Source organism: Kitasatospora sp. NPDC040550 (assembly GCF_055594965.1).
The window spans coordinates 112,598-168,367 of record NZ_JBVIWC010000004.1 but is presented as its reverse complement, the minus strand read 5'-3'; the positions used below and the strand labels follow the sequence as shown (position 1 = coordinate 168,367).

Genomic DNA, 55,770 nt, shown 5'->3' with positions numbered 1-55,770 from the left:
AGACCAAGACCGCGGCGCTGCTGGCCGGCGCCGAGGCGGAGATCGCCAAGGTGCTGGAGATGGGCGGGGTCATCCCGGCCGTCGAGTCCGGCTACCTCAAGTCCAACCTGGTCGCCTCGCACGCCGCCCGCCGGGCCCGGATCGAGTCCGGCGAGGACAAGATCATCGGGGTCAACTGCTTCGACACCACCGAGCCCAGCCCGCTCACCGCCGACCTCGACACCGCGATCATGGTCGTCGACCCGGCCTCCGAGCAGTCCGTGCTCGCCGCCCTGGAAGCCTGGCGCGGCGCCCGCGACGAGGCCGCCGCCCAGGAGGCGCTGGCCGAGCTCAAGACCGTCGCCGCCACCGAGGCCAACCTGATGCCGGCCACCCTCGCCTGCGCCCGGGCCGGGGTCACCACCGGCGAGTGGTCCTTCGCCCTGCGCAAGGTGTTCGGCGAGTACCGCGCCCCCACCGGTGTGGGCGGCGCGCCCGTCGCGGTCGCCGCCGAGCCGGGCGGGGAGCTGGAGCAGGTCCGCGCCGCCGTCGCCGCCACCGCCGAGGAGCTGGGCGCCGGCAAGCTGCGCCTGCTGGTCGGCAAGCCCGGCCTGGACGGCCACTCCAACGGCGCCGAGCAGATCGCCGTCCGGGCCCGCGACGCCGGGTTCGAGGTGGTCTACCAGGGCATCCGGCTCACCCCGGAGCAGATCGTCTCCGCCGCCGTGGCGGAGGACGTGCACTGCGTGGGCCTGTCCATCCTCTCCGGCGCGCACACCGAGCTGGTGCCCGACGTCCTCAAGCGGCTGCGCCGCGCCGGGGTGGAGGATGTCCCGGTGATCGTGGGTGGCATCATCCCGGCAGCGGACGGCGAGGCCCTCAAGGCCGCCGGCGTCGCCGCCGTGTTCACCCCGAAGGACTTCGGCATCACCACCATCATCGGCCGGATCGTGGACGAGATCCGGCTGGCCAACCGGCTCCAGCCGTGGACGTCCGCACCGACCGCGGCCACGAACTGACCAGCTGACCAGCTGACCACTGGGAAGGAACGAACCACCCTCATGACTGCCGCCACCGACACGTCAACCAACCGCCTGCGCCCGCGCCGCTCCTGCCTCGCCGTACCGGGCAGCAACCCGCGCTTCCTGGAGAAGGCCCAGGGCCTCCCGGCCGACCAGGTCTTCCTCGACCTGGAGGACGCCTGCGCCCCGCTGGTCAAGGAGAGCGCCCGGCACCACATCGTCGACGCGCTGAACAACGGCGACTGGGGCAGCAAGACCCGCGTCGTCCGCGTCAACGACTGGACCACCCACTGGACCTACCGCGACGTGATCACCGTCGTCGAGGGCGCCGGCCCCAACCTCGACTGCATCATGCTGCCCAAGGTCCAGGACGCCGAGCAGGTCAAGGCGCTCGACCTGCTGCTCACCCAGATCGAGAAGACCATGGGCTTCGAGGTCGGCAAGATCGGCATCGAGGCGCAGATCGAGAACGCCAAGGGCCTGATCAACGTCGACGCCATCGCCGAGGCCTCGCCCCGGCTGGAGACCATCATCTTCGGCCCCGCCGACTTCATGGCCTCCATCAACATGAAGTCCCTGGTGGTCGGCGAGCAGCCGCCCGGCTACAACGCCGACGCCTACCACTACATCCTGATGCGCATCCTGATGGCCGCCCGCGCCAACGACCTCCAGGCGATCGACGGCCCGTACCTCCAGATCCGCAACGCCGACGGCTACCGCGAGGTCGCCGGCCGCTCCGCCGCCCTCGGCTTCGACGGCAAGTGGGTGCTGCACCCGGACCAGGTCGCCATCGCCAACGAGGTCTACTCCCCCTCCCAGGAGGACTACGACCACGCCGAGCTGATCCTCGACGCGTACGACTACTGCACCTCCGAGGCGGGCGGCGCCAAGGGCTCCGCGATGCTCGGCGACGAGATGATCGACGAGGCCAGCCGCAAGATGGCCCTGGTCATCTCCGGCAAGGGCCGGGCCGCCGGCATGCAGCGCACCACCAAGTTCGAGATCCCGGAGGCGTAGCACCATGCAGTTCGGACGCACCTACGAGGAGTTCGAGGTCGGCGCGGTCTACAAGCACTGGCCCGGCAAGACGGTCACCGAGTACGACGACCACCTCTTCTGCCTGCTCACCATGAACCACCACCCGCTCCACCTGGACACCAACTACGCCGAGAAGACGACCGACTTCGGCAGGAACGTCGTGGTGGGCAACTACATCTACTCGCTGCTGCTCGGCATGTCCGTCCCGGACGTCTCCGGCAAGGCGATCGCCAACCTGGAGATCGAGTCGCTGCGCCACATCGCGCCGACCTTCCACGGCGACACCATCTACGGCGAGACGACCGTCCTGGACAAGTGGCCGTCCAAGTCGAAGAACGACCGCGGCATCGTCCACGTCGAGACCAAGGGGTACAAGCAGGACGGCACGGTCGTCTGCGTCTTCCGCCGCAAGGTGATGGTGCCGACCGAGACGTACATCAAGGAGCGCGGCGGCGAGCAGCCGGGGCGCCCCGAGCCGCTCTCCTGAACCACCCCGCTCTGAACCACCCCCCTCTCCCAGAGACCCCGGACGGGTAGGCCGCCGTCATCGGCCGACCCCCACCCGGTCGGGGGCCCTGCTGCCGCAGCCACGCCGGCAGGGCCCCCGGAAATCCCCCCCCACCCGTTTTCAGACATTCCGGAGCCGCACGATGGGACGCCTCGCACAGACCGACGGCCTCACCGAGATCCAGCGGGACATCCTCGCCACCGTGCGGGATTTCGTCGACAAGGAGATCATTCCGGTCGCGACCGAGCTGGAGCACAAGGACGAGTACCCGACCGCGATCGTGGAGGGCATGAAGCAGCTCGGGCTGTTCGGCCTCACGATCCCCGAGGAGTACGGCGGCCTCGGCGAGTCCCTGCTCACCTACGCCCTGGTGGTCGAGGAGATCGCCCGCGGCTGGATGTCGGTCTCCGGCATCGTCAACACCCACTTCATCGTGGCGCACATGATCAACGCCCACGGCACCCAGGAGCAGAAGGACCACTTCCTGCCGAAGATGGCCGCCGGCGAAATCCGCGGCGCCTTCTCGATGTCCGAGCCCGGGCTCGGCTCCGACGTTTCCGCCATCTCCACCAAGGGCGTCAAGGACGGCGAGTTCTACGTCCTCAACGGCCAGAAGATGTGGCTGACCAACGGCGGCACGTCCACCCTGGTCGCGGTCCTGTGCAAGACCGACGAGGGCGGCAGCTCCCCGTACAAGAACATGACCACCTTCCTGATCGAGAAGACGGCCGGTTTCGGCCCGAACCCGACCGTCCCCGGCCTCACCGTGCCCGGGAAGATCGAGAAGATGGGCTACAAGGGCGTCGACACCACCGAGCTGGTGCTCCAGGACGTGCGGATTCCGGCCAACCGCATCCTCGGCGGCGTCCCGGGCCGCGGCTTCTACCAGATGATGGACGGCGTCGAGGTCGGCCGCGTCAACGTCGCCGCCCGCGGCTGCGGCGTCGCCCGCCGCGCCTTCGAGCTCGGCATCTCCTACGCGCAGCAGCGCTCCACCTTCGGCAAGAAGATCGCCGAGCACCAGGCGATCCAGTTCAAGCTCGCCGAGATGGCCACCAAGGTCGAGGCCGCCCACCAGATGATGGTCATGGCCGCCCGCAAGAAGGACAGCGGCGAGCGCAACGACCTGGAAGCCGGCATGGCCAAGTACCTGGCCTCCGAGTACTGCAAGGAGGTCGTCGAGGACGCCTTCCGGATCCACGGCGGCTACGGCTTCTCGAAGGAGTACGAGATCGAGCGCCTCTACCGCGAGGCCCCGATGCTGCTCATCGGTGAAGGAACTGCGGAGATCCAGAAGATGATCGTCGGGCGCCGGCTCCTGGAGGAGTACAAGATCGCCGAGTGACGGCCCGGTCCCCGCCTGAGCGCGGGGACCACCGAGTGATTGCGGGACCGCCCGGATTGACGGGCGGCCCGCTCCGAAACCGCCGGTCGACGGGCGTGCGGGCCCGTCCCGGCAGAGCGCCGTGCCCGTCACGGCCCGGCCTGGTCCGCCTGGGTCCGGCACGGCCTCCGGAAAGCGGCCGCAGGGCGTACAGCTGCAGCGACGCGCCCTGCGGCCGCTTCCGTACACCTTCTTCCACCCGGTACGGCCCGTGTCCCCACCGGGTTCCGGCCGCACCCCTGCTGAGACAAGAGTCACCAGCCCTGTCCGGTCCCTTGGGAACCGGACCGGGGCGAGCTACGGTCGTAGAGGCGGGACGCGCGCACGCGCTCCCACCGGACACATGAACGAGCAGGCGGGTTGCCCACCCACCGTGTGCTCCCGATAGCATCCACCGGGACAGCAAGCCGTCCCTCTATTACCGATTCCGCGGTGGCCCCCGTCCAGCGGCCATGATCCCCCGCGACAAAGGTCTTCGATGCCCATCAGCCCGTCCCCTCACACCTCCGTCACGGACCGCGATGCCCTCGCAGCCCCGACGGCCGGTCGGCGACCCCGCGTGACCATCGCGCGCGGAGCCACCCCCTGGTTCGTCCCCACCCTCGCCACGGCCGCCGTGACCACCGCCCTCACCCGGCGCAACGGCAAGTGGGCCCTGGCCGCGGTACCGGCCTGCGCGCTCGGCGCGGGCATGCTGTGGTTCTTCCGCGACCCCGAGCGTGAGATCGGCACCGGCAGAGTCATCTCCCCCGCCGACGGCGTGGTCCAGAGCATCGACGCCTGGCCGGACGGCCGCACCCGGGTCGCGATCTTCATGAGCCCGCTCAACGTCCACGTCAACCGCGCGCCCCTGCCGGGCACGGTGACGTCGGTCGAGCACGTCCCGGGCGGCTTCGTGCCGGCCTTCAACAAGGACAGCGACCAGAACGAGCGGGTCGTCTGGCACTTCGACACCGAGCTCGGCGACATCGAGATGGTGCAGATCGCGGGGGCCGTGGCCCGTCGCATCGTGCCGTACGTGGCCGCCGGAACCAAGGTCGAGCAGGGCGACCGGATCGGCCTGATCCGGTTCGGCTCCCGGGTCGACACCTACCTGCCGGCCGGCGTCGAGGTCGGCGTCGAGGTCGGCCAGAAGACCACAGCCGGGGTGACGCGCCTTGACCGTGACTGATCCTGAAACAATCGTCGGCCTGGACGACGAGGAGACGGCCCTGCGCCGTCGCCGCTGGGCGCGCGACCGCGAGCTGCGCGCCCCGCGTTCCCCGCAGCACCTGTCCACCGCCGACTTCCTGACCCTGGGGAACGCCGTCTGCGGCTTCCTGGCGATCTACTCGATCACCACCGGGGTCCTGGTCCCGCACATCACCAACCCGGACGCCGCTCCGGACCGGCACAGCGCCGCCACCGCGGTGACGCTGCTGCTGATCGGCTCGATGTGCGACCTCTTCGACGGCCTGGTGGCGCGGAAGCTCCGCTCCTCCGCCCTCGGAGCGGAACTCGACAACCTGGCCGACCTGATCAGCTTCGGCATCGCGCCGGCCTACTTCGTCGCGGTCTGGGGCATGGTCTCCCAGGGCTCCAACACCAAGCTCTCGGCGCTGATCGCGCTGACCGTGCTGCTCGCGGTGGTCCTGCGGCTGGCCCGCTTCTCCACCGTCAAGATGCGGCCCGGGGTGTTCCAGGGCATGCCCTGCCCGATGGGCGCGATGACGGTCATCGCCATCGTGCTGCTCGACCCGCCGTTCCTGCCCGGTCTGCTCGCCATCTTCGGCGCCGCGTACCTCATGGTCAGCCGGATCGAGTACCCCAAGCCGCAGGGGCTGCTGGCCACCGCCACGCTCTGCTGGGTCGTCGTGGCGATCGGCTGCCTGGCCGCCTGGGCGACCGGGCTGCCCGGTGGCGACACCCTGATGCACATCGGCGCTTTCGCCCAGATCACGCTCGCCGCGATGGCACCACTGCTGGTCATCCGGCGCAAGGTCGGGCAGAAGGTCGGCGACGTCCGCGCCCGGCGGGCGGAGTCGCGGCTCGGCTGAACCGCCGCAGGACGTACGAAGGGCCCGGAACCATCAGGTTCCGGGCCCTTCGCGTTGCTCCTGGGGCCTGCCCCTCGGACGCTGCCGGGTCACGCCCCGCCGGTGTGGACGCTGAACGCCGAGCGGCGGGCCGCCCGGGCCACGCCCGGGTCCGGGTGCACGCCGGACACCGCCGTCAGCACCGAGGCCGCCCGCGGGTGCCCGGACTGCCGGGCCCGGGCGAACAGCCGCACCGGGTCACCCGCCGAGGCGCCCTCGACGTGCCCCACCAGCAGCTCCGTCTCACCGTGGTCCAGCACCGCCGCCGCCGTGTCCACCCACAGCCAGGCCGCGTCCTCGGCGCCCAGCACGTCCGCCGGGGCGACCCCCTCGTCGGACCGCTCGGCCAGCCAGAGCAGCGCGTACGGGCGCAGCACCGGCTCGTCCACCGCCGCCCGCACCGCCTGCTCGGCCGGACCGCCCGCCACCCGCAGCGCCTCGAAGGCCAGACCGCGCACCAGCGCGTCGTCGCCCTGGGCCGCGTCCAGCAGCTCGGCCACCGCGCGGTCCGCCGGGCGGGCCGCCACCCAGGCGCGGAACTCCGCCCGGGCCGGGCCCGGCGAGTAGTCCGCGCAGGCGTTCAGCAGCTCGAAGGCGCTCTGCTCGATGTGCCCGGCCGCGGTCTGGGCGACGGTGCAGATCTCCTCCAGCTTCGCCCGCACCGCCCAGTGGCCCAGCGGGGACAGCTCGGCGGCGTCGTTGCGGCGCACCACGGCGCCGACCGCCGTCAGACCGTCCAGCATCCAGTCCAGCACCGCGGCCACGTCGGAGCTCGCGGCCGGGGTGTCGATCTGCGGCGCCCGGCAGGTGCCGCGGACCGCGGACACCGCCGAGGCGGCGTGCGGCACCGGCGACAGGCCCGGATTGCCCAGCCCGGCCCCGACCCGGCGCTCGTCCAGGCCCCGGCGCAGCAGCTCCAGCAGCTCGCTCTCGGCCACCGGGCCGTCCACCAGGTGCAGGAAGGACAGCAACTGCGGGGCCTGGTCCACGGCCTGGCCGGCCAGGACCGCGAACACCCCGCGCAGCGCGGCGGGCGGCACCGGGGCGAGCAGCGTCCAGGCGTCGAACAGCCCGGACCAGCCGCGCACCACGGCCTCGTCGTCGTGCTCCCAGGCGTGCAGGCGCCAGCCGGGGCCCGCGCCGCCGTCCCGGGCCTCCACCAGGCCCACCAGCAGGGCCTGGCCCCAGGCCTTGGCCGCCGCGCCGACCGTCATGGCCAGCGCCCGGCCCGCCTCGCGGGCGTCGTCCGGGAGCAGCTCGCCGCGCTTGTCGACCTCCGCCAGCTCCCCGGCCCAGCGGGCGATCCGGACGGCGTCCACCAGCATCCGACGGGCCAGCGGCGCCAGCTCGGCCGGCGCGGGGAAGCCCTCCGGCACCGGAACCCGGCCCCGGCCGGGGGCCGGCGCGGGCCCACGGCGCCGGGGTACGGCGGCCCCGCCCGGCCTGCCGCCGGAGGGCCGTTGGGCCGTACCAGGGAGACGGGTCACCGTCGCACCGGTACCGATCGTCGGCGGGAGGGGGGCATCACGGTCGCGCGGGTTCCGAGACGTCACGTCGAGCAGTCTTCCCCTTGTACGGGCCTTCTGTCACATCCGGTTGCCCGTACGACCGCTCGACCGGGGGCGGCACCTCCGCAAGATCGGGCAACAGAGGCAAACCGCCTGGCCGGAAACGTGTGGCGGGGTCATGCCAGGGGGGCGGCGGGGCGTCGCCCTGGCCGTTCGGGCGGTCACGCTGCGTGTGGGGACGGGGTCGCCGGGTGGTTCCGCGCGGGTGCGGGAGGGGTCGGGTGCGGCGGAAGCGGAGGGCTGCGATCCGGCCAGGTGGCATGTGCCGGTGGGGGACAGTGCTGCACCGGAAGTCGGCGGGGTCGACTTCCGGTGCAGTGGCGGGGTGGGAGGGGAAGGGATCGGCGGGGCGGTTTCGGGAGCAAGATGTGCCCCTGAGGGCGGGTCAGAGCAGCGGGGTCAACCAGCGGCGGAGGAGTTCGGTGTAGTGGTCCGGTGCCGAGTTCCAGAGGGCCGCGTGCTCGGCCCCCGGGAAGCGCTGGAGGCTCACCACGTCGTGGCGGGCCGCCGCCAGCCGCTCCACCGTGCCGATCGGCGCGAGCGCGTCGTCCGGACTGTGCAGCACCAGGGTCGGGACCCGCAGGTCCGCACCCTCCGCCAAGCGGGAGAAGTCCGCCAGGTCGACGCCCGTACGGCCCTCCGCCGCCAGCGCGCCGAGCTCGGCGGAGACCCCGGTGAAACCCGCCCGGGCGGCGTCCCGACGGGCGGCCGCGGGCAGGTCCAGGACCGGCGAATCCAGCACGATCCCACTGATCGCGTGCGCCCAGGCCGACCGCGCCGCCGTCTGCAGCACCGTCGTCGCACCCACCGACCAGCCGTACAGGATCACCCGGCCCGCACCGTGGTCCAGGGCCAGCCGCACCGCCGACTCGACGTCCCGCCACTCCGTCTCGCCGAAGTGGCTGTAGCCGTCCGGGGAGGCCGGAGCCCCCTCGTCGCCGCGGTAGGTGACCACCAGCGCCGGCAGGCCCAGACGGTGCAGCGCCGGCAGCACCGGAAGAGCCTGCCCGCGGTCCGCCTCCGGGCCGTGGACCAGAACCACCCAGGTGCCGCGCTTGCCACCGATCAGCCAGACCGGCAGCGGGCCCAGCTCGCCGTCGGCCACCGTGTCGGTGAAGGCCAGACCGAGCGCCGAGGTCGGATCGCCCAGGTACACGCGCGGAGTGAAACGGACCTCGGTGCCCGGCGTCAGCGTGCCCCGGTCCGCCCGGACCAGCCGCCGGGTGACGCCCTGCGCGTCACTGTGCAGGACCTCCTCCACCACCGCGTGCCCGCCGTCCGCCCACTCCACCGCCCAGCGGCCGGGCTGCAGGCTCTCCGGACGCCGACTGAACGTCACCCGCCCCGCCGCCAGGCTCTGCACCAGCACCGGCCCCGAATCCGGACCGACGGCGCCCGGGCCCGCACCCGGACGGACCATCCGCTCGGAGGCCCGACGGCCCACGACCAGGACGGCGGCCCCGGCAGCGGCACCGGTGGCGGCCGCCACGACGGCTGCGGTTCTCCAACGCATATCGATCCCCGCTCTGTTCACGGACCCGGACGGTGTTCGAGGACCAGTCCACAAGGGCCCTGGCGGGGCGGCCACCGGGCTGGGCCGTCTGGGGGGCCGCTGCGCGGGGGCTTTGGTGTGGGGGTGGGCTTTCGGGAGGGTGGGTGGGTCCGGGGGCGGTTCCGGGGGTGGGTGCTCCGGGGGCTGGATGATTTTCCGACCGCCGACCCTGTGGGTGGGGTGCTGGGCGCCGTTGGCGGTCGGAAAATCACCCGTCACGCCCCTTTCCGCACCCACCCCCTCCACCGCCCCCTCCCGCAGCGCGTCCCTCTCGCCTGGGGCGGGTGAGGGGTAGGTGGGGGGTTGATGTGGGTGGGTCGGTTGGGGGTGGTGTGGGTGGGGTGGTGTGGGTGGTGTGGTCAGACGGGGAGGGTGGGGTGGTGGGTGCTGAGGAGGTGCCAGAAGCGGGGGGTGAGGGGTGGGGTGGGGGTGGTGGGTTGGGTGGTGGTGCCCCAGTGGGAGGGGATGTGGTGTTCCTGGTGGAGGACGGGGAGGACGGCGGCGAGGTCGGGTTCGGGGACGGGGACGAGGCGGGCGATCGGGCGGAGGTGGGGTTGCCAGCGTCCGGCCACGCATTGGCGGAGCAGGGTGTCGAGGGCCTCGCGGCGGCCGGTGGCCTCGATCAGTTCGGTGAGGCGCAGGCCGAGGACCTGGGCGAGGGCGTGGGTCTGGTCCGGGTCGCCGTCCCAGTGGCCGGTCAGTTCGGCCTGACGGTAGGTGGGCAGGGGGATGCCGACCCGTTCGGCGACGGTCTCCGGGGGGAGTTCCCGGGCGATGCGGTGGTCGCGCAGGCTGACGGGGTGGCCGGGCATCAGGGCGGCGGCCGGGCACCAGAGGGCGCGGGCCAGGGCGATGAACTCGGTCTCGCCGGGGCGCAGCACGCCGTCCTCCCAGGCGAGGATGTGGCCGGGTAGCAGCCGGACGCCGTGTGCGGCCATGCCCTCGGCGACCTGCTCGGGGGTCAGCCCGAGGCCGGTTCGGTGGGCCCGGGCGGCGTCCGGCGAGAACGGCACCGGGGTGGGGGCGGCGACGGGGGGCTTTCTGCGGCGCATGGCCGAACCGTAGGCGTGGCCTGCGGCGCGGCCCCAGCCGCCGAACGCACGAAGCGGGGGCGCCGGGCCCTTCGTGGGGCTGGGCGATCGCACAGGGCGGGGGCGGGTGCGCCGTGTGACCAACCCCTCCGTGACCTCGGTTGACTCCCGGTTCGGGCGCGTGATGGGATCCTGGGGCCAAACGGAGGCATGGAGAGGAAGCCGGTGCGAGTCCGGCGCGGTCCCGCCACTGTCACCGGGGAGCACGCTCGGAAAGTGCCACGGCGGCCCGTCAGGGGCCGTTGGAAGGCCCGGGGGTGCGTCGGACCCGGAAGCCAGGAGACTCTCGCCCCCGGTACGTCGATCCAGGGCGCGGACCCTGAGTGAGGACACCCACGCGATGCAGGCTGCCCCGCCCGGTTGGATTCCCAGCTTTTCGTTGTTGTGCGCCCGCTGACCCGGGCCGCTGCCTTCGCGGTGGGCGCCGTCGCGGGCTACGCCTTCGACGCCCGGTACGCCGACCCGCGCCGCGGGCACCCCGTCGCCCTGTTCGGCACGGCCGCGGGGCGGCTGGAGCGGCGGCTGTGGCGCGACGACCGCGCCGCCGGTGCCGGGTACACCGCGGTGTGCGTGGGCGCGGTCGCGGCCGGCGCGCTCGCCCTGGACCATACGGTCGGGCGCCGCCCGCTGGGCCGGGCCGCGTTGGCGGCGGCGGCGACCTGGACGGTGCTCGGTGGCACCTCGCTGACCCGGGAGGCCCGGACCGTCGGACGCTCGCTGGCCGCGGGCGACCTGACGGCGGCCCGGGAGCGGCTGCCGCACCTGTGCGGCCGGGATCCGAGCGCCTTGGACGGGCAGCAGATCGCCCGGGCGGTGGTCGAGTCGGTGGCCGAGAACACCGCCGACGCGGTGGTGAACGCGCTGGTCTGGGGCGCCCTGGCCGGTACCCCGGGCCTGTTGGCCTTCCGCGCGGTGAACACCCTGGACGCCATGGTGGGCCACCGCTCGCCCCGCTACGCCCGCTTCGGTTGGGCCTCGGCCCGGCTGGACGACGTGGCGGGCTGGCCGGGTGCCCGGCTGACGGCCCTGCTGACGGTGGCCGCCGCGCCCGAACCCCGGACCGCGTGGCGGGTCTGGCGCCGGGACGGCTCCGCACACCCGAGCCCGAACGCGGGCCAGGCCGAGTCGGCCTTCGCGGGGGCGGTCGGGGTCCGGCTGGGTGGGACGTTGCAGTACGGGGAGCGGGTGGAGCACCGGCCTGTCCTGGGTGCGGAGTTGCGGCCGGTGACGGTGGACGACATCGAGCGGGCCTGCACGCTGTCCCGGCGGGTGGGCGCGCTGGCGCTGGGTACGACGGTCGCGGGGCACGTCCTGCTGCGGGTGCTGATGAGGAAGAAGGGTGGGGCATGAGCGAGCGCAGCGAGGTCATCATCGGAAGGTGCGCATGGTGCGAGGCGCCTGGCGAGCGTAGCGAGGCGGTCGCATGAGCGAGCGCAGCGAGGTCATCATCGGAAGGTGCGCATGGTGCGAAGCGCCTGCCGAGCGTAGCGAGGCGGTCGCATGAGCAACGCACTGCTGGTCGCGGGGACGACCTCGGACGCGGGCAAGAGCGTGGTGACGGCCGGGATCTGCCGCTGGCTGGCCCGCCAGGGCGTGCGGGTGGCGCCGTTCAAGGCGCAGAACATGTCGCTGAACTCCTTCGTCACCGCCGACGGCGCCGAGATCGGCCGCGCCCAGGCGATGCAGGCGCAGGCCGCCCGGGTGGAGCCGGAGGCGGCGATGAACCCGGTGCTGTTGAAGCCGGGCGCGGACGGCCGCAGCCAGGTGGTGCTGCTCGGCAGGCCGGTGGCCGAGGTGGGCGCGCTGGACTACCGGGAGCGCAAGCCCGTCCTGCTGGAGCGGGCGCTGGAGTGCCTGGCCGATCTGCGCGCCCGCTACGACGTGGTGGTGTGCGAGGGCGCCGGCTCTCCCGCCGAGATCAACCTGCGGGACCGGGACATCGCCAACATGGGCCTGGCCACGGCCGCCGCGCTGCCGGTGGTGGTGGTCGGGGACATCGACCGCGGCGGGGTGTTCGCGGCGATGTACGGGACGCTGGCGCTGCTGTCGGCGGAGGACCAACGGCACGTGGCCGGCTGGTTCGTCAACAAGTTCCGCGGCGATGCCCGGCTGCTGGCGCCCGGGCTGGAGATGCTGCACGAGCTGACCGGCCGTCCGGTGCTGGGCACGCTGCCGATGCTGCCGGGCCTGTGGCTGGACGCCGAGGACTCGCTGGACCTGTCCACCGTGGTGGACCGGGTGGACGGGCGCGGGCCGCTGGGGGCGGACGTGCTGCGGGTCGCCGTGGTGCGCTTCCCTCGGCTGTCGAACTTCACCGACCTGGACGCGCTGGCCCAGGAGCCGGGCGTGCTGGTGCGCTGGGCGACCCGGCCGGAGGAGCTGGCCGACGCCGACCTGGTGGTGCTGCCCGGTACCCGGGCGACCGTGGCGGACCTCGCCTGGCTGCGCGAGCGCGGCCTGGAGCCGGCGCTCAAGGCGCGGGCGGCGGCCGGACTGCCGGTGCTCGGGGTGTGCGGCGGCTACCAGATGCTGGCGCACTCGATCGAGGACGAGGTGGAGTCGAAGGCGGGTCTCGTCGACGGGCTCGGCCTGCTGCCGACCCGGGTGCGCTTCGGTGTCGGGAAGGTGCTGGCGCGGCCGGTCGGCGAGGCGTACGGGCAGCGGGTCGAGGGGTACGAGATCCACCACGGGGTGGTGGCCGTGGAGGGGGGTGTTCCCTTCTTGGACGGCTGCCGGGTCGGATCGGTCTGGGGCACCACCTGGCACGGCGCGCTGGAGAACGACGGCTTCCGCCGTGAACTCCTGCGCGAGGTCGCCGACTTGGCGGGCCGGGCGTTCGTGCCGGCGCCGGACACCTCGTTCGCCGTGGCGCGCGAGGCCCGGTTGGACCGGCTGGGCGACCTGATCGAGGAGCACGCGGACACCGACGCGCTGTGGAAGCTGATCGAGGGCGGGGTGCCGGCGGCCGGATCGCTGCCGTTCCTCCTGCCCGGAGCACCTGGGAGTGACGTATGAGTGAGGTCCGCTATCCGTTCACCGCGATCGTCGGGATGGCCGACCTGCGGCTCGGGCTGCTGCTGAACGCGGTCTCCCCGGCCGTGGGCGGCGTGCTGGTGCGCGGCGAGAAGGGCACCGCCAAGTCGACCATGGTGCGCGCGCTGGCCGGGCTGCTGCCCGCCATCGCCGTCGTGGACGACTGCCGGTTCGCCTGCGACCCGGCCGGGCCGGACCCGCAGTGCCCGGACGGGCCGCACGGCGCCGTCGAGAGTCACGAACGGCCCTCCCAGCTGGTCGAGTTGCCGGTCGGCGTGGCCGAGGACCGGATCGTCGGCTCGCTCGACCTGGAGCGCGCGCTGGCCGAGGGTGTCAAGGCGTACGAGCCCGGGCTGCTCGCCAAGGCGCACCGCGGCGTGCTGTACATCGACGAGGTGAACCTGCTCCAGGACCATGTGGTGGACCTGCTGCTGGACGCCGCCGCGATGGGCCGCTCGTACGTCGAGCGCGAGGGCGTGTCGGTGCGGCACGCGGCGCGGTTCCTGCTGGTCGGCACCATGAACCCGGAGGAGGGCGAGCTGCGGCCGCAGCTGCTCGACCGCTTCGGCCTGACCGTCGAGATCGCCGCCACCCGGGAGCCGGTCGAGCGCGCCGAGGTGGTCCGGCGCCGGCTCGCCTACGACGCCGATCCGGCCGGGTTCGCCGAGCGGTTCGCGGCGGAGGAGCGGGAGCTCGCCGAACACATCACCGTGGCGCGGGAGTTGCTCCCGAAGGTCGAGTTGACGGATGTGGCGCTGCGTCAGATCACGGCGGTGTGTGCCGCGTTCGAGGTGGACGGGCTGCGCGCGGACATCGTGATGGCCCGCACCGCGGTCGCGCTGGCCGCCTGGGCCGGGCGGACGGAGGTGCTGGAGGAGGACGTCCGCAAGGCCGCCCAGCTCGCCCTGCCGCACCGGCGCCGGCGCAACCCCTTCGACGCCCCCGGGCTGGACGAGGAGCAGCTGGACCGCACCCTGGAGGAGCACGCCCAGCCGGAGGAGCCGGAGCCGGAGGACGACGGGCCGGAGCCCGGGGGCGACGGCCCGGACGGGGGCGGTGACGGTGGCCCGGGTGACGGTGGCCCCGACGGCGGTGGCGCGCCCGAGCCGGCCGACGGGGCGGCCCCGGAGCCCGCGGCCACGGACACCGAGGTGCCCGAGCCGCAGCCCGTACCGGCCCAACAGCCCTCCCCCGCGCGGGAGTCGGCGCCGGTCGCGGCCGGGGACCCGTACCGGACGCGGCTGTTCACCGTGCAGGGCACCGGCCACGGCGCCCAGGGCCGCCGCTCCCCCGCCGAGACCACCGGCGGGCACACCGTCCGGGCCCGCCGCCCGCAGGGCACGCTGAGCCGGCTGCACCTGACCGCGACCCTCCAGGCCGCCGCGCCGCACCAGGTGGCGCGCGGCCGGGCCGGCCGGGCGCTGGTGCTGCACAAGGACGACTTCCGCGAGCAGGTGCGCCAGGGGCGGGAGTCCAACCTGGTGCTGTTCGTGGTGGACGCCTCCGGCTCGATGGCCGCCCGGCAGCGGATGACCGCCGTCAAGGGCGCGGTGCTGTCGCTGCTGATGGACGCCTACCAGCGCCGGGACAAGATCGGCATGATCACCTTCCGCGGCGCGGACGCCGAACTGGCGCTGCCGCCCACCTCCTCGGTGGAGGTCGGCGCCGCCCGGCTGGAGACCCTGCCCACCGGCGGGCGCACCCCGCTGGCGGCCGGCCTGCTGCGCGCCCACGAGGTACTGCGGGTCGAGCGGCTGCGCGACCCGAACCGGCGCCCGCTGCTGGTCGTGGTGACCGACGGCCGGGCCACCGGCGGGCGGGACGCGCTCGCCCGCTCCCAGCGGGCGGCCACCCTGTTCGCCGCCCAGGGCACCGCGAGCGTGGTGCTGGACTGCGAGTCCGGGCCGGTCCGGCTGGGCCTGGCCCGCACGCTGGCCGGGCTGCTCGGCGGCAGCGCCGTCAGCCTGGACGAGCTGCGCGCGGAGGGTGTGGCCTCGCTCGTCCGCGCGAACCGTTCGACCACTTCGATGCGAAAGGCGGCCTGAGCCGACATGCCCAAGGGTGTCCCCGAGAGCGTTCCCGACGACGGCCTGACGACCCGTCAGCGACGTACCCAGCCGATCACCGCCGTGCACACCGGCCCCGGGAAGGGCAAGTCCACGGCCGCCTTCGGCATGGCGCTGCGGGCCTGGAACCAGGGCTGGTCGGTCGGGGTGTTCCAGTTCGTGAAGTCCGCCAAGTGGAAGGTCGGCGAGGAGAACGCGCTGCGCGTGCTCGGCGCCTCCGGCGAGGGCGGCACCGTCGACTGGCACAAGATGGGCTCCGGCTGGTCCTGGATCCAGCGCTCCGCCGAGCAGGAGATGACCAGCGAGGAGGCGGCCAAGGAGGGCTGGGAGCAGGTCAAGCGCGACCTCGCCGCCGAGACCTACCGCTTCTACGTGCTGGACGAGTTCACCTACCCGATGCACTGGGGGTGGATCGACCCGGAGGAGGTCGTCTCGGTGCTCAAGGACCGTCCCGGCAGCCAGCACGTCGTCATCACCGGCCGGTACGCGCCCGAGGCGCTGACCGGAGTCGCCGACCTGGTCACCGAGATGACCAAGGTCAAGCACCCCATGGACGCCGGCCGCAAGGGCCAGCGCGGTATCGAGTGGTGACCTCTTGAGCAACGTCCTCGCGCCCGCGAACATCCCCCGCCTCGTCGTCGCCGCGCCCTCCTCGGGCGCCGGCAAGACCACCGTCGCCACCGGCCTGATCGCGGCGCTCGCCGCGCGCGGGCTGGCGGTGTCGCCGCACAAGGTCGGCCCCGACTACATCGACCCGGGCTACCACGGGCTCGCCGCCGGGCGCCCGGGCCGCAACCTGGACGCCTTCATGTGCGGGCCGGAACGGATCGCGCCGCTGTTCCTGCACGGCGCGGCCGGGGCGGACGTCGCGGTGGTCGAGGGCGTCATGGGCCTGTTCGACGGGGCGTCCGGGCGCGGGGAGCTGGCCTCCACCGCGCACGTCGCCAAACTGCTGCGGGCCCCCGTGGTGCTGGTGGTGGACGGCTCCTCGCAGTCCCGCTCGGTGGCCGCGCTGGTGCACGGCTTCGCCTCCTGGGACCCGCAGGTGCGGCTCGCCGGGGTGATCCTCAACCGGGTCGCCTCCGACCGGCACGAGCAGCTGCTGCGCGAGGCGCTGGAGGAGGGCTCCGGCGTGCCCGTGCTGGGCGCGCTGCGTCGCTCGGCGGCCGTGGCCACGCCGTCCCGGCACCTCGGGCTGATCCCGGCGGTGGAGCGCTCGGCGGAGGCCTTGCAGGCCGTTGCCGACATGGGCGCCCTCGTGGCGGCTTCGGTCGATCTGGACGCGGTGCTGGAACTCGCCCGTACGGCTCCGGACTTGGACGCCGAGCCGTGGGATCCCGCAGCGGAGGTCGCAGCGGTCGGCGGACGGCCGCGGATCGCGGTGGCCGGTGGCGCGGCCTTCTCCTTCTCGTACGCCGAAAACGCCGAACTGCTCGGCGCGGCGGGCGCGGAGGTCGTCCCCTTCGACCCGCTGCACGCCTCGGCACTGCCGGAGGGCACCGCCGGGCTGGTCATCGGCGGCGGCTTCCCCGAACTGTACGTACGGGAGTTGAGCGGGAACGCCGAACTGCGGCGGGCCATCGCGGAGTTCGCGGCGGCGGGCGGTCCGATCGCCGCCGAGTGCGCCGGACTGCTCTACCTGGGGCGGGAGTTGGACGGCCTGCCGATGTGCGGCGTGCTGGACACTGAGGCCCGGATGACCGAACGGCTCACCCTCGGCTACCGGGAGGCCGTCGCCCTGCACGACTCCCCGCTCGCCCCGGCCGGCACCCGGCTGCGCGGGCACGAGTTCCACCGGACGGTCTGCGAACCGGGCGCCGGCGAACACCCGGCGTGGGGCTGGCGCCTGCCGACCGGGCCGCGCACGGAGGGCTTCGCCGCCGGGAACGTGCACGCCTCCTACCTGCACCTGCACTGGGCCGGGGCGCCCGGGCTGGCGTCGTCCTTCGCGGGGGCGGCGGCGGCGTTCAATTCGGCGGCGTCCTGAGGGCTTTCCTCCTTAGGATGCGCGCATGCACGTGATCGTTCTCAACGGCGGCTCCAGCTCCGGGAAGTCGAGCATCGCCCGGCGCCTCCAGGAGCTGCTGCCGGAGCCGTGGCTGCACCTCGGCGCGGACACCATGGTGGACGCGCTGCCGCCGTGGCTGCTCGGCGGCGACGGGGGCATCGGCGGTCTGACCGACGGGGACGGCACGGTGGCCGTCGGACCGGTCTTCGCCCGACTGGACGCCGCCTGGTCGGTCGGCGTGGCGGCGATGGCCCGGGCCGGGGCCCCGGTCCTGGTGGACGAGGTGTTCCTCGGCGGGGCCGCCTCCCAGCAGCGCTGGCGCGCGGCGCTGGACGGCCTGGACGTGCTCTGGGTCGGCGTGCGCTGCGACCCGGCGATGGCCGCGGCCCGCGAGGCCGCGCGCGGCGACCGGGTCGCCGGGATGGCCGCCGCCCAGGCCGAGGCGGTGCACGAGGGGGTCGTCTACGACCTGGTCGTCGACACCTCGCGGGCCTCGGTGGCGGACTGCGCCGACGCCGTTCTGGCCCGCGTCACGGCCGCCGGATGAGCCCCGCACGCGGCCCGTTGCGGTTGACTGTCCGGGGACACCCCCTTCCCACGGAGGCACCCCATGGCCAGGCAGTACGAGTACACCGCCGCGATCAACTGGACCGGCAACCGGGGCACCGGCACCAGCGACTACCGGGCCTACTCCCGCGACGTCGAGGTGTCGGTCGAGGGGCTGCCGGGCATCCTCGGCTCCGCCGACCCCGCCTTCCACGGCGACCCGGCCCGCTGGAACCCGGAGCAACTGCTGCTGGTCTCGCTCGCCCAGTGCCACCTGCTGTCGTACCTGCACCAGTGCGCGGTGAACGGGGTCGTGGTGACCTCGTACGCGGATCGGCCGGCGGGCACCATGACCGTGACCCAGGAGGGCGTGCGCTTCACCTCGGTGGTGCTGCACCCGCGGGTCGAGGTCGCCGAGCCGGGGATGGTGGAGCGGGCGCTCTCCCTCCACGCGGCAGCGAACCGGGGCTGCTTCATCGCCAACTCGGTGAACTTCCCGGTGCAGCACGAGGCCGAGGTGACGGTCACGGTCGCCGGGTAGCGGCGGGCCGAAGGGCCGCGGACCCGTTCAGAGCGCCAGCGTCTGCCAGCCGCGGGTGATCTGGTCGTGCATGGCGGCGGGGTCCGGCGCCGTCGACCGGGCCGCCGCCAGCGCCGCCAGCAGGGCCGTACCGTCCGCCGGGCGGCCCGCCGGGTCGATGGCCAGGGCGCGGGTGACGACGGCCGCGAGCGCCGAGTCGAGGGCCTGGACCGCCGCCAGGGCGGCGGGCTCGGGCCCGCTCTCCACGATCCGGCGGATCACCGCGCCCGTGTTGGTCGCCGCGAACGGGCTGACGCCGTACGCCGCGCAGACCACGCAGCACGCCCAGGCCCACACGTCGGCCGCCGGGCCGACCCGCTCGTCGCCGAACTGCTCCGGCGCCATGTACGTCAGGGTGCCCGGGCCGCCGCCGGTGGCGGTCAGCCGGGTGCCGTCCACGATCGCCGCGATGCCGAAGTCCAGCAGGCGCGGGCCGGCCGTGGTCAGCATGATGTTGGCGGGCTTGAGGTCCCGGTGCACCAGGCCGAGCCGGTGCACCCCCGAGAGCGCCACGGCCAGCGCCAGGGCCAGGGCGTTCAGCGCCTCCGCGGCGCGGATCGGGCCCTGCTCGCGCAGGTGGGCGTCGAGCGGGCGGCCGTCCAGCAGCTCCATGGCCAGGTAGGGGCGTCCGGCGTCCACCCCGGTGTCGAGCACCCGGGCGGTGTAGGCGCCGGGGACCATCGCCAGCACCTCGGCCTCGCGCTGGAAGCGGCGCAACAGGTCGCCCTCGGCGAGGAGTTCGGGGTTGATGGTCTTGAGCGCGACCTGGGTGGCGGAGCCCTGCCGCTGGGCGAGGTAGACCGTGCCCATGCCGCCGGAGCCGATCCGGCCGAGCAGCTGGTAGCCGCCGATCGTGCGGGGCTCGTGCGCGCCGAGCGGGCTGCCGACGGGCGGGGTGGACACCACCGGCGGGGCGGGCGGGGTCGACGGCGGGGCGGGCGGGGTGAACTGCGCTGGGACGTACGGGGACTGTGGCGACTGCGGCGGGGCGGCCGGGGGCTGCGCGGTGGGCGCGTACGGGTTCTGCCCGGCCATCGCGGCCTGGAACGCCTGGGCGGCCTGCGCCGCCTGGAACGCCCGCGCCTGCGGGTCCCCGGCCGCGGCCGCGCCGACCGGCTTGGGGTTGCGGCTCACCAGCAGGGCGACCACCTGGAAGACCAGGGCGGCGGAGAGCAGGCCGACCGGCAGCAGGAACACGCCGATCGCCGCACGGAGCAGCACCAGTCCGATCAGCCGGACCCGGGTCGACCCGGACGTCCAGACCTCCCCGGGCAGGCCGTTGGTCAGCAGCTTGCGCTGGGTCAGGTACCAGAGCACCAGCCAGAGCAGCAGGAGCACGACGAAGAGGGCGACGTACCAGGCCTGCGCCGAGGCCCGGGGGATGTGCCACTCGAAGGCGATGTACACGGACCTGTCGAGGTCGAACGGCCGGGAGAAGAGCTCGTAGCTGTGGTGGTCCTCGACGCCCACCAGGAGGAGCGCCGCCACGCCGACGGCCAGACCGATCGCCAGCTCGCCGAAGGTCGCGCCGAGGCCGCCCGGCGCACCCCCGGTCGCGTCCACGCCCGCGGCCGCCGACATCCTTCGGCGGGTGGCCGTCTGAGCCCGCACCAGCACCGGAAGCGTCGCCAGCCGCAGCAGCAACGCGACACCGGCCATGAGCACCAGTGCCATCTCCATCAAGTCCAGCATGTCTCCCCCTGCCTGATCGGGCAGAGGGAGTATAGGGGGACGCCCGGAACAGCGTCCCTCGTCAACCCCCCTCACCCAGCAGGGCGGTGAGGTAGCGGTCGATCTCCGCGCGCAGTTCCTCCGGCATCGGCACGTGCCAGTGCCCGCTGCCCGCGGTCGCGTTGAACAGCACGCCGTCGCACCAGCGGATCAGCCGGCGGGCGTCGCCCTCGGGGTCGGTGGAGCCGGCGGCGGCGAGCAGGGCGGCGGCGAGCTCGGCGAAGCGGGCGCCCAAGCGGTCGTAGACGACGCGCAGTTCGGGCCTGCGAGTGGCCTCCAGGGCGAGTTCCAGGCGGGCCAGGGTGAGCCTGCGACCGCTGGTGAGCGCCTGGAACAGCACCTCGGCGCCGACCTCGGCCAGCAGCGCGCGGGCCGGTGCGGCCGCCCGGGGCCGCTCGCCCTCGGCGAAGACCGGGTGGTCGGCGGTCTCCCGCTCGACGATCCGGTTGAGCACGAGTTCCAGCAGGGCGGCCCTGGTCCGGGCGAGGTTGGAGGTCGAGCCGGCGGACAGGCCGGCGGCGTCGTCCACGGCACGGTGGGTGAGTCCGCGCAGGCCCGCCTCGGCGATCAGGTCGATGGCGGCGTCGGCGATCAGGATCGGGCGCGGGAGCGTCAGGCGCGGGGGCGTCATGGGTTCGATCATGGCCTTTCCTCGGGGACCACCCAACTCACTACAGCCGTAGTTTACGACTCACTACACGTGTAGTACGGTGCCGGGCAGTGGCCACTACAGCTGTAGTGGCCAGGATCGTGGGAGAACAGGAGTCCCTCATGGGCCAGCACCGGGCGATCGTCATCGGCGGCGGCATCGGCGGCCTCACCGCCGCCCTCGCCCTGCACCGGCAGGGCGTCCCCGTCACCGTCCACGAACGCGCCGCGAGCCTGGAGCCCGTCGGCGCCGGACTCGCCCTCGCCCCCAACGCCCTGCGCGCCCTCGACCGGCTCGGCGTCGGCCCCCGGCTACGCGCCCGCGCCACCGCCCACCCCGCCGTCGGCATCCGCCACCCCTCCGGCCGCTGGCTCGTCCGCACCACCAGCGGCGCCGTCCGGGCCCGCTTCGGCGACACCGTCGCCGCCGTCGCCCGCGCCGAGGTGATCGCCGCCCTGGTCGACGCCCTGCCGGAGGGCACCGTCCGCACCGGCTCCCCCGCCACCGTCACCGACCCGGGCGACGACCGGCGGCCCGCCGTCGTCCGCACCGGCCAGGGCGACCAGGAGGCCGCGCTCGTCGTCGCCGCCGACGGCATCCACTCCGCCACCCGCGGCCTGCTCTTCCCCCACCACCCCGGCCCGCGCTACAGCGGCTTCACCACCTGGCGCGCCATCGTCACCCCCGACCACCGACCGGCCGCCGCCGGCGAGGTCTGGGGCCCCGGCCGCCTCGCCGGAATCGCCCCGCTCGCCGACGACCGGGTCTACGTCTACGGCGCCGCCCTCGCCCCGGCCGGCGCCCGCGCCACCGACGAACGGGCCGAACTCCAGCGGCTCTTCGGCGACTGGTGCGCCCCCGTCCCCCAACTGTTCGCCCTCGCCGAACCCGACCGGCTGCTCCGCAACGACGTCCGGGAACTCGCCGACCCCCTGCCCGCCCACCACCACGGCCGGGTCGCCCTCCTCGGCGACGCCGCCCACGCCATGTGCCCCTTCCTCGGCCAGGGCGCCTGCCAGGCCATCGAGGACGCCCTCGTCCTCGCCTCCCCGCTCACCCCCGCCACCGACCCCGTCACCACCCTCCCCGCCTACACCGCCGCCCGGCTCCCCCGCACCACCGCCGTCGCCACCGCCTCCCGCCGCACCGGCAGCCTGGTCGCCCTCCACACCCCCGCCGCCACCCTCCTGCGCACCACCGCCCTCACCCTGGCCGGCCTCCTCCCCACCCGCGCCCTCCTCGGCCGCAGCGGCACCATCTACGACTGGCAGCCCCCGGCCCTCCGCACCGGAGCCTGAGGGCGCCCGACACGGCCTCCGCTCCCGGCTCCCGGGCTACACGTCGGTGTCCTTCGGATGCCGGGGCGAGGCGTACACGAAGTGAACGGTGCGGGTTGCCTCGTCCACCACGTATCGCAGCACCCGACCGCCGGCGGTCACCTCGTACTCCCACTGCGGCAGCTCGACACCCCCCAGAACCCGGGTCGCCAGGCGGCCTCGGAGCGGATGCTGCCGGTCCGGATCCGCCTTGGCGATCGGGTTGGCCCGCAACGCTTCAAAACAGCGGCGGGCGTTGCCCGGCGCCTCGGCGCACAGCTCACTCCAGCCCTTGGCGGCCTCGGTCGTGCCGAAGCGCACCCGCCACTCGTCACCGACCGACGGCGGTGCGACATCATCACCACGCTTGGGGCTCACGGTGCGACCACCTCGCCGTGATCGTCGCCGGGAAGGGGCCTGGTGAGCTCCGCGGTCAGCTCCGGGTCCGCGAGGATTCTGGCAGTGGCACGCCATTCCACTATCACGCGGTGCAGATTGGCGTGTACGTCGAGCTCCACGACATCGCGCGTCGCGTCGACGAGGTCGACGACGAACTCCCGCACCTCCTCCGCAGAGAGGTGCCTGACCCAGGGGAAGACGGCGGGAAGCGCCAGAAGCACAGCGCGCGCACCCTGGTCGCTGCTGATCAGCGCCGCGAACAGGCGCGCGGTGACATCGGCGGTCTCCTCACGCTGACGGTCGTGGCGCTCGCTGGTCAAGTAGAGATCCTCACCGTCCCGCCGCGTGACGTGGACCCGCTGGGCGCGCTCCACGGTGTCCGCGACGCGCTTGGAGTTCTTGGACAGGTCGGAGAAGGACACGGTGGGAGTCGACATGACTCGACGCTAATTCGGAATACGTTCCGAAGTCAATCGCGATTGCCTCGCCCGGGTGAACGGTGAGCCCGACGAGGAACGGCCGGATGTCGGTGGTGGTTGGGAGGATGGGCGGCATGACGAACTCCGGGCGGGGCATCGCGGATTACTGGGACGCGGCCGCAGCGGCCTTCGACGAGGAGCCGGACCACGGCTTGCGGGCGGCGGCGACGCGGGCGGCGTGGGGGCGGCGGCTTCGGGGGTGGCTGCCGGGTGGGCCGGTGGAGGTGCTCGACGTCGGGTGCGGGACGGGGTCGTTGGCCGAGCTGGTGGCGGCGGACGGGCACCGGGTGACGGGAGTGGACCTGGCGCCGCGGATGGTCGCACGAGCCCGGGCGAAGCTGGCGGCGGCCGGGCTGGCGGGGCGGCTCCTGGTGGGGGACGCGGGCGCGCCGCCGGTGCGGGAGGGCGGCTTCGACGTGGTGCTGTCCCGCCACCTGGTCTGGACCCTGCCCGAGCCGGAGCGGGCGCTGCGCGCCTGGGTGCGGCTGCTGCGCCCCGGCGGGCGGCTGGTGCTGGTCGAGGGCCGCTGGCGCGAGGCGGGCGAGCAGCCGGCGCCGTACGCCGCCGGGGCGGAGCGCCTGCCCTGGGGCGGCGGCGTGGGCGCGGACGAACTCGCCGCTGCGGTGCGCCCGTTGGTGGCAGAGCTGCGCGTCGAGCCGCTCAGCGGGGACGCGGAGCTGTGGGGCGGCCCGGTGGCGGACGAGCGCTACGCGCTGGTCGCACGGCTCTGACGTATCGTCACGATCCGCTGCCGAAGGTCCCGTTGAGCGGGTCGCGGCGGAAGCAGGCGGGGCAGCGGAGGCGGGTGTAGATCGCCACCGCGCCCATGCAGACGTCCTCGCGGCCGTCGAGCGGGGAGGCCGAGCCGGCCGGCCCGCCGCAGTCCGCGCAGCGGCGGTGCGGGCGGGCGGCGATCGAGCAGGTGCGGCAGACCAGGTGGGTGGGGTGCTCGGCGTGGACGACGACGGGCTGCGGGCCGCCGTGCAGCAGGTGGTCGCACCAGGTGCAGGACTCGTCCTCCTGCGCGGCGAGCATCCGCTCCCTGGTCTCCCGCTGCCACCTGGCCGCGTTCTGCAGCGGCACCTGCACCGGCGGCCCCCACCCGGCGGCGGCGAGCCACTGGGCGCCCTCCGCCCCGGCCGCCCGCAGCTGGTCGTCGACGGCGATGTCCCTGGGGGTCCTGTGCTTCATCGGGCGTCTCCTCCGGCGCGTCGTCCTGACGGGTTAACGCGGCCGGGAGGTGGTGGTCACGCGAACGACCCGGCCGTCAGCCCAGGGGTTCGGTGTCGCCGTGGGCGACGAGGAGCTTGCGCAGCAGGGTGTCGAGCTGGGCGCGTTCGTCGGCGTCGAGGGCGGTGAGGAGGCTCTCCTCGTTGCGGATGTGGCCGGGGAGGGCGGCGTCGATGAGGTCCTTGCCGGCCGGGGTGAGGCGGACCAGGACGGCGCGGCGGTCGGTGGGGCAGGGGTTGCGCTCGACCAGGCCCTTGGCGGAGAGCTTGTCGACCCGGTTGGTGATGGCGCCGGAGGTGACCATGGCGGACTTGAGCAGGGCGCGGGCGTTGAGTTCGTAGGGCTCGCCGGAGCGGCGCAGGGTGGCGAGGACGTCGAACTCGGAGGAGTCCAGCCCGCAGGTGAGGAAGTACTCGCGGAGGGCATTGTCGACCCGGACGTTGAGCCGCCGCAGCCGGCCGATCAGGGCCATCGCCTCCAGCGGCAGGTCGGGGCGGTTCCTGGCCCACTGCTCGGCGATGTCGTCGACGGTGTCGCGCTGCTGCATGCTCTGTCATCTCCCTCGGACGGGCCGGGTGCTGCCGGTCCAGATATCTTAACATTCACATACTTGACGTTCGCCGATCCCGGGCGTAGAAATATCTCAACGTTCAGATAGTCAACGTTGAGGGGATTGGGAACCGCCATGGACCGCAAGCGCGCAGGGATCGCCGTCACCGCCGCACTCGCCCCGGCCGCCTGGGGCACCACCTACCTGGTCACCACCCAGCTGCTGCCCGAGGGCCGCCCGCTGCTGCTCGCCGCGCTGCGGGCACTGCCCGCCGGGCTGCTCCTGCTGCTGATCGGCCGCAAGCTGCCCAAGGGGCGCTGGTGGGGGCGCGCGGCGGTGCTCGGGATGCTCAACATCGGGCTGTTCTTCCCGCTCACCTTCGTCGGCGCCTACCGCCTGCCCGGCGGCGTGGCGGCCACCATCGGGGCGATCCAGCCGCTGCTGGTCGCCGGGCTCTCGATCGGGGTGCTCCGGGTCCGGCCCGGGCGGCGGGCGCTGCTCGCCGGACTGGTCGGGGTCGCCGGGGTGGCGCTGCTGGTGCTCAAGAGCGGCGCGAAGCTGGACGGCATCGGCATCGCCGCGATGGTCGCCGCGATCGGCCTGATGGCCACGGGCACCGTGCTGACCCGCCGCTGGGGCCGCCCGGAGGGCGCCACCATGATCGACCTCACCGCCTGGCAGCTGCTGGCCGGCTCGGTCTTCCTGGTCCCGCTGGCGGCACTCGTCGAGGGCGCACCGCCGGCCCTGAGCGCCGCCAACCTGGCGGGCTTCGCCTACCTCGGCCTGCTCAGCACCGCGCTCGGCTACGTGCTGTGGTTCCGCGGCATCGAGCGGCTCGGCGCCGGTCCGGTGTCCTTCCTGGGGCTGGTCAACCCGGTGGTGGCCACCGTCGGCGGCCTGGTGGTGCTCGGCCAGACGCTGACCCCCTGGCAGGTGCTGGGGCTGCTGCTGGCGCTCGGCGCGATGCTGATCGGCCAGGCCCCGGCCCGGCGGACCACCCCGGCGGCCGGCCCGACCCCCGCCCCGGCAACCCCGGCCCCGGCCCCCGCTTCGGCCCTCGCCTCGCCCCCCGCAGCCGAGCGCCGGGCGCCGGCGGTCGCCCGCTGACGGCCCGCACCGTCCGCTCCCGTCCCCACCCCGTCGGCCCGTGGCCGGCGGGGCGCGGACGTGCCCGCGCTCAGCCCGTGGCGCGGATGTAGATGTCGGCGGCGCCCGGCAGCCCGCCCGGGACGGCCGCCACGTAGATCCGGCGGGCCGAAGGGGCCCGGGTGGGGACGGCGGACGGGCTGGTGGTGGGCGACCAGGTCGGGGTGGGGCTCGGGTCGGGGGTGCCGTCCTCGGGGAGGTGCGCGGTGCCGCCCGCGCGACCGGAGCCACCGCCGGAGCCGTCCTCGGCCCCGTCGTCCGTACCGGCGTCCGTGCCGGTGTCCGTGCCGGTGTCCGTGCCGGCTTGCGGTGCACCGTCCCCGGGGCCGTCCGGGTCGGGGTCGGCCGGGGCGGGATCCGCCGCGACGGCCATCGGCGCGACACCGGCCCCCGGATCCACCACGGCGGCGGAGGCGGACGCGGACGCGGCCCCCGAGGGCGAGGGCACCCCCGACTCCCCCGCCGACCCCACTGCCCCCGACTCCCCCGACTCCCCCGACTCCCCCGCCGACCCCGGCGTCAGCTCCGGCAGCTCCGGCGCCTCGGACGGCTCGTCACCCCCGAGAGCGGCCGCGAGGTCCGGTGGCAGCGGGGCGGTGGGCCCGGGCGCCGGGAGGTCGTAGGCGCGCAGGAAGTCGCCGAGGCCGGGCTCCTTGCCGCCGCCGAGGCGGTAGTGGAGGTAGGCGACGGGCGCGCCGTCCGAGGTGCGGGTGTAGACGGCCCCGACCGGCACGTAGTAGCGGCCCGCGCCGGGGTGCTGGGAGGGGTGGAGTCCCGCCAGCCGCTCGGCGCGGTCCCGGTCGGTCTCCCGCCCGACCCGGCCGACGGTGAGCGCGTTGACGCCGCGCACCACCAGGGCGGCGCCGGCGGACACGCACAGCACGAGTCCGACGGCGACGGTGCGCCGCAGGACCGGCCGGCCGTGCAGGGCGGGCCAGGAGTCGGTGACCACGCGCTCGGGTGGGATGCCGTCCACGGTTGCTCGTTCCCCCGCTTCGATCAGGACGTCCGACCGGCACCTCGGGTCGGGACGTCACACTCTGCTCGACGTGGGACGCTAGCGGAGAGTTCCTCAGCCCAGGTAGGCGGGGGCGACGGCGGCCTTGGTGACCAGCCTCGGGGCGCCGGATCCGTCGGCCGGGACGGCCCACAGGTCGGCGCCGTAGTCGCCGGGCAGGGCGTACAGCAGCGTCCCGGCGTCGGACCAGAGCGCCTGGTCGTCGATGTTGCGCTGCTCGGCGGTGGCGGTCTCGGTGCCGGTCGCGAGGTCGAGGACGTACAGCCGCCAGGGGGCGTCGGGCGACAGGCCGGGGACGCGCTTCTTGTACGCGATGCGGGTGCCGTCCGGGGAGAGCGAGGGGCACTCGACGTTGTCGTGCAGGGTGGTGAGGGTGCGGGCGGCGAGGTCGCCGCGGACGAGGTGGGTCTGCCCGGAGGTGGCGAGGGTGGCGTAGAAGGTGTTGTCGTCGGCGAAGGTGACGCCCCAGATGTTGACGTCGTGCGCCTGGTACGGGTGGCCGTCCTTGACGACGGCGAAGTCCTCCAGGTTCTCCCGCAGGTTCCAGTCCCGCACGTCGACGATCGAGGTGCGGGTGGAGAAGTTCGTGCCCGCGTAGGAGTCGCCGCTGACGAAGACGGTCCAGGCGGCGAGGTGCCCGGACGGCGAGACCCGGGAGCGGGTGGGGATGCCGGCGGCGGGGAAGGAGCGCCGCTCGTGCAGGTGGTCGTCGAGGACGACGGCGCGGTAGGTGTCGTCGAGCGCGCCGTGCTGGGCCTGGAGGCAGATGCCGGTGCCGGCGGCGGCGTGGAAGCGCAGGCACTGGGTGCCGGAGGCGGTGCGCGGGCCGTCGGGGTGGTCGGCGGGGACGCTGGTGATCTCGTCCCGGTGCGGCCCCCAGGCCATGTTGCGGAACAGCAACTGGCGCCCGCTGGAGGGCACTTGGAGGGAGACCGGGCCGGGTTCGACGGCCGGTCCGCCGGCCTGGGCGCGGTCCCGCTCGGAGCTGCGGTCGGCGGCGTAGAGGACGGCGCCGGTGCCGACCGCGCCGAGCACCAGGACGGCGATCAGCAGCACGAGCACCCGGCTGCGGTTGTTCTGCGGGCTCACGGGCTCTCCTCCACGGGGTTCACGGACTCTCCTCCACCGGGTTCACTGACTCTCCTGCACGGGCTTCACGGGCTCTCCTCCACGGCGACGGGTTCCGCGCGGCGCAGCACCGCCGCCGCGCCGGCCACGCACAGCGCCAGGGCGCCCGCGGACCAGGCGAGTGCGGTCGGGCCGCCCACCGCGCTCCACAGCGCGCCGAACAGCAGCGAGCAGGCGAACCGGGCCAGCGCCTGCCCGGTGCCGACCAGGGCGAGCCCGGCGCCGCGCTGTTCGGCGGGGACGGCGTCGGCCGCGGCGGCGGCGAGCACCCCGTCGGTGGCCGCGTAGAAGGAGCCGTGCAGCAGCAGTACGCAGAGCACGGCGGGCAGACCGCGCAGCGGCGAGAGCAGCAGCCCGTACCCGAGCAGCAGGACCCCGTGGCCGAGCAGGAAGAGGCGGCGGCGCCCGATCCGGTCCGCAAGCGCGCCGAGCGGGACGGCGAGCAGCAGGAAGGCGGCCGCGGTGCCGAGCGGCAGCAGCGGGAACAGGCTGACGGACAGGCCGAGCCGGCGCTGGATCAGCAGGTAGAGGAAGGAGTCGCTGACCGTGGTGAGCCCGAGCAGGACGGCGCACAGGGTGAGCCGCCGCAGTCCGGGCAGGCGCAGCAGGGTGAGGCTGCTGCGCAGCGAGGGGGTGGCGGTCGACGGCGCCTCGCCGCTCTGCCGGTTCGGCACGAACAGCAGCAGGATCAGCACGCCGAGCGCCGCGACGCAGGCGCTGACCGTGAACACGGCGTCGTAGCCGTGCCGTTCGCCGCCGTCGGCGAGCACCGGGCCGCCGGCCAGCCGCAGCACCAGGAAGGCGGTGAGCGGGCCGAGCAGGGCGCCCGCGGTGTCCATCGCCCGGTGCACACCGAACGCCCGGCCACGGTGGGCGGGTTCGGTGGCCAGCGAGATCATCGCGTCCCGGGGGGCGGTGCGCAGGCCCTTGCCGGTGCGGTCGACGGCGATGACGGCGCCGATCAGCGGCACGGTGTGGACGAACAGCAGCAGCGGCCGGCACACCGCGGAGAGCCCGTAGCCGACGGCCGCGACGGTCTTGTGCCGGGCGGCCCCGTCGCGGCCGCGGCGGTCGGCGAGGTGGCCGCCGACCAGCCGGACCAGGGCGCTGAACCCGTTCTGGATGCCGTCGAGCAGGCCGAAGCCGAGCGGGGAGAGGCCGAGTCCGGTGAGCAGGTAGAGCGGCAGCACGGCGTTGACCATCTCGGAGGAGACGTCGGTGACCATGCTGACCGCGCCGAGGGCGAGGACCGCCCCCGGCACCGAGCGCAGGGCGGCGCCCCGCCGCACCTGGCCGGTGGCCGGTGCGACGGGGGCCTTCGAGCTGCGGGAGTCCGCGACGTACACGGGCGTCAGTTCCAGATGCCGGTGATGTCGGAGGCCCCGGCGGAGTTGCCGGCGTGGGCGTTGACGCCGGCCAGGTCCTCCAGGGTGTGCAGCACGTCGTAGTGGTTGTACCGGGTGGCGGTGGAGCTGCCGGGGGCGACGTGGGCGCCGTAGACGAGGGTCGGGATGCGGTTGCCGGCGAGCCGGTTGTCCTCGTCGAAGGTCACCACCAGCAGGCTGTTGTTGCTCTTGGCCCACTGGGCGTAGGCGTCGAGGTTGTTCTGCAGCCAGGTGTCGCCGGTGCCGACCGAACAGTCGTGCATGTCGTCGCAGAGGTCCGGGATGACGAAGGAGACCTTCGGCAGGGTGGTGAAGTCGGTCGGGAAGGCGTCCATGCCGTAGGCGCTGGAGGTGGGCACGTTGCCGAAGCCGAACCACGGGTTGTGCTTCTGGGCGTAGTTGTCGACCCGGCAGTCGGTGGCGCCGACCGAGGGCAGGCCCTCGTTGTAGCTGGCCCAGGTCTGGTTGGCGGCGAGCAGCTCGGAGGCGAGGTTGGGCTGCTGCAGCGCGCCGACGTCCACGCAGCTGTCGTCCGTGACGCTCTGGGCGCTGCCGGAGAACAGCATGTAGTAGTTGGGCTGGCTGGGGTGGGTGAGCGCGTAGGACTGGGTCAGCTTGGCGCCGCCGGCCACCAGGGTGTTGTTGACGTACGGCGCGCTGGAGCTGCCGATCACCTGCGAGTAGGCGTGGTTCTCCATCATCACGACGACGACGTGGTCGGGCGAGGGCAGGGCGGCGGCGGTGTCGGCGGCCGCGTTGCCGCCCGCGGCCCACAGGCCGAGCGAGCCGGCGACCAGACCGAGGCCGGTGGCGAGGGCGGTGATCGGGCGGAGCCCGCGGCGGCGGGCGGGGCGCGGGCCGGCGGTGGGGGTGCCGGGGGTGCGGAGTCGTGCGAAGGCCATGGGGTCCTCCGGGGGTCGGGGCTTCCGGGGCGGGAGCGCCGAGAACAGTAGGATCGCGGCGTGTCGTGTACCGCACAAGAGAAATGAAGAACAGGCGAACAGCTGCGAGGCGGTCCCGGTACGGAGCAACCGGACGCCGGACCACACCGTGCAGGGCAGGTCCTGGAAACCACGGCCGAGGTCACACCCGCCGCGATTGACCCCCCTCCACCGCCCGTGGTGGGATCACGGGGGCCCGCGAGCACCGGGCCGGGGACGGCAAGGAGTGCGGTACGTGATCGGACTGGTCGCCATCTACGGGCCGGGCCGCCCGCTGACCGACGAACTTCAGGAGCTCTGGCCGGAGAGCTCCCGCGCCTACCGGGCCTCGCACGGTAACTGCTTCCAAGGGCCGGAGGCGATGCAGTCCGCGCTCGACCGCCACCGCCAGGTGGTCGCCGTCGGATCGCTCGCCGCCGTCGTCGGGCTGCTGACCGACCCCCGCGTCGACGTCCCGCGCGGCGCCGAGGTGCTCTGCGTGGACCCGGGCCGGCGCTGGGTGATCCCGCTGACCCACACGGACTCCGCGGTGGGGCTGGCCGAGGAGGTGGCGGGCGCCCTCGGCGTGACCCCGGTGCTCACCGGCCCGCCGCCCGGCCCCGGGAACCCGCTCGACGTGCTCACCCCGCACGCCGTCCGGTACCGCCGGGCCGGCGCCGGCAAGGCCGCGGAGGCGGCGGCCGACGGCCGGCCGGTCCGACTGGTCACCGAGGTGGCGTACCCGCTGCCCGCACTGCCCCCGAACGTGCGGCCGGACGCGCCCGAGGACGCCCCCGTCCTGCGGGTCACCGACCGCGAGGACCCGGACGGCGACGACCTCCTGGTCGTCCCGCGCACCCTGGTGGTCGGCATCGGCGCGGGCAGCGGCACCGAACCGACCGAGGCCATGCGGCTGCTGATGGACGTGCTCAAGGAGACCGGCCACCTGCGCTCGGCGATCGCCCGGATCGCCACCGTGACCGGCAAGGCCGACCACCCGGCGGTGCGCTGGGCCGCGCGCTACCTGAGCGTGCCGGTGGAGGAGCACCCGGCCGAGGAGCTGGCCCGGCTCACCGTGCCGAACCCCTCCGAGACGGTCGGTACGGCCGTCGGCACCGCCAGCGTCGCCGAGGCGGCGGCGCTGGCCGGCTCCGGTGGCGGCGAACTCGTCGTCCCCAAGCGGAAGTCGGCCACGGCCACGGTGGCGATCGCCCGGGCCGCGGTGCGCGGCCGGCTGGCGCTGGTCGGCCTCGGGCCGGGCGCCCACGACCTGCTGGTACCCCGGGCGCTGACCGAACTGCGCCGCGCCTCGGTGGTGGTGGGCCGACCGGAGGCCGTCGAGGCGGTGGCCGCCCTGCTCCGGCCGGGGACCCGACGGGTCGTGCTGCCGGAGCCCGGGACGGTGCGGAGCACCCGCGGCGCGGTGCCGGACCGGGCCGGGGTGGCGACCGACCGGGCCGGCCGGGTGGTCGACCCGGCCGGGGCGGCGGTCACCCTCGCCGCGCACGGGCACGCCGTCGCCCTGGTCGCCCTGGGCGACGGCGCCGGGCTCACCGTGCCGCCCGGGGCGTACGAGCTGCTGCGGGTGCCCGGCCTCCCCGCCGACACGGACGGGATCCCCGCATGACCGGCACCGAGCGGACCGCCACCGACCCGACCAGCACCGACCGAACCGGCACCGACCGGACCAGCACCGACCGAACCAGCACCGACCGGACCGGCACCGACCGAACCGGCACCGAGCCCGACCTGCGCCACCACGGCGACGCCGAGGTGCGCGCCGACGGCAGCGGCTTGGTCGACCTCGCGGTCAACGTCCGCACCGGCACGCCGCCGGCCTGGCTGCGCGAGCACCTGGCCGCCACCCTCGGCACCCTCGCCGCCTACCCCGACCAGGGCGCCGCCCGCACGGCGGTGGCCGCCCGGCACGGGCGCCCGGTCGAGGAGGTACTGCTCACCTCGGGGGCCGCGGAGGCCTTCGTACTGCTCGCCCGTGTTCTGACGCCACGTCACATCATCGTGGTGCACCCCCAGTTCACCGAGCCGGAGGCCGCACTGCGGGACGCCGGGCACCGGGTGCACCGGGTGCTGCTCTCCCCCGAGGACGGGTTCCGACTGGGCGCCGTCCCCGAGCAGGCGGACCTGGTCGTCCTCGGCAACCCGACCAACCCGACCTCCGTCCTGCACCCCGCCGAGGCCGTCGCCGCGCTCGCCCGCCCCGGGCGCACCCTGGTCGTGGACGAGGCGTTCATGGACACCGTGCCCGGGGAGAGCGAGTCCCTCGCCGCCGTCCGGGACCTCCCCGGCCGGGTCGTCGTCCTGCGCAGCCTCACCAAGACCTGGGGCCTGGCCGGACTGCGGATCGGCTACGCCCTCGGACCGGCGCCGCTGATCGCCGCCCTCGGCGCCGCCCAGCCGCTCTGGCCGGTCTCCACCCCGGCGCTGGCCGCCGCCGAGGTCTGCAGCGGCCCGCCGGCACTCGCCGAGGCGGACCGGGCGGCCGCCGAACTCACCCTGTGGCGCGACTACTTGGTGAAGGGGCTGGCCGCCTTCCCGACCGTACGGCTGCACGGCGAGCCGGCCGCCTCCTTCGTCCTGGTCCGGCTGCCGGGCGCGGCGGCGGTCCGGGCGCGACTGCGCGAGCTCGGCTTCGCCGTCCGGCGCGGGGACACCTTCCCCGGCCTGGGCGAGGACTGGCTGCGGATCGCCGTCCGGGACGAGGGGACCACCGACCGCTTCCTCAACGCCCTGGAGACGGCGCTCCGTCCAGCCTGACCGGGTCGCCGGCGCGGATGAGCCCCGGCGCCAGCACCTGGGCGTACACCCCCGCGCAGGGCAGCGCCGGCATGCCCGCCAGCGGGACCAGCCGGTTGCGTTCGGCCGGGCCCCGCAGCGCCTCCGTCCGGCGGGGCAGCGGGCCGTGCCGCAGGGTGGGGACGGCGCAGCGCGGGGTGGGTGCCACGATCCGCAGCCGCAGGCTCGACCCGACCGTCAACTCCCGCCCCACCCAGGCGTTCTCGACGAAGCCCTCGCCCTCGGTGCGGAGCACCAGGTTCGGCCGGTAGCGCTCCGCCTCGACGCCGAGGGCGAGCAGGGTGGAGCTGGTGATCAGGTGCAGCGGGGCGAAGTCGAAGAACCCGCCGTCCGGCGCGGCCCGCCCCAACTCGTTGACGGTCACCGGGACTTCCGCCTCGATCCCGCGCGCCAGCACCTCCTCCGGCACGGCCCGCTCGACCTCGGCGCCGAGCGGGCGCTCGGTGATCAGGGCCAGCTTGCGGCCGAAGGCCTCGGACAGCTCCGCCTCCCCCGCGGCGCGTCCGTCCGGGCCGGTCACGGCCACCCGGCCGTCCGCCGTGGCCGTCGCCGAGTAGTCGAGCAGTCCGGCCCACCGGTGGGGGTTCTTGGCGCTGGCCACCCGTCCGGTCTCCAGGTCGAGCAGGGCGCGCGCCCGGTCCCCGGCCAGCCCCCTCGTGGACACCTCGGCCGCCGGGACGTCCTCCCCCAGCAGCGACTTGACCGGGTAGCGCCGCAGCCGCTCGACCCGGCCGACCAGGTCACCCACGGGCCCGCCGGTCAGCACGCCGCGTCCTCCGCCCACTCCCGCAGCGCCGCGAAGTGCAGCTCCCGCAGCCCCGCCCGGGGGTCGACCCAGAGCGGCAGCGCCTCGGCCGGGTGGTGCGCCGCGATCCACTCGATGTCCTGCGGGCCGAGCTCGTCGTCCAGCCAGACGAACGGCCGACCGGCCGCCCAGGCCACCACGTCCCTGGTTTTCCAGTGCAGCCCGTCCGGGTCCTCGCCGAACAGGTTGGTCCAGCGGACGTAGGGGAGTTCGGGCAGTCCGAGGCGCGGGCCGATGAAGGTGTTCGCCTCGTCCATCCAGGTGGTCGCCCACACCAACTCGTACGGCAGCGAACGCAGTTCCGGCCCGTGCGCCGGGTTCAGCCACACCCGCAGCGGCTCGACCTGCTCCCGCGGCCGCGGCGCGTGCCGGGCGACCCAGGACTCGGGCAGCAGCCGGTGGGTGTCGTAGCCCTCGGGGCAGCGGGAGTCCGGTGCGGCGTAGGGGTTGAGCGGACCGTCCACGTCGATCAGGAGCAACGGCGACCCGGTCATGCGGCGGCCGCCCAGTCCCGCAGGGCCGCGAAGTCGCCGGCGAGCATGCCGACCCGGGGGTTGACGTGCAGGGTGAGCGCCGGGCCGGGGTGGTGCGCCGCGATCCACTCGGCGTCCTGCGGGCCGAGCTCGTCGTCGACCCAGACGAACGGCCGACCGGCCGCCCAGGCCACCACGTCCCTGGTCTTCCAGTGCAGCCCCTCCGGGTCCTCGCCGAACAGCTCCGTCCAGCGGACGTAAGGGAGTTCGGGCAGTCCGAGGCGCGGGCCGATCAGGGCGTTCGCCTCGTCCATCCAGGTGGTCGCCCACACCAACTCGTACGGCAGCGACAGCAGCTCGGCCCCGTGCGCCGGGTTCAGCCAGACCCGCAGCGGCTTCGCCTCGCCGTCGGCGGCGCGCCGGGTCTGCCGCTCGGCCCACCAGGTGGGCATCAGCTCGTGCGTCCGATAGCCGTCCGGCCGCCGCAGCCTCGGCGCGGCGTAGGGGTTGAGGGGTCCGTCCACGTCGAGGAGGAGCAGCGGCTGTCGAGTCATGCCGTGAATTCTCCGGCGGCCGACCGGGATTGACCAGTGATTTGCCCGATGCCGACCGGTGCGGCCGCTCACGGCCGGTCACCGCTGGCACCACCGCTGACACCACGGCCGGCGCCACGGCCGGCGCCACGGCCCGCAGCCGCTGACGGCCGACGCCACGGCCCGCGACGGTTCACGGCCGGCGCCACAGCCCGCGGGCCGCCAGCAGCGGCAGGACCCCCTCGCCGAACCAGTAGGCCTCCTCCAGGTGCGGCATGCCCGACAGCACGAACTCCTCGATCCCGAGCTCGTGGTACTCGGTGATCAGGTCGGCGACCTCCCGGTGACTGCCCACCAGCGCGGTGCCCGCCCCGCCGCGGAGCAGCCCGATCCCGGCCCACAGCCCCGGGTGCACCTCCAGCCGCTCCGCCGAGCCGCCGTGCAGCGCGAGCATCCGCCGCTGCCCCTCCGACTCGCTCTCGGCGAGGGCCCGCTGGGTCTCCCGGACCCGCCGCGGGTCCATGCCGGCGAGCAGCCGCTCGGTCTCCGCCCAGGCCTGCGCGGAGCTGTCCCGGGTGATCACGTGCAGGCGGATCCCGAACCGCACCGTCCTGCCCCGGGCGGCAGCCAGCTCACGGATCCATCCGATCTTGTCCCGTACCTGGGCGGGCGGTTCGCCCCAGGTCAGGTAGACGTCGGCGGAGCGGGCGGCGACCTCGCCGGCCGCCGGGGAGGAGCCGCCGAAGTACACCGGCGGCACCGGATCGGGCAGCCGGGTCAACCGCGCCCGCTCGACCCGCAGGTGGGGGCCGTCGTGGTCGACGGTCTCCCCCGCCCAGAGCCGCCGGGTGATGTCCAGGAACTCCCCGGTGCGGGCGTAGCGGGCGTCCTTGTCCAGGAAGTCCCCGTAGGCCCGCTGCTCGGCGGACTCGCCGCCGGTCACCACGTTGAGCAACAGCCGCCCGCCGGACTGCCGTTGGTAGGTCGCGGCCATCTGCGCCGCCAGCGTGGGGCTGATCTGCCCGGGCCGGAACGCCACCAGGTACTTCAACCGCTCGGTCACCTGGGTCAGCATCGCGGTGGTCAGCCAGGCGTCCTCGCACCAGGCGCCGGTCGGCGTGAGCGCTCCTTCGAAGCCCAACTGCTCGGCGCCGCGGGCGATCTGGCCAAGGTAGCCGATGCTCGGCGGCCGGTCGGAGCCGGCCGTCCCGGGCGTCGAGCCGTGCCCGCCGCCGACGATCTGCCGGCTGTCGCCGTTGGTGGGGAGGAACCAGTGGAAGGTCAGAGCCATGGAACGGACACACTCCTGCGGCCGGTGCGGTCTGGGGTCGGTCGGTCCTGCTTCGGTCCTGCTGCTGAGAACTCACCGACGACGACAGCCGGCCGCCCACACCCGCGCCAGGTCCACGTGCAGCCGGCGCACGAGGAAGCGGGGGCGGGGAGCGGTCATGCGCTCGATTATGCCCGACCCGGCGAACACCGGGCAGGGCAAAGCCCGCAGGCCCTTCCCCGGGGTGGGGAAGGGCCTGCGGACGTTGCGTGCGTCAGGCGGGGATCAGACCTGGCCGGCCTTCTCCAGGGCCGCGCAGCAGGTGTTGATCAGCAGGCGGGTGACGACGTACGGGTCGACGTTGGCGTTCGGGCGACGGTCCTCGATGTAGCCCTTCTGCTCCACCTCGACCTGCCACGGGATGCGGACCGACGCGCCGCGGTTGGAGACGCCGTAGCTGTAGACGTTCCACGGGGCGGTCTCGTGCTTGCCGGTCAGGCGGGACTCGATGTCGGCGCCGTACTGGGTGACGTGCTCCAGCACCTTCTCCTGCGACGTACCGAGCGACTCGCAGGCGGTGATGATGGCGTCGTAGCCCTCGCGCATCGCCTTGGTGGAGAAGTTGGTGTGGGCGCCCGCGCCGTTCCAGTCGCCCCGGGCCGGCTTGGCGTCCAGGGTGGCGTCGATGCCGAACTCCTCGGCGGTGCGGTAGAGCAGGTAGCGGGCGATCCACAGGTCGTCCGAGACGGTCAGGGCGTCGACCGGGCCGATCTGGAACTCCCACTGGCCGGGCATGACCTCGGCGTTGATGCCGCAGATCGCCAGGCCGGCGTCGATGCAGCGGTCCAGGTGCAGCTCGACGATCTCGCGGCCGAAGACCTCCTCGGCGCCGACGCCGCAGTAGTAGCCGCCCTGCGGGGCCGGGAAGCCGCCCTCGGGGAAGCCCAGCGGGCGGGAGCCCTTGAAGAAGGTGTACTCCTGCTCGATGCCGAAGATCGACTCCTGCACGGTGTACTTCTCCTCGACCTCGCGCAGCAGGGCGCGGGTGTTGGACTCGTGCGGGGTACCGTCCGTCTCCAGGACCTCGCAGAGGACGAGGATGTTGTCACCACCGCGGATCGGGTCCTTGACGACCTTCACCGGGTCCAGCACGCGGTCCGAGGCGTGGCCCTCGGCCTGGTTGGTCGAGGAACCGTCGAAGCCCCAGGTCGGGATCTTGTCGGCGTTGGGCAGGACGCGAGTCTTGGAACGGAGCTTCGCGGTCGGCTTGGTGCCGTCGATCCAGATGTACTCGGCCTTGATTGCCACGGCGTGTCCCTCGATTGCTGGGTGGTGGATGCCCGCGTAGCGTCGCAAGTCGCCGTTTCCCGGTTGTTCCTCTCGTGTAACGCGCATGTGAACCAACCGTCCGCATCGGCACGGTCACGGTGCGGGAGTGCCGGGCGTGGCACCCCGCACCGCTGCGGGTGCTCAGCCGCGACGGGCGTGCGCGGCCCGGCGGCGCCGGGTGGCCCACAGCGCGGCCGCACCGCCCGCGACCAGGGCGGCGGCCCCGGCGGCCAGCGGGCCGGTGGCGCTGCTGCCGCCGGTGGTGGCGAGCCGCTCGGGCTTCTCCACCGCGGCCTGCGGCACGGCGGTGCGCGAGGCGGTGGTGTCCGCGACCGGCTGGGCGGCGGGCGCGGACGTCGGTGCGGTGCTCGGGGTGCCGGTGGCGGTGGGGCCGGACGGCTTCTCGCAGCTCACCGAGGCGACGGTGATCTTCCCGGTGACCTTGGCGACGTTCAGGTTGAGCGGGTTCACCTCCACCTGCACCTCCAGGGCCGAGGCGGCGGCGGTGGTCGTGGTGGTGCTCCTCTTGGAGAACTCCACCGACACACTGCCGACCAGCGGCACGTCCACCGTGGTCGGGCCGTACAGCCCGACGGTGACGGGCTTGCCCAGTACGGTCAGCTTGGCGGGCGCGACCACGTTCGCGGTCGGCTGCCCGTCGACCGGGCAGGTGGCCTCGGCGCTCATCGCCTCCAGCCCGAGCAGCGCGGTGGCGGGCAGGCCGGGGGCGTGCACGTCGGCATTGACCAGCTTGACGGAGGCGGTGGCGCCCTTGGCGTCGACCCGAGTGACGGACCTGCCGAGGTCCGCCTTGACCAGCTCGACCGGGGCGGCCTGGTCGACGCCCGCGACCTTGGCGGTCAGCACGGAGCCCTCACGCTGCTCCGGCGTCTCCACCTTGTTGAGCGCGATGTCCACCGGGACGTCCACCGCCTTGTTCAGGAAGCTGACGTCCAGGGCGACTTCGGCGGTGACCGCACGGGCCTTGCCCGGCGAGGGAGTGGCCGCCGGAGCTGCCGGGGCGGCCTGGACGGGCCCGACGGTGAGCAGTGTGCTCACCACCACGGCGGCGGATGCGGAAACGATTCGGCTAGACGGCCGGGACGACTGGACGGATCGGGACGACCGGGAAGACATGGCGGGACCCCCACACAGGTGAAACGATGAGCCGCCAGTCTTCTCAAACGATCCGTCACATGAGCCTCACGGAGCGTCATTTCACTCGTTGGAGTGAGATTGCCGCCCGGCACGGCCCGGGATCTGCTACAGGAGCAACTCCCTTACGGCAGCCGCCAGTCCACCGGCTGCGCCCCCTGCCGCACCAACAGCTCGTTGGCCCGGCTGAACGGCCGCGAGCCGAAGAAGCCGCGGTCGGCCGACATCGGGCTCGGGTGCACCGACTCCACCGTCGGGATGTCGCCCAGCAGCGGGCGCAGGTTACGGGCGTCGCTGCCCCACAGGATCGCCACCATCGGGCCGCCGCGCGCCACCAGCGCCCGGATCGCCTGCTCGGTGACCGCCTCCCAGCCCTTGCCCTTGTGGGCCCGGGGGTTGCGCGGCTGGGTGGTCAGCGCCCGGTTCAGCAGCAGGACGCCCTGCTGCGTCCAGGGCGTGAGGTCGCCGTTGGACGGCTGCGGCAGGCCGAGGTCGGTGCCGTACTCCCGGAAGATGTTGATCAGGCTCGGCGGGATCGGCCGGACCTCCGGCGCCACCGAGAAGCTCAGGCCGACGGCATGGCCGGGCGTCGGGTACGGGTCCTGCCCGACGATCAGTACCCGGACGTCGGCGATCGGCTGCTGGAACGCCCGCAGCACGTTCGGCCCGGACGGCAGGTAGGTGCGGCCGGCCGCGATCTCGGCGCGGAGGAAGTCCCCCATCGCGGCGATCTGCCCGGCGACGGGCTCAAGTGCGGTGGCCCAGCCGGGCTCGACGATCTCATTCAGTGGACGCGGTGCCATGGTCGTCACCCTATCGGCCGATACCGACAGGGCGTCACGACGGACGGTCACCGCGAACGATCACCGTGCTCCGAGCCGACCACCGCGCCCGGTCACCCCACCGGCCGCCCCCGCAGCACCACCGTGCGCGGGTCCGCGAGCACCCGGACGTCCGCCCGCGGGTCCTCCTCGTACACCACGAAGTCCGCCGGTGCGCCCTCCTCGAGACCCGGCCGCCCGAGCCACTCCCGGGCACCCCAGCTCGCCGCCGACAGCGCCTCGGCCGGGCTCAGCCCCGCCTTCACCAGCTCCGCCACCTCGTCCGCGACCAGCCCGTGGGCCAGCGAGCCGCCCGCGTCGGTGCCGACGAACACCGGGATGCCCGCGTCGTGCGCGGCGCCCACGGTGTCGTAGCGGCGCTCGTGCAGCCGCCGCATGTGCGCCGACCAGGCCGGGAACTTGGCCTCCCCGCCGGCCGCCAGCTGCGGGAAGGTGGCGATGTTGACCAGGGTCGGCACGATGGCCACCCCGCGCTCGGCGAAGGCCGGGATCAGCTCCTCGGTGAGCCCGGTGGCGTGCTCGACGCAGTCGATCCCGGCCGCCAGCAGGTCCGGCAGCGACTCCGCCGCGAAGCAGTGCGCGGTGACCCGCGCGCCCTCCTCGTGCGCAGCCGCGATCGCCTCGGCCAGCGCGTCGCCCGGCCAGCAGGCGGCGAGGTCGCCGCGCTCGCGGTCGATCCAGTCCCCGACCAGCTTCACCCAGCCGTCGCCGCGCCGGGCCTCGGCCCGCACGTAGGCGGCGAGGTCCCCGGGCTCGATCTCGTGGGCGTAGTTGCGGATGTAGCGGCGGGTGCGGGCGATGTGCCGGCCGGCCCGGATGATCCGGGGCAGGTCCTCGCGCTCGTCGATCCAGCGGGTGTCGGCGGCCGAGCCGGCGTCGCGGATCAGCAGGGTGCCCGCGTCACGGTCGGTGAGCGCCTGCTTCTCGCTGGTCTCGGCGTCCACGGCGCCGTGCGCGTCCAGGCCGACGTGGCAGTGCGCGTCCACCAGGCCGGGCAGCACCCAGCCCGTCACCGTCCGGACGTCCCCGGCGGTCGGCGGGCGGGTGAAGCTCACCCGGCCGTCCACCACCCAGAGTTCGTCCCGTACCTCCTCCGGGCCGACCAGCACCCGGCCCCGGACGTGCAGCACCGCACCTTCACTCATGGCCGCACTCTACCGACGGGCGGGTTCCGTGCCATCAGCGCGGATGGGGCAGACTCGTTGCCGCACCCACCACCCGCCCTGCGAAAGGCCGTGAGCCGTGAGCCCCTTCCTCGACCTCCCCCCGCTCAGCGCCGCCGGATTCGCGGCGATCGAGGACCAGGTCGCCGCGCTGCTGCACACCGAGGCCGACGTCATCGTCACCCAGGGCGAGGCCCTGCTGCCGCTGGAGGCCGCGATCCGCGGCGCCGCGCACCCCGGCTCCACCGCGCTCAACATCGTCACCGGCCCGTACGGCCAGACCTTCGGCAACTGGCTGCGCTCCTGCGGGGCGACGGTCGTCGACCTCGCGGTGCCCTTCGACAGCGCGGTGAGCCCCGAGCAGGTCGGCAAGGCGCTGGAGAGCCACCCGGAGATCGACTTCGTCTCCCTGGTGCACGCCGAGGCCGCCACCGGCAACACCAACCCGGTCGCCGGGATCGCCGCCGTGGTCCGTGAGCACGGCGCCCTGCTGATGCTCGACGCGGTCGCCTCGGTCGCCGCCGAGCCGCTGCTCACCGACGAGTGGGGCATCGACCTGTGCGTGATCGGCGGCCAGAAGGCGATGGGCGGCCCGGCCGGGGTCTCCGCCGTCTCCGTCTCCGAGCGCGCCTGGGAGCGGATCGCCGCCAACCCGGCCGCCCCCCGCCGCTCCTACCTCTCCCTGCTGGACTGGAAGGAGCGCTGGACGGACGCCGGCCGCGCCGTACTGCCGCACGCCCCGGCCCAGTTGGAGATGCTCGCGCTCGGCGCCTGCCTGGACCGGATCGCCGCCGACGGCCTGCCCGCCGTGATCGCCCGGCACCGCGCCGCCTCCGCCGCCACCCGGGCCGGCGCCCGCGCCCTCGGCACGCTCAGCCCCTACGTCCACCAGGACGCCGCCGCGGCCCCGGTGGCCACCACCCTGCGCACCCCGGCCGGGGTGCACGCCGCCGAACTCGCCGCCGCCCTCGACCCGGCGCTGCCCGTCCAGCCCGGCGGCGGGGCGCTGGCCGCGGAGATGCTGCGGGTCAACCACTACGGCCGGGCGGCCTCGCTGGAGACCGTCCGCGACTGCCTGAGCGCCCTCGCCGCGGCCACCGGGGGCGACGCCGACGCGGCGCTGACCGCCGCCGGGGCGGCGTGGGACGCGGCCGTCTGAGACGGACGTCAGTTCTGGACGGGCGTCCAATACGGACGTCCGAGACGAACGTCTGATACGTAAGTCTCAGACGTCCACGCCGGACGTCGGTCCGAGACGCACGTCCGTCCCACGCGCCCACCCCGGGCAAGGCCCCGCACGCCGAGCGGCCCCGGTCCTCCCGACCGGGGCCGCCGTGCGTCCGGGCAGCGGGCTCAGTGCCCGCCCGCGTCCACCACCTCGACGCCGCGGATGTTCCGCTCGATCTCCTCCGCCGGGAGCGCCACCGCGAGCGCCCAGTAGTAGACGACCAGCGAGAACACCACCACAACCCCGATGTCCCACCACAGCGGCAGGTTCCCCTGGGCGCCCACCCCGAAGGTGCCCTGCCAGGAGACGATCCCCATGCCGACCAGGTAGACCGGCAGCCACTGCCCCGCCTTGAAGTCCATCCGCGGCGCGTTCGGCACCCCCTTCGAGGCCGCGTACATCGAGTACCCGCCGAGCAGCAGGTAACCGATCAGGATCGCCAGACCCAGTCGCCACAGGGTGTCCCAGCCGGACCAGTAGATGACCAGGCTCGCCACCGCGAACGCGACCGGCGAGATGATCGCACCGCCGGGCAGGTGGTACGACCGCTCCATCCCCGGCAGCCGCTTGCGCAGCACCCCGAAGGCCAGCGGCGCGCCCGCGTACATCAGCACCACCGCCGAGGTGATGAAGCCGACCAGCTTCTGCCAGCTCGGGAACGGCAGGAAGCAGATCACCCCGGCGACCCAGGCGATCAGCAGGCCGAGCCAGGGCACCGAATTGCGGTCGGTGTACTGGAGGGCCTGCGGCGCGTAGCCGTTGCGGCTGAGGCCGTAGGTGACCCGGGAGCTGGAGGTGATGTAGACCAGCCCGGTGCCGGCGGGCGAGATCACCGCGTCGATGAACAGGATGGTGGCCAGCCAGCCCAGGCCGATCAGGGTGGCGAGGCCCGCGAACGGACCGCTGATGCCCGGGTAGTCGAGCTTGCCCCAGCCCCCGGCGAAGGTCTCCGGCGGCAGGGCACCGATGAACACCACCTGGAGCACCACATAGATGATCGTGCCGATCACCACCGACCCGAGGACGGCCCGCGGGATGTCCCGCCGGGGGTTGCGGCTCTCCCCCGCCCACTGGATGGCCTGCTCGAAGCCGAGCAGCGCGAAGATCACCCCGCTGGTGCTGATCGCCGCGAGCACGCCCTTGGCGCCGTCCGGCGCGAAGCCGTGCACGGAGAAGTTGGACCCGTGGAACTCGGTGATCCCGAGGGCGAAGATGGCCAGGATCGGAACGGCGACCTTCCACACCGTGGCCACGCTGTTGGTGTGCGCCAGCAGTCGGACGCCGAGGAAGTTGATCGCGACGAACACGCCCATCAACACGGCCGCAACCAGGAAGCCCGTCCCGGTCAGCGTCAGGTCCTTGTTGAGGAAGCCGTCGGCCCAGGTCCAGTGCCGGGCGTAGTTGATCATCGCCTGGACCTCGATCGGCGCGATGGTCGCGGCCTGGAGCCAGGTGAACCAGCCGAAGGACATCCCGGCGAACCCGCCGAAGGCGTAGTGCGGGTACCGCGCCGTCCCGCCCGCGACCGGGAACAGCCCGCCCAGCTCGGCGTGGATCAGCGCCAGCAGGATGATCGCCACCGCCCCGATCCCCCAGGACAGCAGCGCCGCCGGCCCGGCCGCCACCGCCGCCTTCTGCGCCCCGAACAGCCAGCCGGAGCCGATGATCGCCCCGACCGAGGCCCACAGCAGCCCGGCCAGGCCGACCTCCCGCTTGAGCCCGCCGTGCCCCGTCGGGGGCGATGTCGTCGTATTGGAATGGGCCATGGCGCCACGCCTCTCACCTCGGGGAATCCCCCCGACAGTGCCGCAGCCCCGAGCGCTCCCACACCCTCGAAACACCCTCCGACCTGCACCCTCACCCGAACGGCCGGAGCGCAGGGTCCGTCAGTCGGACGGCAGCACCGGCCGACGGTGCCGGCCGGTGCCCTTCCGAAGCAGCGCAACGGGCGTGTCGTCCTGTGCCTCGATGAGCTCCCCGTCCCGCCGCATGATCAGCGGATAAGCCTCCGAGAAGTCCTCGGCAACGGCGACCGGCCGCCAGGCGCGCCCGTCCCACTCGACCACCAGACGGGGAACGTCCTGGAACAGATGCGGCTCCGGACGGTCCTCGGGAACGAGGGCCAGAGCATCCCGGGTCCCCGGCGGGCGGTAGCGATCACCCCGGGCGGCGTACCAGTCCGCAACGGATTCGTCGTCGGGAAAGACCACGTCCTGATCCTCCTGCTCGGCATCGCCCCGAGGTTAGCCCGTCGCCCTACTTCGGTTCCCGGTTGAGCACCGACAGCCGCCGAGCGGATCGGAGCCGCAACGCGGCCGTCTCCGCCGGCTGCCCGGTCACCCACTCCACCAGCACCGAACACAGCTGTGCCGAGAGGTCGAGGAAGTTCCGACCGCCGACGTCCGGGGGCAGAGCGGCGCGCAGTCCCTCGGAATCCTCGCCGAGCTCCAGCAGCTTCTTCAAGGCCCAGTGCACGGTGAGGAGTTGTACGCCGAGTGTGATGTGCAGGCTGTGTTCATGCTCGGTGCTCTGCCCCGCGTGGACCCACCCTCGGGGGATGAACAGGACCTGCCCGGCCCGCAGAGTGACGTCGAAGTCCGGTGCGTCCTGCTCGAACCTCATCTTGTCGACCGGGTCGAACCCGATCTTCGACCAGTTGTGGTGTTCGAGCGGATTGACGAACACCGGCTTGAACATGTGCCACCGCTTCGCGCCCTCGGCCTGTGCGATGAAGACGTGATGGCAGTCCCAGAGCCAGCCGAAGCCCCTGGCCCTGCCGGCCGGTGTCAGATAGACGTTCCCGGTGACCGGGTGGCCGAGCTGGGTCGACAGGGCCTTGCAGAACGTCACCAGGGGCGGCCACGACCGGTGCAGCCCGTTGAGGACCAAGGTGTCGGTGGGGTGATCGGCATCCGGGCGTTCAGCGGTCAGAACCCCGTCGCGGACCATCCCGAAACCCCCCGGCCGCAAGTCCGGATCGGCCAGGATCTCGCGGGCCGCCTGGCGACTGGCCAGCAGTCGCAGGTCGGCGGCATCCCTGTCGTACACGGTCGGGGTATCCGGCCACGCATTGCGGAAGGTCTCCGGGTCGGCGACGAGGCGGTGCAGCGAAGTCGTCATGGTGCAGCTCTCCTTGGCTCGATGCGGAGTGCGGCGGCCACCCCGCACAGCCGGGTGGCCGCCGCATCGGGTCGGGTGGTCAGCCCAACAGGTGGTCGTACTGACCGGCGACGAACGCGGCCTTGAGCTTCCGCAGCTCACCGGAGGTCAGCTCGACCACGGCGTTCTCGTTGTTGGTGTTGGCCAGGGCGATCACACCGTTCGGCATCGCGGCCAGCGCCGCGCACTCCACCTTGTCGTCCAGGTGGGAGTCACGGGCCACCGACCAGTCGAGGTCGGGGTGCGACACGGGGTTGAAGGCGATCGGCTCGTTCATGGTGTTCTCCCAGGTGATTCGGTTGGTACTACCTCCCCGTCGCGGGGAGGAATCCGGGGCGCCCGCACGGCTTGAACGGGGGCGCTGCGGGATCGGCCTCAGCCGGGCGGGACGCGAAGGTCGGCGTGCACCGTCTTGCCGAACGCGTCCGGGGTGACACCCCACTGCCCGCGCGTGAGTTTGTGGACCAACGCGAGGCCGCGGTGGCATTCCTCGTCGTCACCTGCCGCGATAAGTACGGGCATGGTGCGAGAGCCGTCCCGCACTGAGATCCGGACGATCTGGGCCGTGATCCGGCGGATCCTGACGGTCATGAAGGCGAGGCAGCCCGTCTTGACGGCGTTCCCGACCAGCTCGGAAACGATCAGCTCGGCGTCGTCGGCCAGGTCATGCAACTCCCAGTCCGCGAGCTTGCGCCGCACGAGTCGGCGGGCTGCACCCGCCGACTCCGGCCGGTAGTGCAGGACGACCGTGGCCGGGGCCAGCACTGGGGACGGTGCTTCGACGGTGACGGACACGATTCGCTCCCTCGGATGGTCCGGCGGCTCAGTGGTGGGCCGCATTCAGTTCACCGCCTGCGAATGGGCCATGGACTCTGAGTGACCGGACGTTTCGCCGGACGTTTCGGCATCAACGACACCCGCCCGGCCGGCACCGGTGGCAGAGTGTCAGTAGCGATTGACTCTGTGCGAGGGGGCGCTTTGACTGCGCGATCGCTGGCCGACCTCCGAAAGGCCGCCGGTTACACGCAAGAATCCTTTGTCGGTGCGTTTTCGAAGATGGCAAAGCACATGGCCATCGACGCGGCGGTGAGCGTCCGCCAACTCCGCCGTTGGGAGTCGGCGAAGCCGCCTCTGCCTCATCCGGGTCAACAGGCAGTGATCGAGGCCATGTTGGGCATCCCACTCGGCGAGCTCGGATTCGATGTCCCACCGGAGAGGGCGCACAGTGGGCCGACGAGCGGGCACCATGAGGACGTGGACCGTCGACAGTTCGTCGTAGATGTGGGCGCGATCCTGGGCGCCACCGTCATGCCAGTTGCCCGAGGCCGGCGGATCGGAGCTTCGGACGTGCAACGCCTGCAGGCAAGGGTGTCCGATCTGTACACAATCGACCATTCTCAAGGCGGCAAGGTCGCCCAGAAAGCGGCCTTGCAGGTACTACGGCTGGTCGAGAAGGCCGTGGCAAACGGGTCGTACCTTGAGCGCGTCGGACGGGAGCTGCACGCCTTGTCCGGCGCCCTGCACTCTCACCTCGGATGGATCGAATTCGATGCAGGCCGCCCGGCGCAAGCACGGGCGGCCTGCACCGAAGCGCTGGCCTCGGCCCGACTGGTGGGCAATCCGCTACTGGAGGTCAGGGCGCTGGACAAGTTGTCCATGCTTGCCGCCGAGCAGCGACGCCCTTGGGAGGCGATGGCTGCGGCGACGGCCGCTGGAGAACTGGCGCAGAGACACGGCGGCCCCAAGGTGAGATTGGTCGTGGCCTTGCGGCTCGCACGCGCGTTGTCGGCCGCCGGAGATCATGCGGCCGCCCGACGCGCCCTCTCGGTCGCGCTGACCTGGCACGACCGGGCCGACAAGGACACGGCCGCGCCCCGGTGGACGGCATTCGCCGGTCGGGTCGAGGTCGACTACGCCACTGCCGCGTGGCACGTGGAAACCGGTCGCCCCGTCCACGCGATCCCGTTCTTGCGGTCCGCAGTGAGTCAGCTCGGCCCGACGTACACCCGTAATGCGGCGCTGTACCGGGCACGCTTGGCCGAGGTACTCATGAAAGCCGGCGAGGTGGAGGAGGCCTGCGCAGAGGCCTGCGCGAGCGCGGACGCGGCTCAGGGGATGACGTCCGCCCGGCTGGTGGAGAGGCTGCGGTCCGTAGCCGCGACCGCCGAGCGGCTCAACACGGCGCCGGCGCGGGATTTCGTGGAACAACTGCGGGACCTCGGAGTTGCCGCGAAGAAGGGACGGACGGCGTGACGGTGACGATCAAGGCCCTGGACGGCGAGCGGACGGCCGACCTGGAGGAGCAGCTGAAGACCGTTTTCGCCGAGGCCTTCGCCGAACCGCCGTACGGGGAAGGCCCGCCCGATGTCGAACGCGCGTTCCGCCGCTTCCGATCACAGGTGCGGCGGCGGGGGTTCCGGGCGACGGTGGCCTTCGAAGACGGGACGGTCGTGGGCATGGCGTACGGCTACCCGCTGGCCGCCGGCACGGGCTGGTGGGACACCCTCATCGAGCCGGTAGCCGAGGATCTCCGTTTCGAGGACGGGAAGCGGACGTTCGGAGTGTTCGAACTCGCGGTACGCCCCGCCTGGCGCAGGCGGGGCGTCGCCACCGAACTGCACCGCGCCCTGGTGGGCGGGCTGGAGAACCGGCGCGTGATGCTGAACAGCCGTCCGGACGCGACAGCGGCGCAGGCCGCCTACCGGGCATGGGGCTATCGGCGGGTGGGGGCGGCGGTTCCGTGGGAGGGCGCGGCGGAGCACGACATCATGCTGCTGGAGTTGTGATGCGCCCTCCTGGTCAGGCGGGCACCTCGGCGAGGTAGCGGAACTTGCGGGCGTCGTCGGCCAGGTCCTCGGTGTCGAGCGTCACGCCGTCGCCGTGCTCGATGCAGAAGGCCGCCGTGCTGCCTCTTGATCGAGCACCGGCGTATCCGAGCAGGCCAGGGCCATGCGCGCAAGGGATCTGACGGCGGTCTCGACGGACAGTTCCCCAGGCGTTCATCCGCCCGGCACGCGGAACTCATCGGGGAGCGGCAGGCTCCGACCAGGCCGGTGAAGTTGGCTATACAACTTCACCCACAGAGCCGCCGCCGAGGAGGAGACCCATGACCGAGCTGCCGCCGTACTGGCTGCGCGACAACTGCCCCTGCGCCGAGTGCCGGGACCCGCGCAACGGGCAGAAGCTGTTCCAGATCGACGACCTGGTGGACGACCTCACGATCGCCGCGAGCACGGAGATCGACGGCAACCTGGAGGTGCTCTGGTCGGACGGGCACCGGTCGCGCTACCCGCTGGAGTGGATCACCGGCGAACAGGGCGGCGACGGCCGGACGGAGGCCGACAAGCGCCTGTGGGTGGCGGCGGACTTCCGGCGCGGCATCCCCGAGGCCGGCTGGGGGACGTACCTCACCGACCCCGCCGAGCAGGCCGCCGTCCTGGCCGCCGTACGGCGCAGCGGCTTCGCGGTGCTGCGCGGGGTGCCCGCCGTGGAGGGGCAGGTGCTGCGGGTGGCCGAGAGCTTCGGGTACGTCCGGGTCACCAACTACGGGGAGCTGTTCGACGTCCGGGTCGAGCCGGATCCGAACAACCTCGCGTTCACCGACAAGGCGATCGCCCCGCACACCGACAACCCGTACCGCGACCCGGTGCCCACCCTCCAACTGCTGCACTGCCTGGAGAACTCGGCGACCGGCGGCGACTCCGGCCTGGTGGACGGCTTCAAGGCGGCGGAGCTCCTGCGGGCCGAGGCCCCGGGGGACTTCGCGACGCTCACCCGCACCCCCGTCCCCTTCGTCTTCCGCGACCGCCGCACCGAACTGCGCGCCGACCGCCCGCTGATCGACGTGGACCCGCTGGGCAGGATCCGCGAGGTCCGGTTCAACAACCGCTCGATCGGCACCCTGCGCGCCGGCCCGGACGACCTGACGGCCTTCTACGCCGCCTACCGCCGCTTCGCCGCGATCACCCTGCGCCCCGAGCTCCAGCTGACCTTCCGGCTCGGCCCCGGCGACTGCCTGGTCTTCGACAACACCCGTCTGCTGCACGCCCGTACGGCCTTCCGGCAGGACGGCCACCGGCACCTCCAGGGGTGCTACGCGGATCTCGACTCGCTCGCCTCCACCCTCGCCGTGCTGCACCGCCGCACCGCCGCCCTGGACGAACTGGCCGGGCTGTTCGCGGGTGAGGGTGCCGGGGAGTACCTGGGCGAGGCGGTCACCATGGCCGAGCACATGCTCCAGGCCGCGGCCGCCGCCGAGGCCGCCAGGGCCCCCGACCACCTGGTCGCCGCGGCCCTGCTGCACGACGTCGGGCACTTCCACGGCGCCTTGCACGGAAGAGATCTGATGCAAGGTCAGGACAATCGGCACAGCCACACGGGTGCCGACCGGCTGGCCGCCTGGTTCGGCCCGGAGGTCACCGAGCCGGTCCGGCTGCACGTGGCGGCCAAGCGCTACCTGTGCGCGGTCGAGCCCGGCTACCGGGCCCGGCTCTCCGAGGCCTCCGCGTACACCCTCACCGTCCAGGGCGGCCCGATGGGCGCCGAGGAGGCCGCCGCCTTCGCCCAACTCCCGGGCGCTGTCGATGCGGTGGCCGTGCGCCGGTGGGACGAGCAGGCGAAGGAGCCCGGCCTGGAGACGCCGGACTTCGAGCACTACCGCCCGCTGCTCGCCTCGCTCATGCGCTGAGGCCCCGAAGCGGCTCGGCCAGGCCCCGAAGCGGCGCGGCCGTCCGGGAGCTCAGTCCAGCTCCCGGGCGTGCCGCGAAAGCGCCGACGTGGCCAGCGAGTTGTGCACGCTGAACGCCACCGTGCCGGGCAGGTAGCGGTCCTGGGACCACTCCACCGGCGTGCCGGTCGGGTCGGTGGTGCGCCGCCGCTCGCGCAGCAGCGGGCCGCCCCGGCGGCAGCCGAGCAGCCGGGCGTCCTCGGCGTTGGCCGCGACGATGTCGATGGTGTGGTCGGCGTCGGTGAACAGGATGCCGTGCTCGCGCAGCACCTCGGTGTGCGAGACGACGTCCGGCGGCAGCTCGGCGACGATCTCGCCGACCCGCGGCGGGTAGATGGTCCGCTCGACCATCACCGGGGTGCCGGACAGCGTCCGCAGCCGGACCGTCACGTACACCTCGGCGCCTGGCTCCAGCCGCAGTTGCTCGCGCTCGGCCGCGTCGGCCGGGCGGCGCACCAGGGAGTCCAGGATGCCGCCGGGCTCCTCGCCCATCGAGTACGCCCAGTGCGTGAAGCTGAGCAGTTCGGAGAAGCTCTGCACCCGGGCGCCGCCGAGGACCACCCGTCGGGTGCCGCGGCGGGAGGTGACCAGCCCGTCGGAGCGCAGCACGGCGAGCGCCTGGCGGACGGTGCCGCGGGAGACCCCGTACTGCTCGGCCAGCGCGCCCTCCGCGGGCAGTCGGCCGGCCTCGCCGTACGCGCCGGTGGTGATGGCCTCGCGCAGATCGGCGGCCACCTTGCGGTACAGGGCTCCGGCCGTGCGCTCGACGGGGCGCCCGGGCCCCACTGCCACGTCACTCAATTGACCCTCCAGGGGCGGTGTCCAGCGCAGCCGTACCGGCACGGACAGCCCGACCTTATCCCGCTGCGCCGTTCGAGCATCGCACCGAACGGATCACGCTCCGATGGCCGGATTCCACCGTTCCCGCACCCGACCCCGGTTCTGGGCCGTCCGTTCACCTTCCCGTCACCGAACTTCGGGTTACTTACCTCCGTCAGCGAAGTTGGCTAGTCAACTCGGACGCCTTCGAACTCCCCGGACGGCTCCGGATCGCCACTCGCCGATCCCCCGATCTAGACACCCGCTTGCAGTTCCCCCTTCTCAGGAGACTGACCCGTGTCCGTGCACCGTGCCCGCTCCGCCGCCTTCGCGGCCGTCCTGACCGCCGCCGCGCTGTCCCTCACCGCCTGCGGTTCCGCCGGCTCCTCCTCCGCGAAGTCCGGCAGCGACGCCGCGGGCGGCAAGAGCGCCAAGACCGCCACCTCGGCCGCCGACCTCGGCGGCATGGACGCCCTGGTCGCCGCCGCCAAGAAGGAGGGCAAGCTGCACGTCATCACGCTGCCGCGCGACTGGGCGAACTACGGCAAGCTGATGGACGGCTTCAAGGCGAAGTACGGCATCGACATCGAGGACGAGAACCCGGACGGCTCCAGCCAGGACGAGATCAACGCGATCACCTCCCGCAAGGGCCAGGACCGCGCCCCCGACGTGGTCGACCTGGGTGCCGCGTTCGCCACCTCCGGCGGCAAGCAGGGCCTGTTCGCCCCCTACAAGGTCGCCGACTTCGACAAGATCCCGGCCACCATGAAGGACGCCAACGGTCTGAGCTACAACGACTACGGCGGCTACATCTCGATCGCCTGCGACGCCAAGAAGGTGTCGGCCTGCCCGAAGACCTTCGCCGACCTGCTCAAGCCCGAGTACAAGGGCATGGTCGCGCTCAACGGCAACCCGACCAAGGCGAACGCCGCGTACAGCGCCGTCATGGCCGCCGCCCTGGCCAACAACGGCTCGCTGGACAACATCCAGCCCGGCATCGACTTCTTCGGCAAGTTGAAGCAGGCCGGCAACTTCAACCCGGTCGAGGTCACCCCCGCGACCATCGAGAAGGGCGAGACCCCGATCACCATCGACTGGTCCTACCTGAACGCCGGCTACGCCGACAAGTTCAAGGACAAGGGCATCGACTGGCAGGTCAGCATCCCGTCCGACGGCATCTACGCCAACTTCTACAACCAGGCCATCAACAAGGACGCGCCGCACCCGGCCGCCGCCCGCCTGTGGGAGGAGTACCTCTACAGCGCGGAGGGCCAGAACGGCTTCCTGGGCGGCTACGCCACCCCGGCCCTGTTCGACGCCATGAAGGCCGCGGGCACCCTGGACACGGCCACCGCCGCCAAGCTCCCGGCCGTCGAGAAGCCCTTCACCACCTTCCCGACCGACGACCAGACCACCGCGGCCAAGAAGGTCGTGACGGAGAACTGGGCCAAGGCGATCTCGGGCTGATCTGACTGATGACTACGGCTCCCACCCCGGTGCCGGCCAGCGCCTCCGCCGCCCAGAGCGGCGGGGGCGCCCCCGGCCCCGCCTCCCCCGCCCCGGCCCCGGTCACCGCCACCACGGTGCACACCGAGGCCCCCCGCCCGGCCGCGCGCCGGGCCCGCGGCAGCCGCGCCTGGCTCGCCGCCCTCCCCCTGATCCTCTTCTTCGCGATCGGCTTCGGCCTGCCGGCCGTCGCGATCGTCATCGGCGCCTTCACCACCTCCTCGGACGCCCCCGACGGCGGCGGCACCTTCACCCTCGACAACCTCACCGGCTCGCTCCAGGGCGCCTACTGGACGGCCCTGTGGGGCAGCGTGAAGCTCTCCCTGCTGACCGCACTGATCGCCACCGTGGTCGGCCTGCCGCTGGCCCAGGCCGTGGCGACCTCCCGGTTCCGCGCCTTCCGCGAGGCCGTGATGTCCGCCTCCGGCGTGCTCGCCAACTTCGGTGGCGTCCCGCTGGCCTTCATGTTCGTCGCCACCCTCGGCAACTCCGGCGAGGTCACCAAGAAGCTCGGCCTGACCAAGCACGGCTGGAACCTCTACACCTTCTCCGGCCTGTCCGTGGTCTACCTGTACTTCCTGGTGCCGCTGATGGTCATCACCATCACCCCGGCCCTGGAGGGCCTCAAGGTCCAGTGGCGCGAGGCCGCGTACAACAACGGCGCCACCGGCGTGCAGTACTGGCGGCACGTGGCGCTGCCCGTCCTGCTGCCCTCGCTGCTCGGCGGCTTCGTGCTGCTGTTCGGCGCCTCCTTCGCCGCGTACGCCACCGCCGAGGCCATGGTGGGCAGTTCGGTGCCGCTGATCTCGATGCAGATCGGCGACGCGCTGTCCGGCAACGTCCTGGTCGGCCAGGGCAACCTCGCCCTCGCCCTCGGCCTCGACATGATCGTGGTCGCCTGCCTGGTGATGGCCGTGTACCTGCCCCTTCAGCGCCGGAGTGCCAAGTGGCTCGCCTGATCAATCGCATCCGTTTCGGCCGCGGCCTGGTCCTGCTGCTCTGCGGGATCTACTTCGCGGTGCCGATGGCCGCCTCGCTGTGGTTCAGCATCGACGACAACAAGGGCGGCACCAGCTTCCGCGCCTACACCGAGCTGCTGAACGCCCCCGGCTTCACCGACAGCCTGGTGCTCAGCCTCGAACTGGCCGCCGTCACCGTGGCGGTGCTGCTGCTCCTGCTCGTCCCCGCGGTGCTCGCCGCCCGGCTCGGCGCGCCGAGGCTGCGCCCGGTCATCGAGGTCATGTGCTCGATGCCGCTGGTCGTCCCGGTGGTGGCCCTCACCACCGGCATCATCGGCGTGCTGCGCTGGGGCCCGGACTACCTCCAGGACACCCCGTTCTTCCAGACCATCGTGGCCATCCAGGACCCGGACTTCCCGATCGTCCTGGTCATCGCCTACGTGCTGATGGCCCTGCCGTTCGCCTACCGGGCGATCGACGCCGGACTGCGCGGCGTGGACGTGGTCACCCTGGTCGAGGCCGCCCGCAACTGCGGCGCCGGCTGGCTGCGCGCGGTGTTCACCGTCGTCCTGCCGAACCTGCGCAGCGCGCTGCTGAACGGCGCCGTGCTCACCGTCGCCCTGGTGCTCGGCGAGTTCACCACCGCCTCCATCCTCGGCTTCGGCCCCTTCTCGGTGTGGATCAACTCCAACGGCAAGAGCGACGGCCAGATGTCCGTCGCGGTGTCGATGCTCAGCCTGCTGATCGTCTGGCTCGTCCTGCTGCTGATGTCCGCCGTCGGCCGCGGCCGCAAGGCCGCCCGGTCCTGAACCACCCCCCGTTCTCCAGGAGTTACCAGCCATGACCACGGCCACCGCCACCGCCTCCCGGGCCGCGACCGCCGCCGGCGGCGCCACCGTCGAGTTCCGCTCGCTGCGCCGCGCGTTCGGCGCCACCACCGCCCTCGACGGCCTGGACCTGACCGTCCGGCCCGGTGAACTGCTCGCCCTGCTCGGCCCGTCCGGCTGCGGCAAGACCACCGCGCTGCGCATCCTGGCCGGCTTCGAGCAGCACGACTCCGGCGAGGTGCTGGTCGACGGGCAGGACATCACCGCGATCCCCGCCCACAAGCGCGACGCGGGCATGGTGTTCCAGTCGTACAGCCTCTTCCCACACCTCACCGCGCTGAACAACGTCGCCTTCGGGCTGCGGATGCGCGGCACCGGCAAGGCCGAGCGCCGCAAGCGCGCCCAGGAGCTGCTGGAGCTGGTCGGCCTGCCGCACCGCGCCGAGCACTACCCGCACCAGATGTCCGGCGGCCAGCAGCAGCGCATCGCGCTCGCCCGCGCGCTCGCCCTCCAGCCGCGCGTGCTGCTGCTGGACGAGCCGCTGTCCGCGCTGGACGCCAAGGTCCGCCTCCAGCTGCGCGAGGAGATCCGCCGCCTCCAGCAGGAGCTGGGCATCACCACCCTGTTCGTCACCCACGACCAGGAGGAGGCGCTGTCCATGGCCGACCGGGTCGCCGTGCTGCGGGCCGGGAAGCTGGAGCAGTGCGCCACCCCGTCCGAGCTGTACGGCCGGCCGGCCACCGCCTTCGTCGCCGAGTTCGTCGGCACCATGAGCCGCATCCCGTGCACCCGCAGCTCGGACGGCGTCGAGGTGCTCGGCCGCCGGCACGCGGTCGACGGCACCGCGCCTGCCGACGGCGAACTCCAGGTGCTGGTCCGCCCGGAGAACGTCGTCCTCACCCCGTCCGCGACCGGCCCGGCCCAGGTGGTCACCGCGTCCTTCCTGGGCGCCGTCACCCGGCTCACCGTCCGCCTGGACGACGGCACCGAGGTCAAGGCCGACCTGCCCACCGAGGCCGCCGCCGCCCTGCCGGCCGGCTCGCGCGCCGAGCTCACCCTGCCGGACCGCCCGGTACTGGTGGACCGCCGAACCGTCTGAGCGGCCCGTCTGGGATCCTCGTTACCGCCTCTGCACCCACAGAAGAACCACCGAAGGTACCGCCATGCCTGAAACCGTCGTTCCTGATTCCGCCCCCGTCCCCCTGCCCGCCGCCGTCCTCTTCGACATGGACGGCACCCTGGTCGACACCGAGCAGCTGTGGTGGAAGGCCGCCGCCGAACTCGCCGAGGAGCTGGACCACCCGCTCACCGACCAGGACGCCCCCGAAGTGCTCGGCCAGGCCGTCGAGCACACCGCCGCCCACCTGCACCGGGTCAGCGGCACCAGCCGCCCCGAGGCCGAACTCGCCACGGTGCTCGGCGAGTCCTTCGCCGCCAAGGTCGCCGCCGAGACGGTGCCCCGCCCCGGCGCGCTCGACCTGCTGGCCGCCCTGCGCGAGGCCCGGGTGCCCACCGCGCTGGTCTCCGCCTCCCCCCGCCTGGTGGTGGACCTCGTCCTGTCGTCCATCGGCCGCGACTGGTTCGCCGTCACCATGGCCGCCGAGGACACCCCCCGCACCAAGCCCGCGCCGGACCCGTACCTCGCCGCCGCCGAGCGGCTCGGCCTCGACCCGGCCACCTGCGTCGCCGTCGAGGACACCCCCACCGGGGTCGCCTCCGCCGCCGCGGCCGGCTGCGCGGTGCTCGCCGTGCCCTCCACCG

55 protein-coding genes and 1 riboswitch (2 of these 56 only partly in view) are annotated in these 55,770 nt (G+C 73.5%); of the genes, 27 read left to right on the top strand and 28 right to left on the bottom strand.

Annotated features, from left to right (window positions below):
* The 6 genes from ACZ58X_RS08515 to ACZ58X_RS08490 all read left to right on the top strand — a co-directional run.
* Positions 1–998 carry the 3' portion of a protein meaA gene (locus ACZ58X_RS08515; protein ID WP_470332888.1) on the top strand. The gene continues 1,033 nt to the left of window position 1, outside the view, so 998 of the gene's 2,031 nt are visible here — the last part of the coding sequence; its start codon lies beyond the left edge, outside the window; the stop codon is at positions 996–998.
* Between the two features lie 42 nt (positions 999–1,040).
* Positions 1,041–2,018, top strand: a complete 978-nt coding sequence (locus tag ACZ58X_RS08510; RefSeq protein WP_470332887.1) for an HpcH/HpaI aldolase/citrate lyase family protein — start codon at positions 1,041–1,043, stop codon at positions 2,016–2,018.
* 4 nt (positions 2,019–2,022) lie between these two features.
* The gene (locus ACZ58X_RS08505) at positions 2,023–2,526 is read left to right on the top strand and encodes a MaoC family dehydratase (RefSeq protein ID WP_470332886.1); all 504 of its coding nucleotides are present in this window, start codon (positions 2,023–2,025) and stop codon (positions 2,524–2,526) included.
* A 163-nt stretch (positions 2,527–2,689) separates the two neighbouring features.
* A complete protein-coding gene (locus ACZ58X_RS08500; protein WP_380396274.1) occupies positions 2,690–3,892 on the top strand; it encodes an acyl-CoA dehydrogenase family protein in 1,203 nt (400 codons plus the stop codon).
* 517 nt (positions 3,893–4,409) lie between these two features.
* Positions 4,410–5,102, top strand: coding sequence for a phosphatidylserine decarboxylase (locus ACZ58X_RS08495; protein WP_470332885.1), 693 nt, complete (start codon positions 4,410–4,412; stop codon positions 5,100–5,102).
* Positions 5,089–5,967, top strand: a complete 879-nt coding sequence (locus ACZ58X_RS08490) for a CDP-alcohol phosphatidyltransferase family protein (RefSeq protein ID WP_470332884.1) — start codon at positions 5,089–5,091, stop codon at positions 5,965–5,967. The genes ACZ58X_RS08495 and ACZ58X_RS08490 overlap by 14 nt, the downstream gene beginning before the upstream one ends.
* 89 nt (positions 5,968–6,056) lie before the next feature.
* On the opposite strand, the gene ACZ58X_RS08485 is transcribed toward ACZ58X_RS08490, so the two are convergent.
* From ACZ58X_RS08485 to ACZ58X_RS08475, 3 genes are all read right to left on the bottom strand, one after another.
* Positions 6,057–7,382, bottom strand: coding sequence for a hypothetical protein (locus ACZ58X_RS08485; protein WP_470332883.1), 1,326 nt, complete (start codon positions 7,380–7,382; stop codon positions 6,057–6,059).
* A gap of 577 nt (positions 7,383–7,959) precedes the next feature.
* Positions 7,960–9,087, bottom strand: a complete 1,128-nt coding sequence (locus ACZ58X_RS08480; RefSeq protein WP_470332882.1) for an alpha/beta hydrolase family protein — start codon at positions 9,085–9,087, stop codon at positions 7,960–7,962.
* A 398-nt stretch (positions 9,088–9,485) separates the two neighbouring features.
* Entirely contained in the window at positions 9,486–10,178 is a 693-nt protein-coding gene (locus ACZ58X_RS08475; RefSeq protein ID WP_470332881.1) for a helix-turn-helix domain-containing protein, read from the bottom strand.
* Between the two features lie 195 nt (positions 10,179–10,373).
* Positions 10,374–10,502, top strand: a riboswitch (cobalamin riboswitch).
* Positions 10,503–10,601: 99 nt separating this feature from the next.
* Between ACZ58X_RS08475 and ACZ58X_RS08470 the strand changes: the two genes are divergently transcribed.
* The 7 genes from ACZ58X_RS08470 to ACZ58X_RS08440 all read left to right on the top strand — a co-directional run bounded on the left by ACZ58X_RS08470 (position 10,602) and on the right by ACZ58X_RS08440 (position 18,411).
* Positions 10,602–11,567, top strand: a complete 966-nt coding sequence (locus ACZ58X_RS08470; RefSeq protein WP_470332880.1) for a cobalamin biosynthesis protein — start codon at positions 10,602–10,604, stop codon at positions 11,565–11,567.
* 150 nt (positions 11,568–11,717) lie between these two features.
* Positions 11,718–13,232: a cobyric acid synthase gene (locus ACZ58X_RS08465; protein ID WP_470332879.1), complete on the top strand. Its 1,515-nt coding sequence runs from the start codon at positions 11,718–11,720 to the stop codon at positions 13,230–13,232.
* A complete protein-coding gene (locus ACZ58X_RS08460; RefSeq protein ID WP_470332878.1) occupies positions 13,229–15,295 on the top strand; it encodes a putative cobaltochelatase in 2,067 nt (688 codons plus the stop codon). Before ACZ58X_RS08465 ends, ACZ58X_RS08460 begins: the two co-directional genes overlap by 4 nt.
* Before the next feature lie 6 nt (positions 15,296–15,301).
* On the top strand, positions 15,302–15,907 hold the full coding sequence (cobO, locus tag ACZ58X_RS08455; RefSeq protein WP_387930333.1) for a cob(I)yrinic acid a,c-diamide adenosyltransferase: 606 nt from the start codon (positions 15,302–15,304) through the stop codon (positions 15,905–15,907).
* A gap of 4 nt (positions 15,908–15,911) precedes the next feature.
* Positions 15,912–17,303, top strand: a complete 1,392-nt coding sequence (locus ACZ58X_RS08450; protein ID WP_470332877.1) for a cobyrinate a,c-diamide synthase — start codon at positions 15,912–15,914, stop codon at positions 17,301–17,303.
* Between the two features lie 25 nt (positions 17,304–17,328).
* A complete protein-coding gene (cpt, locus tag ACZ58X_RS08445) occupies positions 17,329–17,871 on the top strand; it encodes a chloramphenicol phosphotransferase CPT (RefSeq protein WP_470332876.1) in 543 nt (180 codons plus the stop codon).
* A 63-nt stretch (positions 17,872–17,934) separates the two neighbouring features.
* Entirely contained in the window at positions 17,935–18,411 is a 477-nt protein-coding gene (locus ACZ58X_RS08440; protein WP_470332875.1) for an OsmC family protein, read from the top strand.
* Positions 18,412–18,438: 27 nt separating this feature from the next.
* Here ACZ58X_RS08440 and ACZ58X_RS08435 read toward each other — a convergent pair whose 3' ends face one another.
* Both ACZ58X_RS08435 and ACZ58X_RS08430 read right to left on the bottom strand, forming a co-directional pair.
* Positions 18,439–20,142: a serine/threonine-protein kinase gene (locus tag ACZ58X_RS08435; protein WP_470332874.1), complete on the bottom strand. Its 1,704-nt coding sequence runs from the start codon at positions 20,140–20,142 to the stop codon at positions 18,439–18,441.
* Between the two features lie 61 nt (positions 20,143–20,203).
* Positions 20,204–20,824 (bottom strand): TetR/AcrR family transcriptional regulator, encoded by a 621-nt coding sequence (locus ACZ58X_RS08430; protein WP_470332873.1) that lies wholly within the window; start codon positions 20,822–20,824, stop codon positions 20,204–20,206.
* A 128-nt stretch (positions 20,825–20,952) separates the two neighbouring features.
* Here ACZ58X_RS08430 and ACZ58X_RS08425 point away from each other — a divergent pair, with 128 nt between their 5' ends.
* A complete protein-coding gene (locus ACZ58X_RS08425; RefSeq protein ID WP_470332872.1) occupies positions 20,953–22,128 on the top strand; it encodes an FAD-dependent monooxygenase in 1,176 nt (391 codons plus the stop codon).
* A 36-nt stretch (positions 22,129–22,164) separates the two neighbouring features.
* On the opposite strand, the gene ACZ58X_RS08420 is transcribed toward ACZ58X_RS08425, so the two are convergent.
* Together ACZ58X_RS08420 and ACZ58X_RS08415 are read right to left on the bottom strand one after the other, a co-directional pair.
* Positions 22,165–22,524, bottom strand: a complete 360-nt coding sequence (locus ACZ58X_RS08420; protein ID WP_470332871.1) for a hypothetical protein — start codon at positions 22,522–22,524, stop codon at positions 22,165–22,167.
* On the bottom strand, positions 22,521–22,982 hold the full coding sequence (locus ACZ58X_RS08415) for a prevent-host-death family protein (protein ID WP_470332870.1): 462 nt from the start codon (positions 22,980–22,982) through the stop codon (positions 22,521–22,523). Before ACZ58X_RS08415 ends, ACZ58X_RS08420 begins: the two co-directional genes overlap by 4 nt.
* A 116-nt stretch (positions 22,983–23,098) precedes the next feature.
* On the opposite strand from ACZ58X_RS08415, the gene ACZ58X_RS08410 reads away from it, so the two are divergent.
* Complete coding sequence (locus ACZ58X_RS08410; protein ID WP_470332869.1) at positions 23,099–23,755, top strand: class I SAM-dependent methyltransferase; 657 nt, start codon at positions 23,099–23,101, stop codon at positions 23,753–23,755.
* Between the two features lie 7 nt (positions 23,756–23,762).
* Here ACZ58X_RS08410 and ACZ58X_RS08405 read toward each other — a convergent pair whose 3' ends face one another.
* Both ACZ58X_RS08405 and ACZ58X_RS08400 read right to left on the bottom strand, forming a co-directional pair.
* Complete coding sequence (locus tag ACZ58X_RS08405) at positions 23,763–24,215, bottom strand: hypothetical protein (protein ID WP_470332868.1); 453 nt, start codon at positions 24,213–24,215, stop codon at positions 23,763–23,765.
* A gap of 76 nt (positions 24,216–24,291) precedes the next feature.
* Positions 24,292–24,801 carry a MarR family winged helix-turn-helix transcriptional regulator gene (locus ACZ58X_RS08400; RefSeq protein ID WP_470332867.1) on the bottom strand — a complete coding sequence of 170 codons (510 nt, stop codon included), beginning with the start codon at positions 24,799–24,801 and terminating at the stop codon, positions 24,292–24,294.
* 138 nt (positions 24,802–24,939) lie between these two features.
* Here ACZ58X_RS08400 and ACZ58X_RS08395 point away from each other — a divergent pair, with 138 nt between their 5' ends.
* Positions 24,940–25,911 (top strand): EamA family transporter, encoded by a 972-nt coding sequence (locus ACZ58X_RS08395; RefSeq protein ID WP_470332866.1) that lies wholly within the window; start codon positions 24,940–24,942, stop codon positions 25,909–25,911.
* 70 nt (positions 25,912–25,981) lie between these two features.
* Here ACZ58X_RS08395 and ACZ58X_RS08390 read toward each other — a convergent pair whose 3' ends face one another.
* The 4 genes from ACZ58X_RS08390 to ACZ58X_RS08375 all read right to left on the bottom strand — a co-directional run bounded on the left by ACZ58X_RS08390 (position 25,982) and on the right by ACZ58X_RS08375 (position 30,383).
* On the bottom strand, positions 25,982–26,926 hold the full coding sequence (locus tag ACZ58X_RS08390; protein WP_470332865.1) for a hypothetical protein: 945 nt from the start codon (positions 26,924–26,926) through the stop codon (positions 25,982–25,984).
* 96 nt (positions 26,927–27,022) lie between these two features.
* Positions 27,023–28,057 carry a TolB family protein gene (locus tag ACZ58X_RS08385; RefSeq protein ID WP_470332864.1) on the bottom strand — a complete coding sequence of 345 codons (1,035 nt, stop codon included), beginning with the start codon at positions 28,055–28,057 and terminating at the stop codon, positions 27,023–27,025.
* Positions 28,058–28,122: 65 nt separating this feature from the next.
* Entirely contained in the window at positions 28,123–29,442 is a 1,320-nt protein-coding gene (locus ACZ58X_RS08380; RefSeq protein ID WP_470332863.1) for an MFS transporter, read from the bottom strand.
* 5 nt (positions 29,443–29,447) lie between these two features.
* Positions 29,448–30,383: an alkaline phosphatase family protein gene (locus tag ACZ58X_RS08375; RefSeq protein WP_470332862.1), complete on the bottom strand. Its 936-nt coding sequence runs from the start codon at positions 30,381–30,383 to the stop codon at positions 29,448–29,450.
* A 274-nt stretch (positions 30,384–30,657) separates the two neighbouring features.
* Here ACZ58X_RS08375 and ACZ58X_RS08370 point away from each other — a divergent pair, with 274 nt between their 5' ends.
* Positions 30,658–32,028, top strand: coding sequence for a cobalamin biosynthesis protein (locus ACZ58X_RS08370; protein WP_470332861.1), 1,371 nt, complete (start codon positions 30,658–30,660; stop codon positions 32,026–32,028).
* Positions 32,025–33,176: an Rv2231c family pyridoxal phosphate-dependent protein CobC gene (gene cobC / locus ACZ58X_RS08365; RefSeq protein ID WP_470332860.1), complete on the top strand. Its 1,152-nt coding sequence runs from the start codon at positions 32,025–32,027 to the stop codon at positions 33,174–33,176. The genes ACZ58X_RS08370 and cobC overlap by 4 nt, the downstream gene beginning before the upstream one ends.
* On the opposite strand, the gene ACZ58X_RS08360 is transcribed toward cobC, so the two are convergent.
* From ACZ58X_RS08360 to ACZ58X_RS08325, 8 genes are all read right to left on the bottom strand, one after another.
* Positions 33,142–33,981, bottom strand: coding sequence for an MOSC domain-containing protein (locus ACZ58X_RS08360; RefSeq protein ID WP_470332859.1), 840 nt, complete (start codon positions 33,979–33,981; stop codon positions 33,142–33,144). The two genes, cobC and ACZ58X_RS08360, sit on opposite strands and share 35 nt — an antisense overlap.
* Complete coding sequence (locus ACZ58X_RS08355; protein WP_470332858.1) at positions 33,975–34,514, bottom strand: hypothetical protein; 540 nt, start codon at positions 34,512–34,514, stop codon at positions 33,975–33,977. The genes ACZ58X_RS08360 and ACZ58X_RS08355 overlap by 7 nt, the downstream gene beginning before the upstream one ends.
* Positions 34,511–35,047, bottom strand: a complete 537-nt coding sequence (locus tag ACZ58X_RS08350; protein WP_470332857.1) for a hypothetical protein — start codon at positions 35,045–35,047, stop codon at positions 34,511–34,513. Before ACZ58X_RS08350 ends, ACZ58X_RS08355 begins: the two co-directional genes overlap by 4 nt.
* Before the next feature lie 172 nt (positions 35,048–35,219).
* Positions 35,220–36,317 carry an LLM class flavin-dependent oxidoreductase gene (locus tag ACZ58X_RS08345; RefSeq protein WP_470332856.1) on the bottom strand — a complete coding sequence of 366 codons (1,098 nt, stop codon included), beginning with the start codon at positions 36,315–36,317 and terminating at the stop codon, positions 35,220–35,222.
* A 264-nt stretch (positions 36,318–36,581) separates the two neighbouring features.
* Entirely contained in the window at positions 36,582–37,604 is a 1,023-nt protein-coding gene (gene glnII / locus ACZ58X_RS08340; protein ID WP_470332855.1) for a glutamine synthetase, read from the bottom strand.
* Positions 37,605–37,766: 162 nt separating this feature from the next.
* Entirely contained in the window at positions 37,767–38,690 is a 924-nt protein-coding gene (locus tag ACZ58X_RS08335; RefSeq protein WP_470332854.1) for an SCO1860 family LAETG-anchored protein, read from the bottom strand.
* Positions 38,691–38,905: 215 nt separating this feature from the next.
* Positions 38,906–39,583, bottom strand: coding sequence for a uracil-DNA glycosylase (locus ACZ58X_RS08330; RefSeq protein ID WP_470332853.1), 678 nt, complete (start codon positions 39,581–39,583; stop codon positions 38,906–38,908).
* 92 nt (positions 39,584–39,675) lie between these two features.
* Positions 39,676–40,767 (bottom strand): amidohydrolase family protein, encoded by a 1,092-nt coding sequence (locus ACZ58X_RS08325; protein ID WP_470332852.1) that lies wholly within the window; start codon positions 40,765–40,767, stop codon positions 39,676–39,678.
* Positions 40,768–40,864: 97 nt separating this feature from the next.
* Between ACZ58X_RS08325 and ACZ58X_RS08320 the strand changes: the two genes are divergently transcribed.
* Positions 40,865–41,944: a pyridoxal-phosphate-dependent aminotransferase family protein gene (locus tag ACZ58X_RS08320; protein WP_470332851.1), complete on the top strand. Its 1,080-nt coding sequence runs from the start codon at positions 40,865–40,867 to the stop codon at positions 41,942–41,944.
* Positions 41,945–42,138: 194 nt separating this feature from the next.
* Here ACZ58X_RS08320 and ACZ58X_RS08315 read toward each other — a convergent pair whose 3' ends face one another.
* From ACZ58X_RS08315 to ACZ58X_RS08295, 5 genes are all read right to left on the bottom strand, one after another.
* A complete protein-coding gene (locus ACZ58X_RS08315) occupies positions 42,139–43,779 on the bottom strand; it encodes an APC family permease (RefSeq protein WP_470332850.1) in 1,641 nt (546 codons plus the stop codon).
* 120 nt (positions 43,780–43,899) lie between these two features.
* The gene (locus tag ACZ58X_RS08310) at positions 43,900–44,223 is read right to left on the bottom strand and encodes a DUF6087 family protein (protein ID WP_470332849.1); all 324 of its coding nucleotides are present in this window, start codon (positions 44,221–44,223) and stop codon (positions 43,900–43,902) included.
* A gap of 46 nt (positions 44,224–44,269) precedes the next feature.
* Positions 44,270–45,133: a JmjC domain-containing protein gene (locus ACZ58X_RS08305; RefSeq protein WP_470332848.1), complete on the bottom strand. Its 864-nt coding sequence runs from the start codon at positions 45,131–45,133 to the stop codon at positions 44,270–44,272.
* A 79-nt stretch (positions 45,134–45,212) separates the two neighbouring features.
* Entirely contained in the window at positions 45,213–45,449 is a 237-nt protein-coding gene (locus ACZ58X_RS08300; protein WP_470332847.1) for a hypothetical protein, read from the bottom strand.
* Between the two features lie 98 nt (positions 45,450–45,547).
* Positions 45,548–45,967, bottom strand: a complete 420-nt coding sequence (locus tag ACZ58X_RS08295) for an ATP-binding protein (protein WP_470332846.1) — start codon at positions 45,965–45,967, stop codon at positions 45,548–45,550.
* Positions 45,968–46,048: 81 nt separating this feature from the next.
* Here ACZ58X_RS08295 and ACZ58X_RS08290 point away from each other — a divergent pair, with 81 nt between their 5' ends.
* Together ACZ58X_RS08290 and ACZ58X_RS08285 are read left to right on the top strand one after the other, a co-directional pair.
* On the top strand, positions 46,049–47,425 hold the full coding sequence (locus ACZ58X_RS08290) for a hypothetical protein (RefSeq protein WP_470332845.1): 1,377 nt from the start codon (positions 46,049–46,051) through the stop codon (positions 47,423–47,425).
* Positions 47,422–47,958, top strand: coding sequence for a GNAT family N-acetyltransferase (locus ACZ58X_RS08285; protein ID WP_470332844.1), 537 nt, complete (start codon positions 47,422–47,424; stop codon positions 47,956–47,958). The genes ACZ58X_RS08290 and ACZ58X_RS08285 overlap by 4 nt, the downstream gene beginning before the upstream one ends.
* A 13-nt stretch (positions 47,959–47,971) precedes the next feature.
* Here the strand turns inward: ACZ58X_RS08285 and ACZ58X_RS08280 are convergent, their stop codons facing one another.
* Positions 47,972–48,175: a hypothetical protein gene (locus ACZ58X_RS08280; protein WP_470332843.1), complete on the bottom strand. Its 204-nt coding sequence runs from the start codon at positions 48,173–48,175 to the stop codon at positions 47,972–47,974.
* A 103-nt stretch (positions 48,176–48,278) separates the two neighbouring features.
* Here ACZ58X_RS08280 and tmpA point away from each other — a divergent pair, with 103 nt between their 5' ends.
* Positions 48,279–49,859, top strand: coding sequence for a 2-trimethylaminoethylphosphonate dioxygenase (gene tmpA, locus ACZ58X_RS08275; protein ID WP_470332842.1), 1,581 nt, complete (start codon positions 48,279–48,281; stop codon positions 49,857–49,859).
* Between the two features lie 51 nt (positions 49,860–49,910).
* Here tmpA and ACZ58X_RS08270 read toward each other — a convergent pair whose 3' ends face one another.
* Entirely contained in the window at positions 49,911–50,690 is a 780-nt protein-coding gene (locus ACZ58X_RS08270) for a GntR family transcriptional regulator (protein ID WP_470333099.1), read from the bottom strand.
* A 324-nt stretch (positions 50,691–51,014) separates the two neighbouring features.
* Between ACZ58X_RS08270 and ACZ58X_RS08265 the strand changes: the two genes are divergently transcribed.
* The 5 genes from ACZ58X_RS08265 to ACZ58X_RS08245 form a co-directional block, all read left to right on the top strand.
* On the top strand, positions 51,015–52,184 hold the full coding sequence (locus ACZ58X_RS08265; RefSeq protein ID WP_470332841.1) for an ABC transporter substrate-binding protein: 1,170 nt from the start codon (positions 51,015–51,017) through the stop codon (positions 52,182–52,184).
* Positions 52,185–52,192: 8 nt separating this feature from the next.
* Positions 52,193–53,182, top strand: a complete 990-nt coding sequence (locus ACZ58X_RS08260; protein WP_470332840.1) for an ABC transporter permease — start codon at positions 52,193–52,195, stop codon at positions 53,180–53,182.
* Entirely contained in the window at positions 53,182–53,991 is an 810-nt protein-coding gene (locus ACZ58X_RS08255; RefSeq protein ID WP_470333098.1) for an ABC transporter permease, read from the top strand. Before ACZ58X_RS08260 ends, ACZ58X_RS08255 begins: the two co-directional genes overlap by 1 nt.
* 31 nt (positions 53,992–54,022) lie before the next feature.
* Positions 54,023–55,108, top strand: coding sequence for an ABC transporter ATP-binding protein (locus ACZ58X_RS08250; RefSeq protein ID WP_470332839.1), 1,086 nt, complete (start codon positions 54,023–54,025; stop codon positions 55,106–55,108).
* A 64-nt stretch (positions 55,109–55,172) separates the two neighbouring features.
* On the top strand, positions 55,173–55,770 hold the 5' portion of the coding sequence (locus ACZ58X_RS08245) for an HAD family hydrolase (protein WP_470332838.1). 101 nt of this gene lie beyond the right edge of the window; only the first 598 of its 699 coding nucleotides appear in the window; its start codon is at positions 55,173–55,175; its stop codon lies beyond the right edge, outside the window.

Excerpts from the sequence above, each read along its gene's own strand:
- ACZ58X_RS08510 (WP_470332887.1), top strand. The coding sequence starts at position 1,041 with ATGACTGCCGCCACCGACACGTCAACCAACCGCCTGCGCCCGCGCCGC.
- ACZ58X_RS08505 (WP_470332886.1), top strand. The coding sequence starts at position 2,023 with ATGCAGTTCGGACGCACCTACGAGGAGTTCGAGGTCGGCGCGGTCTAC.
- ACZ58X_RS08500 (WP_380396274.1), top strand. The coding sequence starts at position 2,690 with ATGGGACGCCTCGCACAGACCGACGGCCTCACCGAGATCCAGCGGGAC.
- ACZ58X_RS08495 (WP_470332885.1), top strand. The coding sequence starts at position 4,410 with ATGCCCATCAGCCCGTCCCCTCACACCTCCGTCACGGACCGCGATGCC.
- ACZ58X_RS08480 (WP_470332882.1), bottom strand. The coding sequence starts at position 9,087 with ATGCGTTGGAGAACCGCAGCCGTCGTGGCGGCCGCCACCGGTGCCGCT.
- ACZ58X_RS08475 (WP_470332881.1), bottom strand. The coding sequence starts at position 10,178 with ATGCGCCGCAGAAAGCCCCCCGTCGCCGCCCCCACCCCGGTGCCGTTC.
- ACZ58X_RS08465 (WP_470332879.1), top strand. The coding sequence starts at position 11,718 with ATGAGCAACGCACTGCTGGTCGCGGGGACGACCTCGGACGCGGGCAAG.
- ACZ58X_RS08460 (WP_470332878.1), top strand. The coding sequence starts at position 13,229 with ATGAGTGAGGTCCGCTATCCGTTCACCGCGATCGTCGGGATGGCCGAC.
- cobO (WP_387930333.1), top strand. The coding sequence starts at position 15,302 with ATGCCCAAGGGTGTCCCCGAGAGCGTTCCCGACGACGGCCTGACGACC.
- cpt (WP_470332876.1), top strand. The coding sequence starts at position 17,329 with ATGCACGTGATCGTTCTCAACGGCGGCTCCAGCTCCGGGAAGTCGAGC.
- ACZ58X_RS08440 (WP_470332875.1), top strand. The coding sequence starts at position 17,935 with ATGGCCAGGCAGTACGAGTACACCGCCGCGATCAACTGGACCGGCAAC.
- ACZ58X_RS08435 (WP_470332874.1), bottom strand. The coding sequence starts at position 20,142 with ATGCTGGACTTGATGGAGATGGCACTGGTGCTCATGGCCGGTGTCGCG.
- ACZ58X_RS08430 (WP_470332873.1), bottom strand. The coding sequence starts at position 20,824 with ATGATCGAACCCATGACGCCCCCGCGCCTGACGCTCCCGCGCCCGATC.
- ACZ58X_RS08425 (WP_470332872.1), top strand. The coding sequence starts at position 20,953 with ATGGGCCAGCACCGGGCGATCGTCATCGGCGGCGGCATCGGCGGCCTC.
- ACZ58X_RS08415 (WP_470332870.1), bottom strand. The coding sequence starts at position 22,982 with ATGTCGACTCCCACCGTGTCCTTCTCCGACCTGTCCAAGAACTCCAAG.
- ACZ58X_RS08410 (WP_470332869.1), top strand. The coding sequence starts at position 23,099 with ATGACGAACTCCGGGCGGGGCATCGCGGATTACTGGGACGCGGCCGCA.
- ACZ58X_RS08405 (WP_470332868.1), bottom strand. The coding sequence starts at position 24,215 with ATGAAGCACAGGACCCCCAGGGACATCGCCGTCGACGACCAGCTGCGG.
- ACZ58X_RS08400 (WP_470332867.1), bottom strand. The coding sequence starts at position 24,801 with ATGCAGCAGCGCGACACCGTCGACGACATCGCCGAGCAGTGGGCCAGG.
- ACZ58X_RS08395 (WP_470332866.1), top strand. The coding sequence starts at position 24,940 with ATGGACCGCAAGCGCGCAGGGATCGCCGTCACCGCCGCACTCGCCCCG.
- ACZ58X_RS08375 (WP_470332862.1), bottom strand. The coding sequence starts at position 30,383 with ATGGCCTTCGCACGACTCCGCACCCCCGGCACCCCCACCGCCGGCCCG.
- cobC (WP_470332860.1), top strand. The coding sequence starts at position 32,025 with ATGACCGGCACCGAGCGGACCGCCACCGACCCGACCAGCACCGACCGA.
- ACZ58X_RS08355 (WP_470332858.1), bottom strand. The coding sequence starts at position 34,514 with ATGACCGGGTCGCCGTTGCTCCTGATCGACGTGGACGGTCCGCTCAAC.
- ACZ58X_RS08350 (WP_470332857.1), bottom strand. The coding sequence starts at position 35,047 with ATGACTCGACAGCCGCTGCTCCTCCTCGACGTGGACGGACCCCTCAAC.
- ACZ58X_RS08345 (WP_470332856.1), bottom strand. The coding sequence starts at position 36,317 with ATGGCTCTGACCTTCCACTGGTTCCTCCCCACCAACGGCGACAGCCGG.
- ACZ58X_RS08330 (WP_470332853.1), bottom strand. The coding sequence starts at position 39,583 with ATGGCACCGCGTCCACTGAATGAGATCGTCGAGCCCGGCTGGGCCACC.
- ACZ58X_RS08325 (WP_470332852.1), bottom strand. The coding sequence starts at position 40,767 with ATGAGTGAAGGTGCGGTGCTGCACGTCCGGGGCCGGGTGCTGGTCGGC.
- ACZ58X_RS08315 (WP_470332850.1), bottom strand. The coding sequence starts at position 43,779 with ATGGCCCATTCCAATACGACGACATCGCCCCCGACGGGGCACGGCGGG.
- ACZ58X_RS08305 (WP_470332848.1), bottom strand. The coding sequence starts at position 45,133 with ATGACGACTTCGCTGCACCGCCTCGTCGCCGACCCGGAGACCTTCCGC.
- ACZ58X_RS08300 (WP_470332847.1), bottom strand. The coding sequence starts at position 45,449 with ATGAACGAGCCGATCGCCTTCAACCCCGTGTCGCACCCCGACCTCGAC.
- ACZ58X_RS08280 (WP_470332843.1), bottom strand. The coding sequence starts at position 48,175 with ATGAACGCCTGGGGAACTGTCCGTCGAGACCGCCGTCAGATCCCTTGC.
- tmpA (WP_470332842.1), top strand. The coding sequence starts at position 48,279 with ATGACCGAGCTGCCGCCGTACTGGCTGCGCGACAACTGCCCCTGCGCC.
- ACZ58X_RS08260 (WP_470332840.1), top strand. The coding sequence starts at position 52,193 with ATGACTACGGCTCCCACCCCGGTGCCGGCCAGCGCCTCCGCCGCCCAG.
- ACZ58X_RS08250 (WP_470332839.1), top strand. The coding sequence starts at position 54,023 with ATGACCACGGCCACCGCCACCGCCTCCCGGGCCGCGACCGCCGCCGGC.